Origin of the sequence: Natrinema sp. CBA1119 (assembly GCF_002572525.1) — an archaeon.
Lineage (GTDB): Archaea > Halobacteriota > Halobacteria > Halobacteriales > Natrialbaceae > Natrinema.
On the sequence record NZ_PDBS01000002.1, the window covers coordinates 57,672 to 115,103 of the forward strand.

A 57,432-nucleotide genomic window follows, 5' to 3' on the forward strand; every position below is an offset into this window, starting at 1 on the left:
TTAATTGTTGTCAGTAGCGGTATGCTGCATACAGAGGGTGGACTCACGAGGGCGTGTATTTGGTTCACAGAACCTCTATTGTTCTCACTGTCGGGAGTGGTGCTGGTTTGCTACGAAGGAGGTGCGACCCGTACGACCGTTCGGCCGGTACTTACCGTGATTCGTACACGAATATCCAGCCATCCGCTCGCAGGGCATCGGAGCTGGTGGACACAGTTTCCAAGCCCTGCGGCCTCCTTTGGGAGGCTTTCTATGACACGCTCTTATCAACTAAGAGCGGCAGTCATTTTTGGAAGCCCAGGTTTTTCAGGGAAGAGCAGGTTCTGGGTCTTCAGGAATCATTTCGTCCCATAAAACCGACGTCCCTGCGTCGAGATCAACCCCTATAGGTCCTCCACCGGTAATAGACTTTATCGCCCCGCCAATTGGGTCCCAGGACCATGTGTGTTTGTAAGACCCCCAGATAGTTCCCGCAGTCCCATTAGTAACGAGTTCGCACTGTAATGAAATGTAACTCGTTGGTGGGAGACCTCCTCCATTTGGTCCCCAATCAAGATGAACTTCTGCAGCAAGACCTCCACCATCAATGCTCCCTGGCCAGAATTCGGCATCGTGATAACCATCATCTGACATAGCCATGGCCTGCACATTGGGGGTTCCAACTGTTGTCCATACATTTTCATCAAAACCCACACCAATAACATCAGGTACAAAAGTTGGGCTTCTAACACTTGAATTAACCCCATCCAATTTCATATTCACTGTGCAAAGTATTCTATTATACTCAGAAAGCTCTGAGAATATCACATTCAGTTCAGAGTCACTTTCAGTATAATGGTTAGAAGCGGTTCCGATCTGAGAATCATTCTTATCAGAATCGAAAGACCCCACTTTTGTGGTTGTCTGGGTATGCGCTATTCCATCCTTATCTAATAATCTTCCAACTAGGTCTGGACCCCCTTTGACGTATGCATGGAATATCTTGGAGGCGAGATCTTCCTCTTCCGGATTTGAAGCGCTAACTATACCAGTTCCGCTAAGTGCTGCCGTTGCCGTTACACCTCGAATGAACTGCCGTCTATTTGGCATACTATTCGCTATTATACTTGGATATATATATATAGTTTTCTAACTGTTAGTCGTGCTATTAGATCCGAAATATGAGTATTTCCTAATTTTAGATGCGATATTTAAGGCGCAACTTAATTAGATTGATATGATAAAGGTTATAGTTCCCCATCTTTCTACTCTAAATATGAATCACATTGAGTGGTTTCTGGGATTGATTGTATACCTTTTAGCAGTAATTATCTATGAGTTTGGGAGCGGGAACGTCCCATCCGTAATTTCGATTCCTATATTATTAATTGTCTATATGATGCCCATTTACCTAATATTTAGACATATTTTTGACCATAAATAATATTTGTCGGATCTGTTGAAATCCTATGGTTTCGATACTTCCCCGATGAATCAGACGTTAGGTAGGACTGCGTACTCACCACCAAAAGGATGATGAGGAGATGCAACGGTATCCATCTTTATGAAGGCCTCACACGTCGCCCTCGTCGGTGTTATAGCGAGCCTCGCAATCAACGGAGCAATTAGCGCCACTACAAATACAGCAACATACTTGGCAGTAACACCGGTTGGAATCGCGGTTTACCTTATCGTGGGAATCGGTGGGCCGCAAACGTATATCGGTCAACAGAATGGTTCCAGTATGGAACTGGGAATGGGTGTTCTCGCAATTGTCGCTGGATTGGTTTCGCTGGGGGTAGGTGTCTTGGGAAGTGGGGTTCTCGCAGACTGGGGGACGGGATTCGTTAATCTTCTCCTCATTCTGGTCCTTGGAATTATCCTTTGGGCGGGAGTCAGACAGTTCGCAGAGGGATACTCCTCCACTGCGTAAACTATGGTTAACCATCAGTAGTTCATCTGGATCTAACGTTCAGAGTGTTTTGTCGATGTTATGGGTGAGACAGCCAACAGCGAGTTCACGGAACTGTTTCCACCAGTGGCGTGAGCGGACGAATGAGCCATATTTCCGTTTGAGCCGGGAGTTCACCGTCTCGTTCTGACTACGCTGACCGTAGAGGTCGGCGTCCAGCCGAGCGTTCCACGCCTTATGAAGCGACGAAAACTCACGGTGCTTGATGAGCGGGCGAACACCAGTCTCACGGGCTAAAGCACGGACCTTCTGGTCGTCGTACCCCTTGTCGCCGAGGAGAATCACTACTTCACCAGTATTCCGCTTGATGAGCGAGGGCGCGATCTGCGAGTCGTGTTTTCGTGTCGTCGTCATGTGTACGTCGATAATTGCGTTCGACCTCGTATCTACGAGGAGCGTGACTTTCAACTGCTGAATCGTTAATTTCGTTCGTTTCGTGTAGTGCTTCGAGGCGTGACTGCGGTCAAAGCCGGAAGCGTCGATCCCGACGACACCGTTGGTCGGGAGGAGTGTAATCGAGAGGTTGAGCAGGACGCGCCAAACTGCCATATCGAGTCGATTGAACGCCTTACACAACGTCGAAGGAGAGGGGAGTTCCTCCAGATCGATGGCTTCCCGAATCCGAGGCATCTCGATAAGTTCGTCAAGCAGGGTTCGGTACGTCGTATTCTTCCGTACCTTGAGACAGAGCAAGACGATATGCTGATGAAGCGTGTACCGCTGTTTCGAGAACTTCGAAGAGTAGCGGGTAGTAGCTCGCCGAGCCAAGTGATACGCCTGCTCAACGAACCGAAGCAACTGCGACTTTGGGAGGGCCTGCATTCGGTCACACTACCGCTTGAACCTGTAACTCTCTGAGGGTTTCAACAGAGCCAAAAACATGGAAATCGGAACGCTTCTGAACGTGTCTTCTGCGAGATAAATCGACGTACCTATTCATTCTCAAACTGTTTCAGTCACGCACAACCGTCAACAGCCAAATCGTGGCTCCAAGCCTTCGCCGTCTGGCATAATGCTATAAACTAAACATGACCGGATGTGATTAGCAATGTTCGATCACGTCCGCTCGGAGGTCTCAAAAATGGGAGAGAAGTGACTGTGCAAGATCAGTTTGTGAGTCGGTTCTACTAGCGACTTCCTTCTCGTAGGCGAGATAGCTTTAGTCATCTGCTGAGTGTCAACTGTCCTAATTATAAGTCAATAAGGATTAGCAGGCCAGAATTCAGGACCTATCGTAAGCCTATGGAATTCTTCTATTTCAATCCGTTGAAACGCTCGAGTTGGGAACCGTATGAGTGGGGAGCCGTGCTGATTCGACGGAATATACCAGAGTCCCGGTGAACAGGAGGATACTCGATATAACAAATATTGAAGTGAAAGGAGAAGCAGCATCAACGAACACCCAGTATACTGGTGCTGCAACCGTTGGCCCAGCAGCTAAAAGTACGATTTGAGACACAAGAGGACCACAACAACCACAAGTACACGTTCCGAGGATTGCAGCAGATTTAGTGGTGTTCTCCGCTATTCCGGCTTGTTCTTCAGCACGCCAGTAGCGAGCGATAAGTGCAGCATTCAAGCCGACCAGTACACTCAATAACCCTACGACAGTAATTACTCCGATCGAAATTGCAAAGAACAGCGGGACTTCTGGAAGCAATACTTCAAGCGTAGGCCACATAACGAGCTGGTATCGCACAGACATGACCGCAATCGTTACTTCTCCTGGGCCCCCGTCCTCTAATATAAATGATATATATCCTGTTGTTGACATAAAGAAAAGTGCCATGATGAATCCAACACCAATTCCAAATCTCCGAGCTACCTGATCCTGTAGAACTGCTTTAAATACAGGCCTTGCGTCTTTCCAGAGAATATACCCCACAAAGAGGGGGGTGCTCAAGACAATCGCATAGCCGAGCGGATGGGAATCACTATTATACCCTGGCAGCAGATTTGGATACATAATCCAGAGGCCCATCAACATTCCGAGAGACATATAGCGAGGACGTGTCGGCCATCGGAGCCATCCAATAATGAAGCTTGACAATATAATTAGCATGCCAACGGATAATGAAAGCGGTTGGTACCAAGATCGCGGAAACGGTATTGAGCTCGCTGTATACGTCGGCTCCGGTGCTAACCCTTCAAAGAGGACAGCTCCGACAGCAGTCACGACAATTCCGAAGAACACCGTATAAATTGCGACTGTCGGCGAGATATAGTTCGTACGCTTTAGAAGGAGAGTCCCGCCAAGGACTGCCATTCCGCTGAGAATAATGACGGCTCCATGCCATTGTGAGAGTCCCGAGGTTGCAGTCCCACCGTGTGCAGACACAGTTGGCAGTTGTGTGAGGATAATAAACGCACACACGAGAAGAGAGAGGTACCGTCTATATTCTTGGAACTCCAATCTCCCGATGATCCTCTCTCTTGTTAGCCATTGATTCGGTTCCATTAGCGAACCTTACCCAGTGAGCCACTTCTACCTGACGGATACGAACGATAGACTATAATGTTGGATGGCTTTTGTCCAGCACAAATCACAGCAGTCAGACTGATGTTACCTTCTTGAGGAGAAAATGCCTGTAACTTTCGATAGAAACCCGGAAGAAGACTGCCTTCTATAATCACTGTCATTTGAAGATGCTTCTATCTCTTCACTAGGGACGTCTTCTTCAGAATCACTTCCGCCTTCGGGATCTTGACAATAGATGCACATCCTTATGATTGGTCATACACTCTCACATGTATAGACCTACCGGGGATTGATTAATATTCTGCTATGAAATGGACAGATTCTACTATCACGTTCAAGTGAGGAACATGTTTGTAGTAGTGTCTAAATTGTCAGAGCAAGTAATGCCAAAGTTGTCACAGTGTATCTGTCACTCGAAGAGTTCCTCAACGGGAGTTTAGACGCGATTTAGAAGATTTTTGGGGGAACGAACGGACGATGACGCCCATCAGGGTGTTCGCCGTCTGTCTCCACGAAACTAGCTGTTCGCTTCGAGAGACATCAATAATCTTCGTTGAATTAGGCGTCGAACGCCCTCACGTGGTGGTCTATAATTGGATACCTCGGCTAGCTGACAGCGGACGTGACCCGTCGACGGCAACGCCGTCGCGGGTCGCTGTTGACGAAACCGCTGTTAAGATAAACGGCGGGTGGTCTTGGTTGTATGATGCAATAGACATCGAGTCAAAGTTAATTCTTGATGTCGCGTTGTTTGGTCAGTATGGCACTGATCTGGCAACTGCACTCCTCCAGAAACTCCGCAAGAACCCCGATCTCTCGGAGACGGAATTTCACGTCTGTCAATTCGGCTATCGGACTGCCCTCTCACGAATAGGACTGAGCGGTCGAGTTAACTATACTAACCGAAACACATCAGGGAGTGGTTTCACACTCAAAATGTGTATTGGCCGCTTCCATACCCTGTGGGTGGACAGCCGGGCGAGTGTCCGCGAGTAGCTTGAACAGTTCATGCATTACTACAACCATCAGAGACCATATTAGGATCTCGACGGAAACACATCAGCCGAGGTGGTTCAGAACTAGACAATGACCGACAACATATATCATGCAAACTGACGGAAGTCAATTATCTGTTCAGAACCGCGCTTAGTAAATCGAACTTTGTTTATAATGTCCTCCCCAAGATACACGCAACGGGATGAACGATTCACGTATCCAATCGACCTCTACAGCTATCGGTCTCACCTATGGATCGTATATTATTGGAAATATAGTCCTTATCATTGCGGCACTTATCTTGGGGGCCATCGGTCTAAACCTCACGGCACAACCATCACTCCACGTATTACTCAGTACAGTTCTGCTCCAGGGAGTGACCTATGGTGGTATTGCGATCATCTATCTCAAAGTTCGTAATCTCGATTTCGAATTTGTTCCGTTCTCTATACCGAGTAAACGGGACCTTGTTATTACCGTTATTGGAACGGTAGTCATTCTCGGACTTCTTTTTGTAATGTCATCGGCTATTTCGTATCTTGGGCTAGAGTCAGCCCAAAATAAGGTCGTCGAGATCGGCCAGCAGAGTCCGGCGACTTTTCTTCTCCTCATCCTCCTCTCGTTTCTATTGGTTGGGCCTGGTGAAGAGTTGCTGTTTAGAGGGCTTGTCCAAGGTGTACTCCGAGAATCATTTACACCAGCCCGAGCGATCGTTCTCGCCAGTGCCTTGTTCGCCTCACTCCATCTTTTCTCCCTCACGGGAAATGGGAAGTTCGTGTATATTGGTATTACTTTTGTACTCGCCCTCGTACTTGGGGCAACGTATGAATATACGGAGAATATTATCGTACCATCACTTATTCATGGCACATACAATGCCATTCAGTTCGCCATTGCGTATTTAGCTACAACTGGAAATGTATGAATAATTATAAATATGGTTGATACCTGTAAGTGAAAATAACTATATCATTATCTGGCACCGTCTAGTTAGCGCGGTTTGAGAAGTGAGCAGGTCGTAGAGTTGGTTTGGAATGACACTCGCAGACCTGCTCAGCGAGAGCTATGCGGCGGATTTAGAAGAATCTTGGGAGAATGAGCGGACGGCGACGCCCGTCAGGGCGTTCGCCGTCCGCCTCCATCAGACCGGTTGTTCTCTTCGGGAGACAACAATTCTCGCTGAATTAGGCATTGAACGCTCACATGGAGCGGTCTGGAATTGGGTACATCGGTTAGCTGACAGCGGTTGCGACCCGCCGACGGCGAAGCCGTCAAGGGTCGCGGTTGACGAGACCGCTGTCAAAATCAACGGCGAACGGTCTTGGTTATATGCTGCAATAGACATCGAAACAAAGTTGATTCTCGATGTCGCGCTGTTTGGTCGGCACGGCACTGATCCAGCGGCTGCGTTTCTGCATATCACCGAGAAACACGATCTCTCAGAGGCTGAGTTTCTCGTCGATCAGTTCGGCTACCGGACTGCCCTCTCCCGATTAGGACTGAGCAGTCAGATTGACTATACCGACCGAAACCTGATCGAAAACTGTGCCGTTTCGAGTACTTAAATTCGATCTTAGCCCGTTAGATTGAGAGAGACGATGACAGAAGCAGTTCATTCTCGGACACAGCGTTCTTCGCGTCAGACCCTATCCGAGGAGTACAGTCAGTCACCAACGACCGCGAGCGAATTTTACTCGCTGCTCGACGAAGTCGACAGCGAGTTCATCGCCGACCAATTCGAGATCGGCAGGTACACTGCCAAGCACGACTTTGAGAATCATCTCAAGATCGGTGTCTTCGAAGGGATTCACCCGTCTGATTCACTCGCTGAACTGGCCGAGAAGACGGCCACGCATAAGCAACTCGAAGAAATGGCTGCTTCGACGTTCTCCCGGCATACGAACGACCGCGACTATCGCGCGGTCGTTCGTGTCCTCTTTGGGCTACTCCATTCACCGCAGCTGTATCACCAGCGTAATGTCCAGCGCAAGCGGTTGGAATGGCTCGATCGAGCAGTCGTCGCTATCGATGGAACAAATCTAGCTCTCACTAGATCAGTTACTATTCCGAGTAAGCTTGATAATAACGAGGTCATTGACGAGATTAAACCAAGCAATTGGGGCCTCAAATTCAATCTCGCTGCACGTGTGGACGGACACGCCAAGAGGTTGCTTGGCGTGTCCGTCACAGCGGGTGAGACACGTGAACCAACCCAGTTCGATCATCTCCAAGACGACGTCGAGGTCTTCGCAGACCTCGACTCGCCAATTCACGTGTTCGATCGGGGCTATCTCGATTATAACCGCTTCTGTGCGTTGAAAGAGCGGGAAAAGGACTTCGTGTGTTTGTTGCAATCAGATTCTCGGGTCGATATCCTGGATTCGCTCCAGGACATCGACATCACTGACGAAGCAGGAACGCGCCACGTACGTGACGAGCTGATTGAACTCGCCGAGACCGGCGAAACGTTTCGACGGATCCTGTTTGAGGACGTGGACGGAGAGGAGATAGCGTATCTAACAACGCTATCTTCTGCAAATTACGATCCCATAGATGTGATGAATATCTACACGCTTCGGACATTGATCGAGATTCTGTTCCGGGAGTTGAAGCAGTATACGAACATCGAGAATTTCCATTCACAATCGGTGAACGGCGTGTTGTTCGAGTTGTTCTGTACATTGATTGGTTACATCCTGATCGAATGGTTCCGGCACTGCCACCCCCTTCGGGGTGGCGTGCCGGAAGCGATCCGTCTCATCCGTACACACTGGAATCAGTCGCTTCCCGTGTACGGGTGACTCACTCAAGACTCCATGAGAGCGCCGCCGCAGGAGCGGCGGCACTCTCCAGAGGGGGAGAGTCACGCATAATTGAAACTGAATCTAGAGAATTACGGCTGGTTGAGTACATCTGCAGCAGGTTCCTTCAGCATTGACCGCTTCGTGCTCTGATGAATCACAGCCTCTCGTGTCGTCGATAGCTCAGTAGTCTTATCAAGTCGAAACAGGACAGATCGAAAAGTGGTTTCGTACCCTCAAAATGCGGATCGACCGCTTCCATAACTCGTGGGTTGGCAGTCGGGCGAGCGTCCGCGAGTGGCTTGAACAGTTTATGCACTACTACAACTGTCAGGGACCGCACCAAGCTCTCGATGGAAAGACGCCGGTCGAGGAGGTGCAGAACTAGACAATGTCCATTATATTATTTTACTATATATTTTGACTTACGGGTGATGACCAATCAAAATATTGGTTAGTTGTATCTTAATTAGTTCTCTTATATAAATTATCTATTGAAATGACTATACGATACAGAGTTCTGATTGGTTATTATCTGACTTTCCGGAACATCACCGTCCGGCGGCATACTTCCTTCGGCTGGACCTCCAGGTTCTCCAACGACTATTCGACCAACCATACCCTGTGATTTGTGGGGGATGCAGAAGTAATCATACGTACCAGGTTCCTGAAAGGTATGTGTGTAGGTCGCCCCCTGCTTGGTTAGCGTTTTACTAGTGAATGCCTTGGCATCTTCAGGGAAACGCGTCTCTGAAACTAATTTATTCCCCCCCTTATATGCTGTCGCCGAGTGAGCTCCACTTTGAAGCTTGAAGGCGACAGTGTCTCCCGATCCCACGAATAAGCCAATGGGATCGAAGTAGTGGTTGTCACCTTCCGTAACCATTTGGACTGTATTTGAAGCTCTGTCAGACCCGCCAGAGTTACTGTTAGACTCTTGGATGTCCGTCGTAGAGCCAGTATCCCCATTCTTATTACTAGATCTACTGCATCCTGCAAGGATAGTTACACCGCCAGTAGCGGCAGTGCCCACTATCTGAAGAAGGGATCGCCGTTCCATAGCCCATCTCCACGCTCTGATCACATAAAGAATAAACCCGATTCCGGGGAAGGAGGAATTGTCGCTTTTTATAGAGTTATACCACTGCTGTCTATAGTATAATAGAATTGTACTCTGTGACATTCCTCGCCGTAGCCGAGATCGGCCTACTGTGTATCTAATGGCCACACTGTTACCTAATCTCGGCCTCTCTCATGAACATCATCAACAGAGGGAACCCTAACTCCAGCCTCTGTCGGAGTTTCTGAAAACCGTGGCTTCTCTACAGCGTCATGGTCAGCAGCGGCGCTGCATTAATAACCAGTCTAGCTGTGTCAGTTGTCCGTGAGCAGCTACAGGACGACTCCGACCCTGATCCCGTCGCCGACCTTCGCGAGTAGTACGCTGCCGGCGAGATCGACCATGTAGAGTTCGAACGCCAGCTCGCGTTCTACATTGACGACCACAACGAGCGAATCTAGACTATCGTCGAGGACATCAACGGCGTCAGGCCGGCGACAGGCAAGGCGATCACTCGCAAGTTCGATTCGCTTGATGAGCTGCGGGCGAGTGGTCGAGATCAGCTTGAGGGCGTGCATGGCGTTGGCGAACAGATGGCCGGTGCCATCCTCGAGCGGCGATCAGCTAGCGTTTGAGTGAGGCCGTCGTCAGTGGCCAAGATTTGACGAGTACGGTCGTCAACGTGTTTGAGGAGCTGCAGACGGCCCTCGAATAGGTAGTTCTCATCACAGAACTCAAGGAAGTTTCCCGAAAGGAAGTGAGCATCGAAGAGTGTGTCAAAACCCTGTGAGAACCCTCACATTCGAGCATTGCACAGGTCAGGCTCATTGCGGACGACAGTGGCCAGACGCGCGTGACAATCGTGGAAGTCATCAGACGCGCCGTGATCGAAGAAGGCGAGCAAGTGCGCATTTACAAGGCTACTCAGAACTGGCATGAATGACGTGTCTCACTGGCCGTGACCGGGTGGACGACGGTCCACTTCCCCGAGCGCGGCCGTTGGTAGGAATAGCCAGGGTGGAGCCCTTTTTTACTGGTGTGAACGCAGTCACCGCCACCTCCTATCTCCTCCACGGTCCGGGCTGTTCACGACCGATGGCCGTTTCGCTGCCGGACTTTCGCCATAGCATAAGTTCGTGCTGCCGCTAACTCAACGGCCTGCAGTAACGATTCATCAGTCTATATCCTGCAGTTGCACCGAAAATTACTGACAGGAGTTCATATGGAAGGGCTAGTGCGTCCGGGACGTTCAGGGAGGAATGATAGTATATCACAACAATAAATTATAGACAGAACGGAGTCAAGTCGACTACGGAACACTTATTCGCCTCACGACACCTATTTTTGATATGGGAGTTCTCGAGCAAATGCTGGGCAAGACTGAACCCGGCGAACAGGGTATCAAAGAGCAATCGTACACGCTCCCGAAAGAGACACATGGCTTCGTCTATCCCGTCGCAGTCCGGCGCGACGAAGTCGAGACGTTCGCCGAACTTGTCGAGGCCGAAGCGGACGCATCGCCGCTTGCGGACACCAGCGACGACCTCCAGTCGGTCTTCGATGGGATGGTCGGCGAGGGGGAGATTGACACCGAGGAGCTGGCCGAGCAACTATCCAGTCCCCGGCAGGCAGTCGAGCCCATAATCGATACCTGGCAGGACGCAGTCGACCAAGACATCGGCGTCGTCTACGCCCGCGTGGGTGCCTACGAGAACCTGCTGGCGTTCGTCAAGTTCTGCAAGCAACGTGACGAAGATGTCGACGACCCGTTCAAACTTCCAGAGACCTTCTCGAAGGCGGCGGCGCTGCTCAAACGTCTCGAGGAGGGAACCGATACCCGGTATCGCGCGCTGGTCCACACTGACCTCTTGCCTGATCAATAATGGGACCCCGCGAACAGCTTTCGCTACGAACTCGTAGGAGGCCTTGTCGGATTCAAGACCGTACCTGTATTCGATATCCCAGAAACTGACGGTGAGCCGCTTCCACAACTCGACACGGAAGCGACCGGTGATGCCGGCGATCTCGTAGCCTAGCTGACTGGCGCCGCAGACGACCCCGGGGTGACGGTTCGCACCGTCCCCGAAGCAGAGTGATCACACGGCGACGCGAAAAGTATCTGTAAGCAATCAGCCTCATCGACATCCAGCCCTCGTCGAGATTCGAGGACGAGTAAATGAAGCCGACTCTTGCGCGAACACTCATCCACGAGTACGCCCACGCCCTGCTCCACTTCGTCGACGACACAGAGCGGTCAAAGCGTGAGGTGGAGGCAGAAGCCGTCGCGTACATCGTCGGCCAGCACTTCGGGCTTGCTACGAGCGGCTTGGCGTTCTACCTCGCGGCGTGGGAGTCAAACGATCCTGAGGCCGTTCACAATCGGCTCGACAGGATCAGTCACACGGCAGAATAGATCATAGACGTGCTCGAAGAAGAGTCAGGTTCGCGCATATTAACTAACGGCCGGACCCAGGAGCGTCATTCGTTAGTTAAGTCTATCAGCGCCCGCCGAGGGGCGGAGGCGCATTTCGGTCTCCATCGAATTATGACTGACCGATATCTCACGGCGATTCTCGAGAAGGTACGACAGGTCGTGAGCACCACGACCAAGTCGCCCGGTTGCCGGACAAACAAGCCCACGAGTATCTTCGTATGCTGTCCTCCGGATACTCAAAGGAGAGACAGACGAACTACTTGCAGCTGCCTCACAAATCGACGGTGTGACCGTCGGATACGGTAGCGACGAGGCGATGTTCGACAGTTGGAGCCGTGACGCCGAGTGGGGGGACACTGTCCCGCTGCAAGACGAGTGTACCCGCTTCCGGATCTTCTACCCCGACGAGTACGAGGTCGCCCCGCAGATCATCGTCGACGTGATGACAGCCCTCGATGCATGGCGTGTCTAGTCGGGCAACGCTGCCGTCTGCGGCTCCTACGATCATCGTAACCGTCGCGAAGTCCACTACCTCTGGCCGGGGGGTCATTCTGTCGAGGACCTCCTGCTGGAACGGCTTCAGGATCGTGACAGCGTCGCACTCGATGGGGGACAGACGGGTGATGTCCGCGACCGCATGGTCGTCTCGGAGTACTCAACCCAGCGTGACGATCTCGAACCGCGAACGAAACGAGCCGTCACTGGGGAGATGTCGGTCTCCCTGCACGAGAAGGGCGGTCGATATGAGGTACAGTCGGAGTCTAGAGTAGCCACTGAAACGAATTACACACTGATCACAACGCCGTCGCGCGATCAGGTATATATTGACTTCAGTGACTACTATAGGAACCGACACGAAATCGACATGATCGATGAATTGTATAGCTGTCCGGACTGACAACAGCGAACGCCCGCCCTAAACAGTAGACGCCGAATCTAATTTGCGCCGTTGCTGGTAGGGTCGCTATGGTCGAGATTGATGAAGCAAAACAGGTCTGTCGCGCCGCCTCAACCGTCGTTTATCCGGCGCTCGACTTTGGCATCAAACCGTGTGGGAGCTACACAAGAGAGAGCTTCGAGAAGCTCCTCTCTTGTGTCGCCTTCGAACAAGAGTTCGCCAATACAGCTGGAAAAACGTGCCAACTCAGCAACGGCGAGCCCGTCGACGTCACGTCGACGGCGCAATGGACTCGCAAAATCACTTCTCTACCATCTCCGGAACTTGGAGGCGGACGCCATCGACGACCAGTTCGATGGCGTCCGCGCTGATTTCTTCGAGATTCTCAGGAAACAACGGCTATTGCCGGACTGTGTCGATGTTGCGATAGACCTCCATCAATGGCGGTTTTACGGTGATGCAGACACTGACCACGTTCTGATCACCTATCCCGATCAGGGAACAACTCGAACGTACTGTTTTGCGACAATCTGTATCGTTGTACCAGGAACGCGGTTTACACTTGATGTACTGGCATTGGAGGCGAACGGCTTTCGCGCCAAGCGCGAAGCCGTTCGCTTGCTGCTCGAAACGGCACGAAAGTACGTCTCGATCAGACACGTCTACCTCGATAGGGATTTCTATCAGGTTCACGTCGTTACGGAACTCGAACAGCTTGACGTCGACTACATCGTCCGTGCACGCCCGAGTAAAGGAATGAAAGACCGTCTCAGCGCCGGCGCTGAGACGGTCGTCGATGAGTATCTCATGCAACGAAAGCGTAAACCAACTGCTTCAGTTCCAGTAACTGTGTTTGCCGTTCCACATCGATCAACCGAAGACGAGCACGTCTGGATCGTGACGAATCTTGAGCTCAAGACAGAGTCGGCGAGAGCGTACGCGGCGGCGTTCCGTCGCCGCGGGAATTGAAACCTCCTATCGGCAGATCGGTGATTTTCTCCCGAGAACGTCGTCGCCGACGTTCTCGGTGCGGTTGTTCTACTTCTGTTCGCGGTTGCGATGTACAATCTGTGGGTGCTCGTCTCAGCTGGTGCTGTACCAGAGAAACCGCCGATCTCGACGCGTCTCTTCCAAGAATTCGTCGTTGTGACTGACTACGGATAGCGGTTGATTGACCCGACCGAGCTTATCGGTCAGCACGCCATAACTGAGTGGAAACGCTCAGAAACGCCGCCAGCAGCGGCGTTTCTTCGCTCCTTCCATCTCTGTATCGCCTAGAGCATCGCAGTTTCACAATCTAAATTGCTTCATCAACTACGACTTCGCTCGGCCGTCGCGTCGAATCGGTAACTACTGTAAATGACGGGATTCTCCTCTCGAAGAAAGATAGTAGGTGATGGTCAGTGACGCAGAGGATAATAGTGTGCTGGATACCTTATCTACCGACCGATTGACGGGGAATAGTAGCGATTTGGTCCAGAAATTAGACAAGTACTGGCTCTCAACGCCCGTGTTGATCTTACCGCCGTAGAATACAAACAGTCGATGAGAAGCGGTCAATAGAGACTCCTAACAATGGGCAAAAGTTCTACATTAGTTTACATGGCTGTAAGGATCGGGCTATGGGTTGTCAGGTTCTACTCGCTTCCGTCTGGGTTACAGACGGTCAGGACCAGTGGTTATAGCAGGGGAATTCGTAGATTTTTACTACTGGAGCACGGCCAACCGGTTATTCACTGGTCCCGTTACCGCCAGTTTCGTTGCCACCGCTGCCGCCACCTTGGATTTGCAAGTCGCCCTCCATATTCGGATGGGGCTCACAGCGGTATCTGGCCATCTCGCTACTGGCCGTAAAATCAAAAAACAGTCCGTCACCAGGGTCTGAGACCGGTTCGCCCGTCGTGAGGTCATCGATGACTTCGTCGTTACTGTTCCGAATCTGCATATTGTGGGCTGCACCATCGCCTTCCGACCAGCCGATCGTATAATCCTCACCCTCCTGAAGGATAAGCGTCGGGTTCTGCTCGCCCTCGATTGAGGATGGGGCAAGGCCTTCCCAGTGACCCGTTTGACCGCTGAAATCAAGTTGTGTTCCAGGTTCAATTTCGTAACCGTCGCTGCTACCACCGCCATTACCACCGCCATTACCGCCACCGTTACCACCACTGCAACCGGCGACAATCGCCGTCGATGTCGCAACACCAGCCAACTTGAGCATCCTCCGTCGGGATAGCCGCTCGTTTCGTGTCATCAAGTCACTCTTGTGCTCGTTCTCAAATGGGGGTTTTGGTTCGAGTGTCGAAACGCAGTATAAATTGGTATACATCCTTTTGGCTCTGTCAAATTCTGTTTCCCATATGAGCCTGTCCAAGAAACACTGACAGGGTAATTGGATTCTGCGAGTTCTGAGTTCACATGGCGTAGATTTTATCTAGCAGAAACTCCTGGATAGTGTGAGAATCCACCCGTGACGTCCAACATCATCCGATACGACCAAGATCAGCAACACCTCTTGCCGAAGAACGTCGCGGAGTGGGTTGAAGAAGATAGCCTCGAACGCTACGTTTCCGGCGTCATCAATTATCTCGACAACGAGGGCCGGCTCGACTCCTTCTATCCGGAAGATCGGGAGGACGGCTGTGGGCGACCGTCCTTTCATCCCGTGATGATGCTGAAGATCCACGTTTTTGGGTACTGTATCGGGATCCGCAGCTCCCGAAAATCGTCCGTCTCCTTGAACGTGACGTCGCTTTCCGTTACCTTGCCGCGAATCAACACCCTGACTTCCGTACAATCAGCCTCTTCCGCAAGAACCACCGCGAGGAGTTCGAGCACCTTTTCGTCGAAATCCTTCGTCTCTGTCGCTGGCATGGTCAAAATGGCCGAAGTCGCCCTGGATAGCCGTCGCGGCCAGGGCGACGCTGCCCTCGACCAAAACCGGACTCATGAGTAGATCACCGAGGAAATCCACGACATCCTTGAGGAGTCTGCTGAGGTCAACGAAGTCGAAGATGACGAATATGGTCCCGAACAGCGCGGGGACGAGCTCCCGGAGTTCCTCCGGGAGCGAGAGGCCGACTGAACCGATTGAGGGAAGCCAGGGACCGACTCAATGCGAAGGAACAGCAACTCAAGGAGGAGCAAGCCGAGAAAATCTGCCAAAGAAAACAGGAAAAGGAAGAAATGGGCCAGAAGAAGCGTGGCCGGAAGCCCACACCTCCGGAGGACACGAAGGCAAACACGACAGACCCAGCGAGTCAAATGCTCAAAACCAGAAACGGGAGGAAACAGGGGTATAACGGCCAAACAATGGTAAACTGCGACACGCAGGTCACGTCGCTCAGGAGATCACTACTGACGCAAACGACGTACAGCAACTCAAGCCGATGCTGGAGAACTGGGAAGAAGTGAACGGCAAGCGCCCGGAGAAGGCGCTTGCCGACGCTGGGTATTGGAGCAAAGAGAATGCGCAGTTAGCAATGGAACTGTTTATCGCCACGACCAAAGACTGGAAGCGACGGAAAGAACTTCGGGAGGCAGATCCGCCACGAGGACGGATCCCCAAGTAGTACGGGCTGAAAGAACGCATGGAGCGGAAACTCCGGACGAAACGAGGCAGAAGCATCTACCGCAAGCGTAGTCAAAGCGTAGAAGCAGTGTTCGATCAGCACGTTACCCGCGGCTGCGACCGATTCCTGTTACGCGGGGAGACGGGGGCACAAGCGGAGTGGTCGTTGTTTTCGGCGACGCACAACCTGCTGAAACTGTGGCGGACACGATCGCCGGATAACTGGGCCAGATTCTCATTTTGTCGACACTAACGGCCGGTCTGGCGAATCGTGTAGCGGTGTCTTCGATCGATATCGGATGACTGGTAGTGCGAATTCTTAGACAGGCACCTCAGGACGACCGATTCTCAAGCGTCATCCAGAAATCAAACAGCGGTACTTCTGGGGAAGCGGTTTGTGGAAGGATGGGTACTACGCGGGACAACGGGTGCAGTTTCCGAAGATGTAGTTTGGCGGTACATTGAGGAGATGAAACAGTAGGTGAGCGTACGCGATTCACCCACGGGTCAGGTGACCCGTGGACCTCTCGCTGTTCCCTTTAGAGACGGGCCTCGAGTCGGATCCCGGTCGGCGTTTCCATCTCTCCTCCTTTACGGTGCGCTGTCGATCGCGTACATCTGGAAGTCGTCGTTCGAGATGACCTTGTTCGCGCCCGGCTCGGTTTCGAGTCCCTCAAGCGCCCTCCTATCATAATTGAGTTCCCGGTAGACGTCGAGCTCCCTCGACTTGTCCCAGTCGGTGACGACGAAGTAGTACTCGTCGGTGGGGTAGGCCCCGCTGTAGTTCCCCTCCGAAAACACGGTGGCGTTGACGGAGCCGGTTGCGGCCGACGCACCACCGACCGTGTCGCCGCCGCCTGCAACCCCGTTGATGCCCTGCTCGTATCGATAGGGATCGTACCCCATCCCCGCGTAGGGGACGTCATCAGCCCCGTGATTGAAGCCATCTTCGTAGCCGCTCATCATTTCGGGGGTCACGTGCTGGCCCGGGTTGTAGATCAGCGGCGACGTGAACACCGTCATGAGTCCGAGAACGAGACACGCCCCAAGTACCAGCGCCGTGACCGCGTTCGCGCCCGGTCTCGTAATCACGCTCGAGAGGCCGCCGACGAGCCCTGCGAGGGCGATACCGGCTAGGATCGTCAGGAGAACGTAGATGAACCCCATCTGCCGGAACGCCATCGTCGGCGTCCCGAGGAAGTAGATGAGAAACATCGCGGAGAGCGGGAACAGCGCGAACGCGAAGTAGTTAACGAGGGACTTGGTCTCCCCGTCGAGGCTCGTCCGGCCGAGCCAGACGACCAGGATGAAACAGCCGACGATGAGGCCGATAATCGCCGCGTCGAGGAACATCTTCACGAACAACTCGGTGAGGCTGCCGCCGATCTCGGTCAGCGACGTCCCCCGTTGATCGACCTCGGTGCCGCCGCCGATATCTTGTGCGAGCAGACCGGTGACGAGGCCGCCGACGGCCTGCCTGAACCGCTCGTTGCCGAGCGCCCAGAGCCCGAAGAGGGCCCCGAGGGAGAGTGTGTGAACGTGGGTCGTCGGATGCTCGAGCATCGGGTGGTCGTCGTAGCGCCGGCGGGCGAGGTACTGGACGCCGCTGATCGCGCCGATGAGAACGACGACGTTGAACATCTGCTGGGGATGGACCAGCAAGAGCGCGAGGCCGGTGAGAAAGACGAGGACGCTGAACGGCGACACGCCGAGCGGGAGCCGCTCGAGCGTCGAGCGCCGGCGGAGATAGGCGACGATCGCGAAGAGCACGGGCGGAACGAGGAACAGCGCGTTCGAGTTGGTGTGGACGCCCATGTGCGTCGCGATGTTGTTGATCGGCAGCACCATCCAGGAGACGATCGCGGCGAGGCCGACCGCCAGCTCGTCGCCGGTCATATCGCGGACGACGAGCGGGACGAAGACGACGAAGGGGACGAAGAGGATGACCATCCCGATCAGGAGTCCGCGTTCGATCGAGACACCGCCCGCGAAGTGCAGGACCGTCGCGATAGAGTGGAGTCCCGGATAGAAGAGTTCGTGCGGCGCAGTTCCGCCGGTAACGATGTCGCGCGTCCACCCGAGGTGCGTGAGTGCGTCGCCCATTCCGGCGAACCGATAGTTCCTGAGTATCGGGAGGCTCACGATGGCCGTGACCGTCAGTCCCCCAAGACCGATTCCGAGTCCCTGTTGACGGCCGCGACAGGACAAGGTCGCTCCGACCGCGATCGCGAGCGCGAGTGCGAACCCGAACCAGGTGATCGTCGGCGCTCCTGCGTAGACCGACGGCTCGTAGGCGGTCGCGGGATTCGCCCTCGCCACGAGGATCCCCATCGCGACTGCGAGAAAGCCAATCGCGACCGTCACGTTGAGCGTTGATCGTCTCATGTCCACTCACCGAGTTCGGCCGGACCAGTCTCGATACGCATGTGTTGGGCCAGTGGTCGGCACTGCCGGGGTTTGTTATAGGCTTCCTACCCTCGAAAACAGCCGTTGTGAGGCCCACGTCCGAAGTATGCTATCCCTATCGAATCCGAACGGTCAGCTACGGATTGATCTCTCGAGACGCGATCGATCAACGATTACGCCGGTTTTTGTAGGCGGTCGTGATCGGTCGAGACGACACCCGAACTCGCCCTCACTATGTCATCCATCATCATCGACGAGATCTCGACTCACGAGGCGACCCTCGAGTGCTCGGTCCGGAGCTCGGCCGACCTCGAGCGGTTCTTCACCGACGAATCGTTTCGGACCAGCTACGACGTTCCGATCGGGGACGTTCCGGAGGGCGTGCTCGCGATCCCCGTCCTCGCGCAGGTCTGTCCGGTCGCGTGGGCCAACGGAGCCGACGTCTACGTCGACGAGGTCGACGCGACGTTCGCCCGCGCGCTCGAGGACGTGAAGGAATCGCTGTGTGACATGCACGACTTCCTCGAGGGCGGGACGCTCTACGCCCGTCGAACGATCGAACCGGAACCGGACGCGACCGGCGAGAGCGGCCTGCTGTTCACCGGCGGCGTCGACTCGACGTGCTCGTACGTCCGTCACCGCGAGGAGTCGCCGACGCTGATCAGCGTTCGCGGCTGGACGATCACCCCGGACGCCGCCGACGACGGGAAGTGGGACGCCCTCCGCGAGCGCGTCCGGTGGGCCGGGACGCGGTGCCACCACGACGCCTACGAACTCACCCGGCAGGAATGCCTCGACGTCATCGCCGACTACGTCCGCGACGAGGATCCCGAACTGCAGCTTCAGACCTGTAACGACTGCATGGACGGTAACTGCGGTGAATGTGAGAAGTGTTATCGGACGGCGGTCAGCCTTCGCCTGTCCGGCCTCGAGCCGTCGAACCACAGCTATCTGTTCTCGGACGCGGACTACCGCGACCTCTGTCGCTCTCTCGAGCGCGGCGACTGGGTACTCGGACAGGACGAGCGCCACATGTGGGCCGACATCCGCGAGCGCGCGAGCGAGACCGAACTCGCGACGCCGGCCGAGCGAACCTTCTTCGAGTGGCTCGAAACCGCGGATCTGGCCGATCTGATATCGTCGTCTGGCTCGCCGCTGGTCCACCGTCTCCTCTGGGCCGGCGCGCGAAACGCGCCGAACAGCGTCTACAACACCGTGTACCCGGCCTGGACGACGGCGAAAGCGGGCCTTCGACTCGTCCGGTCCGGTCGATAGAGCGAGGCGCCCGGTCGGCGTCCCGCCCACCACGCTTTTCATCATCCTACGTGAACGAATGGCACAATAGTGAGATGACCGTCAAAATCGGCGATCTAGCCTCGATCTTGCTCGAGTACGAGCCGGACCAGCTCGTCGGCGAGGGCTCCCAGGAGTACATCCATCCGGACAATCGGCAAACCGTCGCGGACCAGTTCCAGCAGATCAGTGCGACGGGGGAATTGTCCGCGTTGGTCCGATATCGTCACGCAACCCGAAGTTGCGAGTGGGTGTGGCTCGAGGGCCGCTTTACGAATCTACCCGACGACACGCTCGAGGGGTACGTCGTCAGCTCGCGGGATATCTCCCGACAGGTCGCTGCGGAACGCGATCGCCGGATAACTGAGCCCGATTCGCATTTTGTCGACACTGACGGCCGGTCTGGCGAATCGTGTAGCGGTGTCTTCGATCGATATCGGATGACTGATAGTGCGAATTCTTAGACAGGGTCATATATACCAGTATTAAAACGCAACCGCTTAAGACTGCGAACGAAACGATAGTGGTTATAGATTTAGTTAGTTATCAGAGTTCGGGGACTACTTTGAGGGGACGCATCATGTCGTGATCTTCGTGCTCGATCATGTGACAATGCCACATATATTTTCCCGTTTGATCATTAAATAGTCCTTCGTACTCCCCAAAGTGTGCGATCACGTGAACAACCTCACCGGGATCAACAGTGACTACATCGTTCCAACCCAGCTCATAGGTCTGGGGAGACTCGATCGTAGCCGGTTTAATGGTGTCCTTGTCCGGATCATAATCGTTGATCGACTCTCGTCCCAGCACCTGAAAGTGTACTAGATGGAGATGTATCGGATGGGACATTGCAGTATTGTTAACGAGACTCCAGATCTCGGTGTCGCCGAGCGTGGGATCCTCAGTAACGGGATCGTCCAGTCTGTACCCTACTTTTTGGTCTCCTGTCCCGAGGAGGTATAGCATCCGTCCGTAATCGTCGGTTTGCGTAGAGAGCCAGAGCTGTCTGGTACGATCTACCGCATTGGCAGAAATCTTCGGGATCTCCGTCAGTTTGTCCGGCACCTGACTGGTGCCTTGTATGCTCCCCGCGTCATCCACGTCGATAAGCATAATTTCCGGAAGTGGCTTTGTCTCCTCGCTTCTCTCCAGCGTGCCACGGAACAGTGACGGCGCATTATTGTGAAGGAGCAGCGTCTGGCCAGCGTAGTCGGAAAAGTTAACAATGACGTCGGCACGTTGGCTCGGTCCCAACTCGAGACGGTCGGCAATCTCGACCGGTTCCGAGAGGAGGCCGCCATCGTTCCCAATCTGGACGAACGGCGGGCCGTCGTCACCAGTTTCGCCGGAAGTCTCATCGTACTCGAGCAGTTTGAGATTGTAATATCGACTGTTGGCACCGTTGAGGAGCCGAAACCGATACTTTCTGGGTTTGACGGGCAGCCGAGGCCACGCTTTCCCGTTGACGACAGACGTATCTCCGTAGAACTGCGGAACAATGCTCGTATCTGGCTGTGACTGCTCTCCACTTTTTTGCTCGTCCGAGATGGCCGTCGGATAGAACAATGACCCGTCCTCATTGAAGCTTCGATCCTGAAGCACGAGTGGGATCTCGTACTCACCATCGGGTAGGCCGAGATCCTGCTCGTGTTTGTTCCGAAGTAGATAGAAGCCTGCGAGACCTGCATATACGTTTAACCGCGTGATGCCGAGCGAGTGGTCGTGGTACCACAGGGTCGTTGGGGGCTGGTCGTTCACGTAGTAGTAGTCCTTTTTCTCGAACTCAGGTCCCGTGTCTTGAAAATCACGGGTGAACCACGCTTGGGCGTGGCCATCGCTCTCGGCTTCGATGTTCCCTCCATGAAGGTGCGTCACGACTCGTACGCCTGTTGTATCGTACGGGACTAGATCGCTATGAACCGTCGTGTCCACGGGTAAGAGGTGGTCGTCCGGCAACCTGTTCTGCCACCGCACATAGATCGGTTCGCCTTGTTGGGCTTCGATGGTCGGACCAGGGTATTGACCATCGTACCCCCAGACGGTCGTCGGCGGAAGATCGTTGTGGAGATTCTGTTCGACTTCGCTCATTTCGATCTCGTAATAGGGTTGCCCGTCCTTCATCCCAGTTGACTCTATGACGCCTGGGCGAGGCACATCGTCAACCCATTTTTCGAGGTCTGGCGACGAATGGTCCGTTATGGTCGCCGGCGCCGTTGTTTCCGTTCCGTTCTCAGTGGATCTATTATCTGTTGAACAGCCCGCAAAGGCCGAGATACTCGTAGCACCAGTTGTCAGGAGAAGCTTGCGGCGCGAGACATCTGTCTCGGACGGCTCAATACGCTCTTTCATAGGCTATTTGAGTATATAAATTCCCGCTGAATAGCGGGTGAGGCTAGTTCCTATTAGGTGAGAAACGTGTGAATATGTTCGCCACCCATATATACGATCTTTCGAGCTTTCGTTGAGCAGTCGCTTTTCACCATTACAAGAACAGAGAGTCTGTCACTATCTCCGACTTTGTCATCGTGAGGTGGAAAGTATTCGATATTGGTTGATGATCAAGCTGCAGTCCTGCCGACGAAAACGGCTACGTTTGGGTCTCACGAGATAGACTCAGGATGAACTGGCCGCACAAGACGCAAAAGTACAAGATAAATAAAGTAGGTTGTGAATTCACAACGTCAAGTATAGCCCCTGAATCTGACGATTAAAGTATCTGGTCGAGATTGTAAGTGAGGTGAGTAAGCGCGAGTTCTCGAAATTGCTTCCACCAGTGCCGAAGTAGACAAACACACCACACTTCCGCTTGAGACGCGAATCTACTGTCTTGTTCTGGCTGCACTGTCCATAGAGCGCCGTTTCGAGAACTTTGAGGATATCGCGCGACAGCCCGCCGAGCGAAATTGAATGTTTGCTCAACAAACCAGAGTAACTGCGATTTGTGGAGGCTCCATCCGGTCACACTACTGGCTGAATTTGTACCTCTCCAAGCGTTTCAGCAGACCATCCCTTCCTATATGGTTGAGAATAGCAAGCCAATACTTCTAAAACCTGAGCTAAGATTGAGTATCATGACACTCTCTGACAGAACGCAATAGTTGACCGACTTCAGATGTAATCTTTGTCGTCACTCATCGTTACCTCCGGAACGTCCTCCGTCGGTGTGGGAGCCGGTTGGTCCGTCGTCGCCCCGTGTTTCCGTCAGTTCGCCGTCGCTGTAAGTCCGCATCGCGATGAGCGTCAGGATCGATATCGCGGCCAACGCGATTACGACGAGTTCACCCAGCGTGTCGAAGCCACGGAAGTCGACGAGGGCCACGTTGACCACGTTGTATCCGCCAGCTTCTGGAACCGCCTTCTTGGTGAAGTAGCGGGCGATGGCCGTACTGCCGTCGGGGCGCGCGCTGGTCGTGACGATGACGGTGACGAACGCGGTCACGCCGACCACCAATGAAAGGACGGCATCGCGAACGCCCCGGACAAGCCCGATCGCGTATGACTTGGGGATCTCCTCGATCACAAGCAGGAAGATTACCAGCACGAGCGTCTCGACGACCAGCTGGGTCAAGGCGAGATCGGGCGCGCTCGCGAGAATGTAGAAGATCGCGACCATGAACCCAAGAATTGAGAGCGTGAGCACGCCCGCGATGTGGGTCTCTGAGCGGACAACGGCGACTCCGCCGAGTACCGCAACGAGCAATACGAGCGCGATCGGAACTGTGACGTCGAGCCCGAACTCGGTCGGCGCGACGGCATCCGCCGCGACGAAGCCGACGAGCGCGAGTGTACAGGTCGCTGTCAGCGTCCACGTTGCGTACGTTCGTAGGAGGCCGTTGTGGACTGTCTCGGCGAACCACCGGCCTTCATCAGTGAGGCCGTCGACGACGACGTTGTACCACCAGTTGGCACGAACTGGCGGCGTCTGCTGCACGACCCCGCGAATGGCATCGTGAAGACGGCCGTAGAACGGAAACACGACGAGTCCACCGCCGATCGTGACCATGCTCATTCCCACCGCCGGCGAGTACGACGTCGGAATGCCGACGTACATCTCCTGAGGGTCGCTCGCCGTCGCCTCGAGGCCGGACTGGACGATGGTGTCGACAGCAAGCTGCGGATCAACGCTAACAACCACGGCGAGCAGCGCCAGCACGGCCGGTGGGACGAGCAGGGTGACGGGAGGGCTAGTGATGCGGCCGAGTCCGTCCGGCCGGTCACCGAAGAAAAGCGAGAGGAACCGAAGCGAGTACAGCACCGTGAAGATACTCGCAAAGATAGCAACGGCGGGATAGAGCCAGCCCAGCATCCCGACGTCGTGGCTCACCTCGACGGTGGCCTCGAAAAGCAGCTCCTTCGAGAAGAAGCCGTTGAACGGCGGGATGCCGGCCATGCTGAGCGCGGCGACCGTGGTGATCACCGCTGTGACCGGCAGATCACGTCCGAGACCGCCGAGCATGTCGATCTTACGAGTACCTGCCTCATGGGCGACGATACCGGCGACGAGGAATAGCGCGGCCTTGAACAGCGCGTGATTGAACAGGTGGAAGACGCCGGCCTCCGCGCCGTAGACGGAGGTGAAGCCGAAGGCAGCGACCATCAGGCCGAGGTGGCTCGCCGTCGAGTACGCGAGCAGTTCCTTGATGTCCGTCGCCGCGACCGCTAGCACCGCACAGACGGTCATTGTCGTCAGTCCGAGCGTCGTGAACAAAAAGAACCACTCAGGACCGATGAGCATAGGGCGGACACGCCCGACGAAGTAGACGCCGACCTTAACCATTGTCGCGGAGTGGAGGAAGGCCGAGACCGGGGTCGGTGCTGCCATCGCATTGGGCAACCAGAAGTGCAGCGGCACCTGCGCGGACTTGGTCGCTGCGCCGATGGCGAGCAGTCCGAGCACCGGCAGGAACAGGCCCTGCTCGCGCAGGGCGGTCTGCATCGCCTCGGGGTTCTCGAGCATCGCGGCGAGATTGAACGCGGACTCGGGACCAAGGAGATCGGCTGCGACGACCGAGAGAAGGAGGAGGCCGACGAGCAGGAAGAGACCGCCACCGACAGTGATGAGCATGGCCATCCGGGCGGCGTACTGCGAAGAGTCGTCGGCAGTGTAGTAGCCGATCAGGACGAACGAACAGAGACTGGTGAGCTCCCAGAACAGGAAGATCGCGATCAGGTCGGTGGCCAACGCGACGCCGACGATTGAGCCCATGAAGGCGAGCAGTGCTGCGTAGTATCTGCTGAGTCCGGCTTGACCGTGCATATACGCGGGCGAGTAGGTAAAGACAAGCGCGCCGATACCGCACGCAAGCAAGGCAAATAAGAGCGCCCAGCCGTCAACGTGAAAGCGGAGTGCGATATCGAGCGAGGGAACCCACTCAAGTGCGACGGTCCCCTCCTGTCCATACTGGGTCGCGAGCAGACCGAACGAGGCGAGCGCGACGAAGGTTCCCGCGAACCCGGTTCCTTCGCCGAGGACGCGAAAGAACAACGGCGTAATGGCTGCGGCGGCGAACGGCAACGCGACTGCGGCGATGACTATCGCCAGGTCAGGAGACATTCGGTACGCGGTGCATAGGGCGAGACTGCCCTTAAGCGACTACCTTTCAGAAAGGCCGATGTATCCAGAATCGATGACCCTGACGGGAGTCGCCCGCCGCCAGCGATTGCTCCGGCGGTGTCTTGATTCGAGAATCTAACACGCTTATTCGCAAACGGCGACGAATTACCACAGTCAGTACCGAGACGCCCGAACCGACCGAAACTGAGGCGTTCGAGCGGGTCTACGAGACGCTTGTCGACCGAATCCTCGCCGGCGAGATCGAGCACAACGAGGTCGAGAAAGCCAAGCTCAAAGCTTGGTTGGGATACTCCACGTCCAAAGTGCCGAAGAAATCCGAGCTGCTGGACTACACGCCCGAAGAGCACCGCGAGACCCTCGGGACGGCGCTTTGACGCAAATCGGCTTGGACAGTCTCTGGCGTCTCGCCGGTCACGATCATGACCTCGCCAGAGCGGTGTCCTCATAGGAGTGTCTCTACTGTCCCTCGGTCCCGACTCCGAGTTCTCGTCGTCCCAGAGCTACACGGGCAAGGAGCCTGCCGCCCCTGGCAGCCAGAACGATTACAATCCGTACGAGCAGGTCACGCTCCGGCTCGAGTAGCTGCGTCAGATCGGCCATCCCGTCGACAAGGTCATCCTGATGGGCGGGACGATATCGCCCACAACCATGACTACCAAGGGTAGTTTGTCAAGCATGCTCGAGGCGATGAATGATTTCGACATCGATAAGGAGCCCGAACCGGCCGAGGGTGTCAATTTCGCGCAGGACCCGAGGAGTACGAGTAGAAGTGTCTTGGGGACGTCATCTCAGAGAACGAGACCTCGGACGTCCACAACATCGGGACGACCTTCGAGACCAAACCCGACTGGTACGGCCCCAAGTAGCTCAACCGGATGCCTAAGGTCGGCGTCCAAACCGCCTACGAGCGTGTTAATCGGGAGGTACACCGCGCCCACGGCGTCCAGGAGTCGATTGACGCCAACCAGCGACTGCGTGACTCGGCGTTCAAGGTCAGATTCCACATGATACCGGGTCAGCCCGGGTTAAGCAAAGAGATGTGTCTCGAGGACTTCCAGCGGCTCTTCGAGACCGAGCAGTGGAGGCCAGACTACCTGAATGTCAACCCGACTCCCGTGGTGCAGGAGACGTGACCTACGGCTGGTTGCATAGAGACAGTACGATCCCTGTCGAACTACAAGGTCACCGAGCTAATCGCCGAGATCAGGTCGACGATCCCCCGGTACACACGACTCCAGCGCGTCCAGCGAGACATCCCGGCGGACCTCATCAACGCCGGCGTCGGAAGTCAAATTTCCACAAACTCGCCGATCAACGGTTGGATGAACACGGCTGGGCTGCAAGTATATCTGCTGTTGTGAGGCCGGAATAAACGATGAGGTGTCCGAGAACGTCGACCTCGACATACTGACCTACAAGACCTGAGGCGACACCGAACACTTCATCTTGTTCAAGGACTCCGAGAAGGACCTGCTCATCGGCTTCTGCCGATTCCGACTTCCGAACGGCCGGTTCAACTGGAACTCGAGGACACGGCGCTGGTCTGAGAACTTCACGTCTACGGCTCGGAAGTCGCCGTCGGCGGTAAAGGAGAGACCGACCAGCGCTGGAACTACGACTGCCGCCTGATCAGTAATTAACCAACACTATACCGGAGTCACTCCGAAACGTTGGTTAAGGCTATCCACTATGGTGTTTGGAGGTCTCGAACTGGCTTTACCGCGAACGTGTCTGTCTCTGTAGCTGGAGCCTCACGTGGGCGCTCCGCCAGCGGGGATGCCGACCAAGTGAGCTGGGTGATGAGCTCGTCTCGAACGGTTCGTCGAGGGATGGTGGTCTCGTGCCAGCCCAACTGGTCGTCGAAGTGCCGCTTCTGAATCTGCTCGCCGATGTCGTCGACGGTGATATACTGCGTCCGCTTCGTTCCTCCTACCTGCTGTGAGACGAACACTGCACTACGGCCTCGTGCGTCAGCTCGACGAGAGCACACTCCACGAGTGTGACGATCGACTCGTGACTCCGGTCGTTCGGAACTGTAGGTTCAAGATCCGCCTACGAGGCTCCTCTAATAGTCCAACGTGGACATCGGAACCACCATGTTCTACGGCATTCCGGACTACACTTCGTCGGCTAAGTAGTTGAATGCGCGAAGTGTATTCTGCCCTTCCTCAGTCAGGCTTACGTACTTCTGCCGACCGACCTCTTTGATTTCCACGTACTCCCGCTCTTGTAGTGCGTTCAGAATATGCGAATCAAGCAACCGGTATTTACCCTTGATGTTGTCGGACTCGTACGTCTGGATAAACGGTAGGTTCACGTCCTCACTGAATTCGATGATCTCTTTTTTCGAGGCACGCCCCTGTTCGTCGAGGTAGGCGAGAATTGCGATGTGCTCTGGCGCCGGCCCTTTGATGGGATACGCTGGCATTTCATCGATACCCGCCACGCCGTAACTAACCGGTTCTGCTGGCGGGTGCTCCGTCTCCGGACCGTACCGCTCCGCACGGACATAGTAGGGGGTCGCGCCGGTCGCCATGCAGGCAATCATACCTGCAATTGCGGTGACCTTACTCCCTGTTGCGAGGTTTACGTACACTTCATCACCACGGTAGTCGGTGATGGTTTCGGCTATCCCACCGAGACTGGCATATAGATCAAAGATATCGCAAGTATGGTTCACGACCTCGGGTGCAGCCCCCTCAAGTTTCTGTCGAACCTCTTGGTGGTACGCTGGCTTAGTGTCCGCTGCCCCATCGTGATTGAGGAGAACCACGACATCCGCGTTGAGTTGGAGTGGCGGTTCCACAACCCGGTCTCGTTCGTATCCAAGCGGAATAATATGAACGCGATTTGGAACAATCATCAGTTTGCCTCACCGTATCTATAGTTACGATAGCACGTAACTATTGTGACTAGCAGCAGAGTCACGAAAGTGCCGATTCTCTCTCGATCATACTTAACCCGATGGCGTTCTCACGTCCACGTGCATGCCCCCTGAACTGACGTTCACGGTCCAATCTCCGAAGGGAGACAGTGACGAATTCACCTTCGACCAGAACAAGAAGGTCGGCGCGGCGGCCAAAGAAGTGGCCGACGCGTTTGACTATCAGAACGCGAACAACCCGACGTTCTTCCGCACCGAGGACGGCGAGCGCGAAGAACTCCAGCGTAATCGAACACTCGTGAGCTACGACCTCGACAGCACGACCGTCATCCTCAGCGATAGTGGGAAAGGCGCGAATGAATGAAACGTCGGGTTAGTGAAGCGCTCCTCCGCGACGAGACGACAACCATCCAAAATCGGGCGGAGCAGTTCGGCTGGACGGTCTCTCCAGAGTTCGATCAGCTGCTGCTCACGGTAGAGTTGACCGCCCGTGACGACGAACCGTACGTCATCGAATTCGAGTGCACTGACTATGACCAAGCTCCGCCGCGGATCGAGATGCTTGATCCTAGGACGCGTGAACCCGGAACACCCCGAGCATTCTTCGATGACCGCGGAGGTAGCCATTCGCTCCTCTGGCAAAATGGGCCGGGAATCTGCCACGCATTCAACCGGAAGTTCTATCTCGAAATTGATCAGGTGCACAACGATTGGAACCCGCAAACAATCTCTCGGTGGAAGGACGAGGCGGGGTTCCACCGGACGATCAGTGGATTCCTTCTCCTCGTCGAGCGGCGACTCCATAACGACCACTACCAGGGGCGATTTTCAGAATGATCGAGTTCTTTGAACGACTTCGTCGACTCTTGGGCCGGGACCAATCGCCTCCAACCGGCGGTGAATCGGACCAGCAAGCAGACCGCCAGATGTATCCGACCGTTCTCGTTCCGAAAAGAGTCTGCGAAGCAACATGCGACGGACTACGGAGTCACTCACCCGCATATGAAGACCACGAGGGCGTCGTCTACTGGGCCGGGATGGAACTTGGCGAGCCCACTCCCGAGTGGTTGCTCGTAACGAGCTGTATCGTTCCTGAAGCTTCGACTAAACCAGGACATTTCGAAGTTTCTGGGCTCGCAAACATGCGAGTGACAGAGACCGTGCACGAGCACGATATTGGCGTTCTCGCGACCGTCCATAGTCATCCCGGGACTAGCACCATCCATTCCGGGACCGACGAGGACGAGGCCTTCTTCCCGTACAACGGTTCCTATTCCATCGTCGTCCCCGAGTACGCGGACGAGGGCATGCTACCGCTGGCGTCCTGTGGCATTTATCGCTACGAGATAGACCAATTCCGCCGTCTCAATACGTCCGAGATTGACGAGGACTTTACTGTGCTCTCGGCACCCACCCACATTGATACACGTCCATGACACCTAATATTTCATGCACTCGAGCGGAGTTTTATGCTCGCCGGGATGACCGGACCGAGCAACTTGTCGATACCGCGGATTATCAGACAGCGCCCATACTGATCACTGTCGCCGACGATGTCGCAGCGACACTCGCCGGACAGGTAATGACGCTCACTGCCTGCAACATCACGAGCCGGTTCAACCGCAACATCGACGTTATTGTTTCCGATGTTGCCCTCGAGACGGCAGTACAGCACGCTGACTATCCGACAACACTTGCAGCCAGGGCATGGGCCGAGATGGCTGCTGCAGATCCGTTCGGTACGGTTCGCGTTCGCGATGCACCGGCAGATGATGATGCGTACGAGGCTGTGCTGGCAATCGGGAACGCTCCAACACCGACCGAGCCGACGATTCGGATCGCGGCGTGTGGCTGGAGCGCGCGTATCCAGCGGAACGCGGCTATCGAGGAATTCACCGACTCTTCGTCGAACCCGATCGGTCCGGCGGCTGCTGCGTGTTTCGGCGTGGGCGAGTTGTTTAAAGCGCTCATCGGGCGGCCGGCACACCAACAGCCGGATGCCTTCTCGTTCGATGCGTTCAGCCTGACACCGAACCCGGACGGGTCACTTCATACGGTGGAGCCCCGGCTTCCATCAGCCGTGGACCTCGGGATGGTCGAACTGGCGGGCGTGGGATCCATCGGGTCGGCCCTGCTCTATGTACTCGCCATGCTTCCTGTGCAGGCGGAGCTTGCGCTCATCGATCACGACGTCGTCGAATTTGAGAACCTGAATCGGTCACCGATCTTTACTGCTGCAGACGCAGATGTAGGTGATCGGACGAAGGTTGCGGTTGGTGAACAGTACCTCGCGGCGCACGATGGGATCTCGGTGCAAACCTTCCCAGAACGATATGGGGCAACACAAGCGCAGGACAGTCCCTATCCCGATATCGTCCTTCCGGAGGTCGACGATGACCGTGCTCGTGAGGACATCCAGTACAGTCGTCCACCGTTGATGATTGAAACGACGACGAATGGGACGGCAGTAAACGTCCGGCGGCAGATTCCGATCCAGGAAGCGTGCTTGCTGTGTCACTTCCCGCCGGATGAAACATCGTATTCGCCGGCCTGTGCAATGGCTGATGTGGACGCTCCGGGAGTTACTGATGAAGATGAGAATGGAGCCGATAGTGGGGATGCAGCGTTACCGTTTGTATCCTGTCTTGCGGGGGTTCTACTCGCGGGTGAACTTGTGAAAACGCAGTACGATGACTATCCCTCTGTAGAGAGCTTTATAGAGGTGGAGATGTTCACGAACTTCGACGTACCGATGCCACGGTACGAGAAGGGACGCGAGGACAATTGCCCTTTCTGTTCGTATCGCGATGACGGGCGGTACAGAGACCTCATCAAGGGGACACGGTTTTTCTCCTTGACTCAATAACGGAGAACAGAATCTCGAAAAAGCAGTCGACGCAGATAGCCACATTCTTCTCGTAGCGGTCCTTCTCCGAGCGAATCCGGAACGAGTGATCGTTCGCTGTGTTGGCTGAGTCGTGGTAGAGAGATCTTAGCGGGTCTTCACCGTCGTTGACGGCTCCGGATTCGCTTCCGTCAGTGGTGGGTCAGCGGGATCGGGTCATTGTCGCTCGCTGTCGTAGCCGCCTTTTGTGTTGACGATTCAGGAGACTTGGTGGTCTGATTTGAACCGGCCGGCTGCGTCGATGTCGTGAAGTCGGGGGATGGACTTGGCGAAGAGGGTTCGGTAGTGGGCTGAGGACGCCGGGCAGACGGTGACGATACAGCTGCACATGCAACCATCACCGCGCCAACGGAGGCGATTACGACCCCGTACCAGATACCAGGTGGAGAACGCAGGCCGTCCACAAACAGAAGGGCTGCCCTGCCACCAATCACGAACAAGCCACCAAGACAGCCAACCACCGTTATTTCCTCACAATACGTCAAATATGCCTAAATGATTGCTCCCGGCACTTTTCATCTCATATATCCAGACTGAGAAATTTAAGCTGAAATAGAGCTATTATGCATTTTACCGTTCGTTTAACATATTATATCCACCAAAACTGTACAAAACCCTGTCGAAAACTGCGAATTGCTTCCGGAACTGGCGGAAGGGCGGCCCTGAGAGTCCCACCGAATGCGGCTGTAAATACCTGTTCTGGATTCCAGTCGGTGGTGAGACCGTCTCCCACTACTCAATATCAGGGTCTCAACTGCCGAACATCGGTTTGTCCTACTCATACCCGACGTTACTCTATCGAGTTCAATCGTCACTATCACCCTCTTGCTCACCGCCTCTGTCAAGCTACTGAGAACGCTGGATAGTCGCGCGTGATTCGCTACTTGTGCCAGTGCGAAGCCGTCACCGGTACAGTAGCTACTCGATATACTGTGATTCCCACGCTCGTCGGTCCTTGATAGCTTCTTCGCCGTCTTCCGTGATTGTGTAATAGTTTGTTCGCCTATCGAGCTGCCCTTTTTCGACGAGGTCCTTGTTGACGACGGTATCGAGATTCGGATACAGCCGGCCGTGATTGATCTCGTCACTGTAGTACTGCTCAATCTCTTCTTTCACGTCCTGACCAGACGGTTGGTTAGCACCAGCGATCACGTATAGCAGGTCTCGTTGGAACCCTGTGAGATCATCCATGTTGTGGCAATTCAATCGTTCTAATGTTTGTTATCAGATCCGTACATGGCTGTATGTCAACGCTAGAGACTCTCTTTATAAGTTGGCCGGAGAGGCTCACAGAGTGTTCAGCCTGTATGTTTACCTATATGCTATGGAAATCGGTCTCTCATGCGGACTCCTAACTTCCGAATGTATCTCCAAGAACTCATAGCATCTCCAACAGGGAATACAATTAAGCAGTATCGTATTGAGCATTATATATGCGGGTGAAGTGATACATGTATCTGGCCGATGACCCTCGTCCCCCGCTCCCCGAGTGGATCATTGAGGCGTACGCTGTCCTTTCTGCTGAGATATCGAACTCGAACACCGAAGACAGCAACCAGCAGGTCCCGTCAATCGATCGAGATCGGGCGATCGATATCCTTTGCACAACTGACCAACTGACACTCGAGTCAGCGGATGCAGAGCATGCAATCACACGGCTCCTCGAGCGCGGGTATTTTTACGAAGTCGGCGCTGAACTCCGCGTGACTCTCCCATCTGCGGAGTGAAGATGTTGCTCCGTCACTTGGATTCGGAGAGGAAGCCGCTCATGTACTGGTCTTCCCACTTGCGACGGGCTTCGAGTTCACGGTGGCCGCGAGCCGTGATCGTATAGTAGTTCGTTCGGCGGTCGAGTTCACCCTTCTCAACGAGGCCTTTGTCGACGATCTCGTCGAGGTTCGGATAGAGCCGCCCGTGGTGTATCTCCTTCTCGTAGTACTCCTCGAGTTCGTCTTTAATCGCGAGACCATGTGGCTCGTCCTGATCGGCGATCGCGTACAACAGGTCACGCTGAAACGCAGTGAGATCGTACATATCCGAATGTGTGTATATTGGCTGCTGAAGGTTCTGGGATCATCCTTCGGATCTGTTGCCCTTCTGTAGAACTGCAGAAGAGGACATAAACCGGGGAGAGACAGGGATCTACCACCGACGAGCGGCTACGCTACAGACGGTGACTTAAGCCCCACCATTGTGGTGCTCAGAATCGAGCCGAGCATACGCGTCTGCAGTGGCGCGTAGTTCGGTGAGTGACCTGTTGAGCGTCAGTAGCTCGGGAAGTTGTTCGTCGATCTTTCTTAGCGTCTGTTCAGCCTTAAGGAGTGCCTCATGCAGATCGTCGACGGGAATCTGACCGCCATCCACGGCGCCACGTTCTGGGTGATACCTCTGATCACCGTACGCCGAGTCAGGAACCGGATCGTCGACACCGAGAGCTCGGTCGAACTCAGGGACGTCCTGAGGATCGGGCTCATCTGGCGTCATCGGTCGAGCACCTCGACGTCAGGATTCGCACCGGCTGGACCAGCGACTGCTTTCGCACGCTCGCGTTCGCGGCGCTCTCGCTGGGCCTGCCGTTCGAGGGCGTCTGCCCGACGACAGCGGTCGATTCTCTCATCGTCGACGTCATCGATCGTAAAACGCTTACCACGGTGGTCGATCTGTTCGATCATCAGGCTGAAGCCTCCTGAGCCGCGTCTCGAGCGTCCGCCTGCAGGTGGCCGTATTGGACTGCACAGCTGTCCGAGCAGAACCGGCCAGCGTATCCTGCCTGACCGCGAGTGAGTGCTGACCAGTTCGGCATTCGGCATGCGTTGCGGTTGGTCATCTGGCGATACCTCGCTTCAGGAATTGAGTCGTCTCCGCGTCTGGCGACGCTGTTGCTACATCAGTTGTTCGCATGGATTGCTGCGGCGGACTTCAGTCGAGCCCCCGCACCCCTCTGGGGACGACAAACCATCTCGAGCGAACGACCAGTTCAACTCACAGTTCATCTGTAGATAGTCGCACGGTTTCTTTATTCAGAATAATTTCTGAAATCGAATCGGGGAGATTCAGTAACTATGCGTGCAAACTAAACGTCGATTTAAGACCGCTATCAGCTATTGTCTAGAGTTGGATCTCCGGTTAGGCTTGATCCCCATGCATTGACAGGTACTCTCCTATTTGTGTTGAGTCCCAAGCTAGCCTGATGACACAAGATAAGCATGTATCCCGACGGCAGATGCTCACGCTGACAGGTGTCGCAACATCAACGGCGTTCATCGCCGGATGCGGTGGCGGCGGTAACGGTGGTAACGGCGGCGAGGCAATCGAGCCTGGCATGCAGATTGAGTTCAACGGGCAGACATCCGGCTGGGTCGGCATCGCGCCCGACTCAATCGCAGACGAAGAAAACCCGACAATCACCCTCCAAGCGGGAGAAACCTACGAGATCGGCTGGACCGAAGGCGACGGTGCCAACCACAATATCGCGATTTACGACGACAGCGACGAGGTCATTAATGACCTTGCGACCGAGGAGACCTCCGATCCCGGCGACGACCAGTGGTTGGAATTCGAGGCCAGCAGCGAGATGGTCACGTACATCTGCGAGGTCCATCCGACTTCGATGGTCGGCGATATTCAGGTCGAAGGTGGCGGCGGTGGGAACCAGACCGAGAACCAAACTGGCGGGAATGAAACCGGAAACCAAACTGGGTAACAACTCTATTCGGGAAGATTTTAGCAGTCGTCACTGGGCTGAATATTTTCACTCTAGGCAGCAAGGTCTCGGCTACTGAGTCGCCGTTGAGTACTACTCTTCTGAGCGGCCCTGAATAGTAACAAGGCCGGGGTAGTGTGATGACACGAGACGATGGAGTATGATTTTCCACCGCACCCCGGCAGAGAACGCACATCTTCTCTTCAAATAGATCTAACACCTGCAAAGACAGGGCCTATTTCTACAATACAGCCTGAAATCTCTTCAGATGGAGAATATTCTGATGCAACTTAGAAAATAGCCACTCGTACTAAGCGGAATGTGTATTCCCTGTACTGACTGCACAGAGTGACAAACCCATCATGTTATGATAATTTCAACAGAGCCAAAAATCCAATATCGTACTCGTATAGCAGCCACCCCGTTTACGATCGTGGGTTAGTCAGCTCGAGATGTATGGTGGGTTCATCGTTCCTTGTGAAACGAGATAGAGGCTCACCATCGTGAGAAAGACCATCAAAACGATGAGCGGATACTGGCTCCTGATTGCTTGGAGCTTCCCAGGAAATAGTTCAAAGGAGATGGTGTGGGCGATCCAAACTGCGAGGACGTGGCCGAGCAGGATGCCAGCGATCTCAACATAGTTGAACCAACCTGGCAAAGCGTACCGGGTTGGGTTCGGCGGTGGATCCAGCGGCATCGCCAAGGCGTCAAGCAACGATGGCCACAGCGAAATTCCGAATCCGACGTAGTGCGCAAGGTGGTAGCCGGCCGCGATGGCCAGCAATGGCGTTGCGAACCGCAGCCCAAGGTATCGACGGGAGAGATAGGTCTCGGCCCGCTGGCGAGTCCGGTCAATCGCGATCCAATATACCTTCCAGAACAGGCCGAAGCCACCGACGAGAAGCGTCAAATAGACAAATAAGGGAGGTGCACCAAGTCCGACGAGGAATTCGATAGTCTGGACACCTAGTGGCGTGACAATGAATCCGCTGTAGGTTAGTTCCCAGACCAGCGCAAGTACAAATGCCACAAGCGAAGTGTCGGTGACGAGGTCAGCATCGCTCAGCCGTGATCCAGGGTACCGCAATTCGAACCCCTCATCAGTCAGTTGGATCGGCGCAACAGCCCCGTAGCACCGAAACCACATTGAGAGCGGATCACCACGTCGGAACCACGTTTCCGGCGAAAACACGACCGCACCTGAGAGTGTAAATAGCGAGTAGAAGCCAAGTACAAGCAACAATATAGTCGGTGACGAAGTCAGGGGAGCGATGACCTCGAGACCAACAAACGTCAATAGTGCCACTACGGCGGGCCAGGAGGCGAACGAGGGAGGATAGGATTTATAGCTGTTTGGGAGTGCTCTGGCAATCTGTTTCCAAGGGTTAAGTGCCGGCCATGGGTTTCCGATGGTATAGGCACCAATAGTTAACAGAGTACGCCCACCAACAAATGTCACTAAGACAGTCGCACTGACTAACCCAATGTTCGGCCCGGCAACACCGGCGACAAAAATTAGTACAAGGCCAAGGATACCGATCACTCCGAACAAAAGTGAGCCTGCAGTTAATAGTCGATCCATAGACGTTCTAATTGCACGATCATGATATGTGTCAATCACCTCACGGTCAGTGACGAGCATGGTCAATAGTGCCGAGGCACCAACGGTACCGCCGCCAGTCGCAAGGTATAACCATGTTGGGACGCTGACGTCAGCCTCACCCGCGGAGAGGCCTGAAGCAGTCATGCTCGCAGCGACGACACCGACACCAGTTGCGAGAACTGCAAGTGTAAGCAATAAGGCAATACTAGTCCGGCGAGCAAGAGCCGAACGGTCACTCATTGGTTAGTAGTTGATACTGGTGGTCCATTTATGTGTCGCTTCTATGCAAATCTGGATATCTTATTTCACACGTATATTTTACAGATATGGCGGAATTATGACGGCTTATATTCACAACTACTGTTATGGAGACCACGACTTAATTGGACTACGGTTGAAAAGGTAATATGACGATCGCATTGGCTCTATAACACTCTCCGTGATATCTCTATCCAAGGGCCTCATTCGTCTTTAGCTAAGACTCATACCTCGGTTTGTAGCGGTAGCAAGCGTCTCTTGCAGGATCGGTCGTTGCTGATGAATCTTCTGTGCGTCTTCGATTAGCCGCTCCAACAGCGGCGGTGGCGAGTAGCCGAGATACTCACCGAGTTCGTGGAGGATGAGCTGGGCGTGCGACCGGAAGGTCGCCGCCCAACGCTCTGGCGGGAACACGATCTCATCGGCAGCCTGCTCGGTGACCAGATCCAACAACTCACGGCTCACCAACAGTGACAGCAACGCCGCATACAGCAAGATCTCCACGACAACAGGGTTGTTCGTGTCGAACTCATCCAGTTCGTACTGCGTCTTCAGCTCACGGAACAACGTCTCTACCTCCCATCGACACCGATACAGCGTTGCTAGATCCTCCGGCAGGAACTCGTCTCTCGGCAGATTTGTAATATACAGATGGTAGTCGTCGGTGTCCTCGTCAAGACCGCGCTCGACGAGGTCGCGAAGGTACTCTGCGAGTGACGGCGTCAGCCGGTGGTAGAAACCACCGGGAGAGATCAGCTCGTCGGCTGTGGAGTTGTAGCTGCGTCTGAATCCAGCGAGTGTTCGGCTTCGCCGCAGGCGAGAGCCGAACACAAGCGCCCACACGAGGACTGGAATCTGAAGCTTGCCCTCTCGCTCGACCACGCCGAGTTCCTCGGCGTGCTCTTCGAGATACTCAGAGGGAAACAGTGTAGTGAGCCGACGCATAATTCGAGATGAGGAGGCTTCGTTGTGCACACTCGTCGCCTCCTCATTCACTCTCGAAAAGTAGCCACGATAGGCGACTGCTGTCACGCGGTTTCTAGCTTAGCTAAAGACGGATGCAAACCGTGCTTTTGCAGGTGTCTGAACTATTAACGGTGAACATGTGGGTTCACTGCCGGGGTACGATGGAAAGTCAGTACCGCCATCGTCTCGTGTCATCATAACTTGCCCCGGCCCTGCTCACATGAAAGGTAGTCCAATATACCGGTCTTCAACAGCGACTTCGTAGCCGAGGCCCTGCCCCCGATATTAGGAGTTTGATCTTGGCAGCAAATGATTGTAACACGGATGAGTAGTCCGCACCTTCACCACGGCACCTACCGAGAGCCGCCGGAAGTGTCGCTGTTAGCCGGACTGATTGCCGGTTTCGTTTCCGGTCGTGTTCCCGTCAGTGGTGTTGCCGCCACCGCCGCCACCTTCGACCTGAATATCGCCGACCATCGTTGTCGGGTGGACCTGGCAGATGTACGTGGTCATTACGTCGCTGGCCTGGAACTCGAGCCACTGATTTTCCGGTTCGGTGACGACCTCGGTCGTGAGATCATTGACAACCTCGTCGTTTTCGTTGCGGATTTCGATGTTGTGCCGGGCGCCGTCGCCCTGGGTCCAGCCGATCTCGTAGGTTTCTCCTGCTTGGAGGATGAGCGTCGGGTTCTCTTGGTCCGCGATCGAGTCAGGTGCGATACCGACCCAGCCAGACGTCTGCCCGTTGAACTCTATTTGCGTGCCCGGCTCGATTTCGATCCCACCGCCGTTGCCGCCGTTACCGTTGCCGTTACCACCGCCGCCACCACCGCAGCCGGCGACGAACGCCGTTGATGTTGCGACACCTGTCAATTTGAGCATCCGCCGTCGAGATGTTTGCTTACCATCGGTCATTGGGTTGATTTGGGGCTCAAGACGAATCATCAGACACCCATCTAATGCAGGCCCCAACCCTAGTTAAATAATTTATTTATGAAATATGGAGTATGTTGCGAGATTTATGTTCTATTCGTATCTTCGCTGAGCGATACGTGCACCGCCTCCGCTGATCGTTCCGACAGAAATAGTCAGGAGAATCTCCTAAAAGAAAAGGAAATGATGTTTCATCGGAACGGCATTCTAACCAGATTATTAAATTTTCGCTCTTGTGGCGTAGATTGTTGGTGAATTAGAGTGCTGTTTCGAGGATGGTTTTCAGTGCTTCTTTTCCTGGTTTTCGGAAGACTTCGCGGCGGAGCTGGAACGCTCTGAGATACGGCGTGAGTCTGTCTTTGGAGACGCCTCGATGCGGCGAGAGCCACCGTCGCGTCAGCGACGCGTGGCTCTCGCACGTATTCACGTGTACGTCTCTATCAACGTACCCACCGTCGCCGTGGACGACGTATTCGCGGTCGAATGCGTCGTCCTCGTCGAGTGGTTCGTACGCCCGAAAGCCGTCAGTATAGACGGTCAACAACTCCTGCTGGCGGTTAGCCAGGAGGAGTCGAGTCGTCGATTCATCGGCGGCTTTCGCTGGGATCACGTGCCGTGCACCACTCCCGCGATCTGCGAGAATGAACACGGGAAGCTTGTCCTGTTCGTACTGATCCTCTTCCGCGCGTGGACAGGCCACGCGAGCGCGACGGGCCGTCGCGCTCGCGGCCTTTGAGACCGGCTTTCACGTACAGTTCATCGATTTCGATCGGGCCTTCGAGCTGTGGCCGAGGCGCGTCCAGCGCTCGCAGGAAGCGCTGGACGCGCTGGACGCGCCGGTAGATCGTCTTGTAAGAAACGTCGATCTCTACGTCTAACTGTCTGAGACTGGTGTTGAACCGGATGTAAGTGTAGACGGCGAGAAACCATTTTCTGAGTGCAACCGCCGAGTGTTCGAAGAAGTACCGGTCTGATCATTGAACGTGCGGTCGCAATTCTTACAGAGATACCGCTGAAACACTCGATAGCTGCCGTACCGAATCACCGATTCGGCACGGTAGCGTGGGCAATAGACGCCGTTACGCCAGCGAACCTGTGACAGCAGGTTCGCGGCTCGACGCTCCGAGACGAACGTCTTGATTGGGAACATCGTTCGTCGGGTGACGCGGTCGCGTCACCCTTGCCCTCTGTGACTTCCAGCTACTGCTGAGAACTGACCAACAATCCTCTACCTAAGAGCGTAAATTTTAGAGTGTATCTTATTCTTGACACATGCCTGTTGAGCAGTTTTGTATATTGTAGCGAAAGAACACGTAATGACATCTCGGCTTCTTGTCCCGGTCAATCAGTCTGAGTAGACCGACGGTGCACATGAATTTGTGCTCTCGGAGTATCCAGATACACAGATCACAGCGTTACACATGATCGGTTCCACTGATATCCAAGGGGTGTTGCCCTCGAATCGGTCAGTCCGAGTTGTATGCCAACTTTCAGGCAGGGCAAGAGGATGCTGCTGAACAGATCCTGGAGATCGCGGCGGAATAAGCTGACCAACACGGACAGATGATCGATACGAAACAAATGACAGAGCTGTTGGACATTCAATCGTTGAGTTTGTAGACAGCCATGACATTTATTAGATCATAACTGGAAGCCATGATCGAACCAGAGCGAGTCGTGTCCTACTGGAGAGCGTTGCTGAGAAGATCACTCGCCGTTCACCGGTACCAGTGACGAGCGTTTTTTGAGTACGAATAGTTCGGGACAAAAAGTCACGGGAGGAAATTTTTCTTCTAAAGAGACTAGATTCACGCCCATCGTTCATTGCGACATCCGCTCGCTGTTTAAGCTGGCTTGATCGCTGCCCGGTCATGAGTCACCGGCAAGATCAGATTATTGCCCGCCCTGAGATACGGTTCTAAAGATGTGGGGACGGGGTTGCCGACCTGTACATGAAAGACCATTTACCGAAAAACAACGTTAGTATGTGGTAAAAATGTATTAGGAATATGGCATTCTGATAAGTCGATCTTGAGCAAGGAACAATCGAATCGGTTTATTGGTCGATATCGACACTATGCTATCCGGGTCACAGGGTACTCCGGACCGACATCCGGTGCGGCGTACTGAGACTATCATGTCACGAAACGATGACAACTCGACGATTTCGAGGCGAAACGTTCTCCGGTCATCCGCAGCGCTCTCCGTCGCTGGGCTCGCGCTTCCAGGGGCTGCTCAGGGGCAAGCCCTCCCCAGCGAGATCAGGTTCGGCGGTCGGATAAGCGGTTGGGTCGGGATCGCGCCCGACGCGATCGCCGACGAACGAAATCCAACCCTCACCCTCGTTCAGGGCGAAGAGTATACGGTAACATGGGAGAACCTCGACGGCGCACCGCACAACTTCAACATCGAAACCGAAGGTGGTGAGCAACTGTTCGGCCCGACCGAGATCGTCTCGGAGGTGGGCCAGACGCAGACGTTCGAGTTCACGGCCGAGGAGGGAATGGCCGAGTACTACTGCGGCCCGCACCCGGTTTCGATGCGGGGCGACATCACGTTCGCCGATGAGGCGCCTGCCGACGGTGCAGCGGAACAACCCGGACAGTACATCGGTGTAGGGCCGACCGTCGGCCTCGAGACGGTCGCCGAAGGCCCCCTGACAGCGCCGACGAGTCTGACGGTCCCCGACGACGACTCCGACCGACGGTTCATCACCGATCAGACGGGACAGATCTACGTCCACGGCCCCGACGGTCTGCAGGAAGAGCCGTTCCTCGACATCTCGGACCGGCTCGTCGAGTTCATGGAGTTCGACGAGCGCGGATTGCTCGGACTCGCGTTCCATCCGAACTTCGCCGAGAACGGCCGCTTCTACATCCGGTACAGCGCGCCGTTACAGGACGACATGCCCGACGATTACGACCACACGTTCGTCCTCGCGGAGTACCGGACCGCGAGCGATGCCAACGAGACGGCCGATCCCGAGTCGGAGCGCCGGCTCCTCGAGTTCGCGCAACCGCAGTTCAACCACAACTCCGGGTCGCTCGCGTTCGGTCCCGACGACTACCTCTACGTCGGCACCGGCGACGGCGGCGCGGCCAACGACGTCGGCCTCGGTCACGTCTCCGACTGGTACGAGGACAACGAAGGCGGCAACGGCCAGGACACCGAGGAGAACCTCCTCGGAAGCATCCTGCGGATCGATGTCGATGCACAGTCGGAGGACCAACCGTACGGCATCCCCGACGACAATCCGCTCGTCGACATGGAGGGCCACCTCGACGAACAATACGCCTGGGGCTTTCGCAACGTCTGGGGAATGTCGTTCACCCCGGACGGCGAACTGCTCGCTGCGGACGTCGGCCAGAATCTGATCGAGAGCGTCAACCACGTCCGGTCCGGCGGTAACTACAGCTGGAACGTCAAGGAGGGGACCTACTGCTTCAGCACGGAAACGCCGAGGACGCCGCCGGACGAATGCCCGGATACCACCCCCGACGACGTCCGGGGCGGCGAAGAACTGCTGGATCCGGTACTCGAGTATCCCCATCGACTCGGGATCATCCAGTCTCCGCCCGACGCTTCCGACGACGGTGGCAATATGACCGCCAATGCGACCGACGACGGCGGCAATACGACCGGGAACATGACCGATACCGGTGGTGTTCCCACCGGTAACGCGACCGAAAACGGCGACACCGCTGGCAAAACGGCGGCAAGCGGAACGCGCCAAAACGGCGGTGTCGTCAGCGACCAGATCGGCGTCTCCATCACCGGTGGCTACCTCTACGAGGGCGGCGCGATCAGCGAACTTGAGGGCGCGTACGTCTTCGGCGACTGGAGCCTCGACGGCGAGAACCCGGGCACCGTCTTCCTCTCCCGTCCGCCGGAGGGCTGGCAGGAAGCCGGCGGGGGGGACCTCGAGGATCTGTTCCTCGATCCGCCGACGGACGAAGGAGAAGGCGGTAACGAAACCGGAGGCAACGAGACCGAAGGAGACGGTGGCGCCGCGCAGGAACCCCAGACTGGCCTCTGGCCGATCCAACAGATCCAGCTCCGGGGCGAAGCCGCACAGGACGGGCGACCGAGCGGCTTCGTGTACGCCTTCGGCGAGGGTGCCGACGGCGAAATATACGTTCTCACGACGACCACCCGGACGGTCGAGGGAGACGGAGCGGTCCACCAACTCGTCCCTGCCGAGGGCGAGGAAGGCGGTGGCGCAGCCGGCGACACCGCTGGTGGCGGAAACGAAACGGAAACCGGTGGTAACGAGACGGACGGATAACTCGACCTTTTTCCTTCTTGAGTCGGCGCGTCGGAACGCGACGGCCGCTGCTCGCAGGTCCGACGCGAAAAATTCCGCCGACGGTTCGCGGTTTGGATGTGCTGCTCCTGCAGCGAGCAGACGGCGATCGTGTTGCCTTCTTCGTCGACCTGATTACCGCCGTCGGTGATAGCGACGTACTGTTCCCCTCGTTCGGATCGCACCAGCTCACGGGCGCGCCGGATAGATCGTTCGTCAGTGAATGGTTCAACGTGCATGGAGTTTCTAAAATAACACATAATAACCATGATCACGAAAATACTGCTTCTTCCACTACGCCACTCACCGTAGCGCTCTGATATAGGGCGATAAGCATTGCTATCGCCGGGGATCTTGCGGTATCCATTGAGTTAGTGCGTTTTAATCGCCGAGAAATACAGTGACAAAAGTCACACAGAATATTCCCCTTTGCGGTTGCCTCCTCACTCCTCTCGAAAAGTAGCCTCGATAAGCCGCCGCTGTCACGTGGTTCTTCTCTTAGTTAAAGACGGATGATCCAAGGGCCTTTACCCATAGCCCATGAATAGCCATTTATGTCATTAAATTATCTTACTAACAAAGTTTCGATTAAATGGGTAGCTGTCGCCGCCATTTTGTTTGTGAGCTTGGTATACGCATTATCTACGGGGAACGTCCTGGCTTGGACATTTGGTGTTGTAGAGGTAGTGGTTATATCAGGACTCGTTGTATTAATATATAAACTTCAAGAGAACGGGAATAATAATCATGATTGAGAAAAAGGTAGGTTAGCCCCTGGCAGCGAGTGGATCAACATTCTCAGATGTGCTTGTTTATGCCGTGCGGTGTTCGATGGGCGACTGTAATTTATGGGCAACCTCCGGCGGTACAACAATTCGACGTGGGCCTTGGATGTATTGATTATCTGGCTGGGCGTAGCTGAGTTTCACTACTACGACGTCCCCAAACTGCCGGGTCGAAACAGCTTCAATTACTGCGAGGTCGATTGTCTGTTCCGGCTCATAGAGGTATATTATCTGTTCTCCATAATCAAGTGCACCGACGGATTGGAGGAACGAAGCGAGGACGAGCGCGACGAGCGCAAGCGGAAGCAACAGCGCAGCCAGCCCAGTAAAGGGACCAGCACCGACGGCCAGCAGCTCATTTTGTGAAACATATCGACCGATACCCATCAGCATACCGATGATCACCCCCATTACGACTGTGCCGACGGCAGCGTCCATTGCCCTGTCTAGACTCGTTTCTGACGGTACATTGATGGGGAGCTGGCGTGTGATCCGCTTGAGGTGTCGTTCGGTATCGCTCGAGGCAGCTAGTGCGAGAACAGTCGCGGCAAGCGCGATGATGAGGGCGATAACGACGGCTCGACCAAATCCGCCAGCGACCTCACCGGCCATCCTATACAGTCGCCAGCAGATGACGGTAACGATCGCGGCGAAGAAGGTACCAACACCGAACGCCCATAGGAGTCGAACGGTACGTGAGGTGCTGGCATCCCACCGCCACTGGATCGTCGTCTCATCTGCAGTTCCGTCCCTAGTAATGTTGACTTCGTCATCGGCCATAGTCAAATTCGAAATCTCTCGTGTAAAGACCGTTCGATGTCTCCCTGATTGGCCCTGTTGAATCACCGTGAGGCAGTGGATTTCACTGTTTGATGGCACTTTTTGAGTTAGCAGCTAGACCTTCCATCACAACACCGCTGGTTGAGTACTTGTTGATACTGCTACCCGCTCAGTGTGCTGTTCATCGTTGTGAGTAGTGTCCTGTTTGTCAGAAATTCTATCTATTCGTCAAATCAGCGCGTCGTCCGATTATCTTGTTAGCAGAACAATTTAAATCGGTCAGTAAGAAGATGATTTGTGCATAATTGTAGGAATCTACAAACAAGAAGACGGATTTAACTATAGGTTCAATAAACATCAATTTGGGGCTCAGCTACCCGGAGTCGTCCTTCCAGGTAGCAGACTGCCTCAAATGGTCGCCTCACCCGAGAATTGTTCTGAAAGTTTTCACGCGTTTGTCGTATCTGTACGTGCAGTCTCGCTCGCACCGAATACAGTAATCGTCACAAACAGAAAACCAAGCAGTGACAGATTCGGAATCGATAGTCCAACGACCGGAGCCTGCCACTGCACTATTGCACAGGACCCACTGAACGAACACGAGTCGGTCGTTACCTGCAGAATAGAATGATACGCCGCAATGCCACCCCCGAGAACTGACAGTGGGAGAACAGTCCGCCAGATGTCTGGCCTTCGTTCAAGCGTCGCAACGCCGAGCACAACCACCAGAGGATACATTAAGATTCGCTGATACCAGCACAGCTCACAGGGGAGTAACTCGAGTTCAAGACTGAAATAGAGGCTTCCAGCAGTTGCAACAGTAGCGATGAGCGTTCCACTTGCAAGCCAGAGCTGTATATTGTCTACTCGGTCAGGGATTGGAGATTGCATTTTCAATAAGTTCTCGGACTGGATCTTGGCCCGGAGTAGCTATTTCTCCGTCGATGATGAGTGCTGGTGTTCCTCTAATACCTGCCTCCATAGCTGCGGATTCCGTTTCCCGGAGTGCACCCCTATATCGATTTTCTTGGACTGCTGTTTGCACAATACTTGAATCTGACATACCGGCTTCGCGGGCGAACTCTGTCAGTCGGTTTGCGGTTGCCCACTGCTGACTTTCTGGCGGTTGGTTTTCGAATACGTAATCGTGATAATCGAGGTACGATTCAGGCTCGTTGTTGTAGACTGCCAGTCCTGCGTGACCGGCATTCGGGGCATCTGCTCCTAAGAATGCTTGACCATTGAAATACGAAAGATTGCGGTAGACAATTGCAAGATCGCTTGGTTCAACGTAGTCTCGAATCAGCTCCTTGAGCATGCCAGTGCTAAACTGCGCGCAGAACGGGCATTTGTAACTGCCGTAGTAGGTGATAGTCGTCCCAGCATCCTCGGCCCCGATTGTCGCATACTTGTACTCGTCGACTGAATTCACCTTGTTGTCCACTTCGCCGTTGGACTGGGAGTTTAGGTATGCGCTAGCACTAGCAATTCCACCTGCTATCGAAGTAGCACCCGCGAGGAGAAAATATCGTCGAGGGAGGCCTGCCACGGCAGCTCCAACACCCTGGCTGGAGAGCCGGTCCGAGAACGTTATTGAGTCGACAGCTGAGTCTGCCTGCTTGCGATCCACTCGCCGCAGGTCGTCAGGGTGGGCTGTGAGCCAGTGTTTGAACAGCACATGTTTAGAGACATCGTCGTTTAACTGTTCGTTACAATAATGACATGCGTGATGTTGATCCCATGTGTGGTCTCGTACAGCACTGGCTGACGGAAATTGTTCCGCACAGAGGGGGCAGGTTTTTGATGGCATGAGATCTATATTAGCGATACTAGCTGATATCTCATCCAAATTTGTTTCGGTTTGAGTAACATCACTGAAGAATTCTCAAACCCAGCCACTCTCTAACGCTGGTTCGACTTCCTACTCACGAGTTATGGAAGTGGCCGACATGCATTTTGAGGGTGTAAAACCACTTTTCGATCTGTCCTGTTTCGAGTATTTAAATCTGATGTGAGTTCGTTAGCCCTGAGCAATGGGTACAGAGATCGACAGCGTTTCTCCATCAACTGTTGGAGCCGAGTTTTACTCGCTGCTCGACGCAGTCGACAGCGAGTTCATTGCCGACGACTTCGAAATCGGAACACACACTGCTAGACACGATTTTGACAACCACCTCAAAGTCGCCATTTTTGAGGGTGTTCACCCATCCGATTCACTTGCCGAACTCGCCGAGAAAACAGCTGTCTACGACGAATTGGCGTACATGGCTGGCTCGACATTTTCGAGGTTGACGAACGACCGCGACTATCGCGCGGTCGTTCGTCTGTTCCTAGAGTTGCTTCATTCACCACAGCTCTATCACCAACGCAGTGTTCAACGAAAACGACTTGACTGGCTTGATCGTGCCGTTGTAGCAACTGACGCAACTAATCTCCCCCTGACTAGGTCAGTTGCAGTTCCAAGCGAACGCCATGACACCGACATTCTGCATGAGATTGATCCCGATGAGAAAGGGCTCCATCTCAATCTTTCCGCGCGTGTCGATGGCGACGCCAAGCACCCGCTTGGCGTCACCATCACGCCAGGCGTAATGCGTGAACCAACCCAGTTCGACCATCTCCAAAGCGATGTCGAGGTCTTTGCAGACCTCGACTCGCCAATCCACGTTTTCGACCGCGGCTACCTTGATTATGACCGGTTCTGTGAACTCAAAGAGTATGAAACGGACTTCATCTGTCTCCTCCAAGCAGACGCTCGTGTCGACGTCCTGGAACACATCCAGGACGTCGAGATTACCGACGAGCAGGGGACACGAGTTCTCCGTGATGAACTGATTGAGCTTGCCGAGACTGGCGAACAATTCCGCCGCGTCGTCTTCGAAGATATTGATGGCGAGGAACTCGCGTACCTGACGACGTTGTCGTCAGCGTACGCGCCTGTTGAAGTGATGAGCATCTACACGCTTCGCACAATGATCGAGATCCTCTTCCGAGAACTCAAGCAGTACACAAATATCGGGAACTTCCACTCTCGGTCATTGAATGGCGTTCTCTTCGAGATTTTCTGTACATTGATCGGGTACGTGTTGATCGAATGGTTCCGGCAACGCCACCCACTGCGGGGTGGCGTGCCGGAAGCGATCCGCACGATCCGGACACGGTGGAACACAACGTTGCGAACCTATGGCTAAATCCGTCTCACGATGACTGGAGCGCCGCCGCTATGAGCGGCGGCACTCCTCAGTCCATATGTTTTACGTCTACATCTAGTGGATAGTTCAAGTTGAACGCTCTCTCTCGGCTATTCCCTTGAGAATAGTGTACTATTCAAGCATAGGTGCAGTCTTCCGACGAATTCTGTTGGTCGGTTGCTCGGTGACTTTATCAACTCGAAACGGGACAGATCGAAAAGTGGTTTCACACCCTCAAAATGCGTATCGGCCGCTTCCATAATTCATGGGTGGGCAGTCGGGCGAGCGTCCGAGAGTGGCTTGAACAGTTTGTGCATTACTACAGTCACCAGAGACCGCATCAGGCTCTCGATGGAAACGTACCAGTCGAGGAGGTGCAGAACTAGACAGTGCCCTTTAGTGGAATCCCGATAGCGGAAGGATATTCCTGTTAGGTGATGAGTACAGGCCCTTTTCTGACTCCACTTCTGGGGGCATTTCGGACGGTATGGATTAACTCAATTGTAAGTAAATGTCTTGGGTATCGGCGAGATAGCCTTTTAAGCTTTCAATGAATATAGATGACAATGGCTGCCGAAGACGAAAAGGGGAGAACGACGATAGAGATTCTGTTGATCGAACCTAATCCGGGAGATGAACGTCTTTTTGCGGAAACATTTGAAGATGCAGAAATTGCCAATATCGCGCACACTGTCTCTAACGGTGATGAAACGCTCAATTTCTTGCAGCAGCAAGATGGACATGCTAATAACTCCTCTCCCGATCTTATCCTCCTTGAACCTCGCTTACCGGGAAAGAGTGGTTTAGAAGTATTATCTGAGCTAAATGATGATCCGGTATTATGCGAGATACCCGTTGTGGTTCTCACTACTTCGGATTTCGGTGAAGATATCATCAAGGAAAACGATATTAATACTGACCATCATATTCGAAAACCCGATGAACCTGACGACTTTGCTCGATTTATTCAGGATATCGAGAAATTTTGGCTCTCTATTAACAAGCAGGAAGCGACCTGATCGTATTTATGTCTTAGCGGCAATCTCGGGATCACTGAAACTATGTGACGTTGCGCGACTCGTCTCTGAGAAAGCAACAGAGGTAACTAACCCATATTATCCAGCGCGTTTCGGCGATCCTCTATAGGTGCCTGATCGTACTTCATCGTTGTCTCTACTGATTTATGCCGCAGCTGTGACTTTGCTGCGGCCAAATCTTCCTCTCGAGCCATATATGTTCCAGTTGAGTGTCGAATAGCGTACCACGATAGGCTTCGATCAATCTCAGCGATCTCACAGAGACTGTCGATCAGGTAAGTGAGTGACGACGAACTGTATGGATTACTATGGCGAGTCAGCCAAAGTTGGTCCGTGTCGTTATACTTATCGTACATTTCGCGCTCTTCGAGCCACCGTGCCAGATATTCTGCTGTTTCGTGCCGGAGGATAACAGTCCAGTTATCCTCATTCTTTGATGATTCGTCTTCCGGAATCCGAAGTGCGGCGTTTTCCACGTCTACCCAGTAGGTTTTAGCTCGCCCAACTTCGATAGGTCGAAGTCCTGCGTCAAAAGACGTGTGGACAATACTGGAATATTTGAAACCGTTCGTACGGTCCCAATCGTCTTTCGATACTTCGTTCATCGGTTTACCGTATCGACGTGCAAGGAATCGTTTCCACTCGGACCGTTTTTCCGGTGAAAGTGCAGCGTAGGCGGGAACGGTTCCGAACTCGAGAACAGCTTCACGAAGGGCCTTTCGTTCATCCATTGTTACGTAGTCTTTCGGTTGAGTGGCACCTGATGGTGAACTGATAGAGATTTCAGACTCCCACTCATCTATGTCATTTCGGAATCGGAAGTACGCCTTGAGGGTGAACTTTACATTATGTAGATGGGATCCTGAGTATTCATCATCAGAGAATACCTGTTCCTGTAGGTATTCGTCGGCGTCATCATGCTCGAGATCGAGAGTGTAACCGCCTCGATGATCCCAAGCCCACCGATAGAACTTGTCGGTGATACTCGCGTAGTTTCGCGCGGTGTCATGAGCGTATCTCTCGAGCTTTTCGGGGTCTTTGCCCATGCGAGTGAGCCATTTAATGTATTTCTTCCGATGACCCTTGTAGGCAACTAATTGCCGTTCGTTGAGATATTTTCGCGAGGGACCGGGAATAAGAACGATACCTTCAACTTTCTCGGGCTCAGACATAGGTACACACCCCGATGACGGCGATTCCGGCGTTTGTGGGTCAGTTCAATCGAACTGCGATGGTCTGAGTGGTCGTCATGGTTTCGTCGGTCGAAGCCGGTGAAATCGCAGGACGCGACGGGGTTCGAAACATATCAACTCGGTGGGGTGGCAGAGAGTGCCACCACGTCCGTTTGTATCCTATCGCAGATCCACGGCCTCGGGTTTCCGATACTGGCCGAACAGATCGAACCCTACCGGTCCTACAGTGTCACCGAGTTAGCCCTGTCGCTGCTGGCCTTTCAGTACCGCTTTGGGAACGGCACCATGCTCTCGAGTGGCGAAGTCGGCACCTTCGGCGTTCCGATCATGCCCGCCGATGTCGGCGCGAACTACGTCTGTTCGAACTGCAACGAAGCCGTGCGCGGTGTCTCTCGTCCCGGCGAGAGAATCTGTTGCGTCATCCCCCCAGTATGCGACGTGCCCGCTGATCTCCAATCATCTAGGCGGGCGGTTTTCCAGACCATCAATCTACGAATAGCGACTACACGCGACCCCGGCAACTGCCAGCGTGCTACTGACAGCGCTCGCCCGACGAAGATCGTACTGTCGCGTGTTCCCGTACGTGACACAGTCCGAATCCCCATGTCCCGCGAGTGGGCGTTTCCTCTCCCCCGTGCCGCTCGCGGTCTTTTCACGCTCACCTCGTTGCGAGTAACTGTGGGCCATGAAGTACTTATCTGAGGTCGTGATAGCCCCAACGGTCGCGTCCGAGGTATGCGCGACGTTCATCATCCCGCTCGACGTCAGTCGTTGTCAGACGCTTTCGCTGGGCGCTGTTTCCTCGTGGTATCTGAATGGAGCGGATGGGGGAGCCGCCCCAGACTCATGAGCAGGATGTCTTGTATGCTGTTCTGCGGGGACCATGTGAGAAGTTCACAAGTGCCGCTATGAATCCAGCGACGACTCGCAGGTGGTGCGTATTCGAGACACCCCGCGTGCTGAATGAGAATTTGTCGGTTAGTCGTCGGTCTGAAACAGTCGGTCGTCGAACTCCCCGTTTGGTGGGTGGCGTGCTTGGACCGGCTGGTCGGCGTCGATCGACGCGTTGAACGAAACCAGACAGTAGGTGCATCGCAGCACCAACCAGCCCTTGCGGTCGAACACGATTTCGATATCACCCGGATGGGCTTGGCACTCAGGGCAGTTGAGATTGACGTAGCGGCCGTCGGGAATCTGGCTACTCATCGGTCTCCTCGAGCGTGTCCATCCGCGGGCGCTCACAGGCGACGTAGGCAGTTCATGTCGGGTAAGCTCGACTGCATGGCCCACTCCACAGACGGCGCACGACTCCGTCTTCTGACGAGAATGCCAGCGTCGATAGAAACCGGTGAGAGTACACGCTACGATCTCTTGTATACTGACGAGGATGAGGGTGTGAAGGTTATTGCTGAGTGCGGCACGGAGATCGGTGAGGCAATTGGTTTCTGGAAGATTGAGGAATTGACAAGAACAGAGGTAACCAGAATTTGTTCTGGATGAGAGAGTTTCAATGAATCAGGATTCTCATTTAGAGATCATATAGAGTTGCTGGCGTGCATCTTGGAAAGATACTTGTTTCTCAATTAACTCTTCCTCTTCAAGCCGATTAAGTGCATATCGAACGGTCCGTGCAACGAGTTTTGTCTTCTCAATGAGTTCCTTTTGGGTACATTTGCCCTCGTGTTCTAACGTCTTGTAGACAAGTTTCGAGCTTGGAGGTAGTTCTTCAAGCGACGCTTCTGTTGAAGAGTTCATGTTATATGTTATCAGTCGTTCATGGCTTGTATAGATAGTTTCGGTTTGACGCTTCTCTTGCGCCAATGGTGATGTTTATATGAGAATTATAGCGATCACCAGCGTTCCGGCATCTATTTATATCGTATCACGTCTGTGAACAGATATGGGTCTTACTATCAATGTGGAAGATGATGCAAATGTCGAACTTGATGATGTAGATATCAATATCTATGGAGATACAATAGAATTTTCTGTTGAAGGAGAGATCACAGATGTCCCTTCGGAACTACTGACTAAATTCATTGGAGAGAAGCTATCACCAGTGGAGATTACCTTCGAAAGAGATTAATAAATATAGCAACCATTATACACGCGGTACATGACTTGCTTCTATAGCAATGACTGAACACGATACAGGGCCTACGACTCCCTCTGCTCCAACTCCTGATAGTGTACAGGTGATTAAAACAATCGCAGATCATCTTGATCAGGATCCAACCGAGGTCGACTTCACATTTAGTGACTATCTTGATCCCGATGCGCTTGATTCACTTCTCGAGTCTTCTACTGAAGAGTTAGTTGTCGCATTTACGATTGAAGACCTGCTTGTTACCGTGGCAAACGATGGGACAATCGAGGTTAGAGATCATCAAAACTGATTATGGCTTATTCAGGAGTATTGACAGTAATATCATCAGATGAATATAGCCATTTGTATGACCGGTTCACTGGTGGCAGGTATCTGGGATGATCTCTTTGAACAAGTCGGAGACGATCTTCGAGTTGTAACACGGTACAAGCCGACAGAGTTTGACACGAAGATGCGGGACGATGTTCGTGCGAAGTATACTTGCGAAGAGGACCGGATTGTGGTGGATGATACAATCGTTAAGCAGCTTGGACTCGATGATACCGAGGAGGCGTTCAAGACAGGTGATCTCCATGCACTTGTGCGAGTCTTCGATGATGCTTGGATTCTATCGTGGACGGATGATCTCCCCAAGAAATCAGGTCTCATGATCTCTATCCAGCGAGATGGGGCGACAGCATCAATGGATGATCTCGAATGGTGTATTCAGTACCTCGATACTGAGATCGCTCTGTTGGTAGACTGACTACGTTTTGGAGAAATGGTATAGGCCGATATTTCTTGCTTTGCGTAGTGGTCGGTATACGATAAATAGGAAGAGCTATGGAACTTATTTCTCTTTGTCTGTGTGCTGGGCCTTTAGCTTAGTCTGGTGAGAGCCCTCGGCTCATAACACGATCTGGCACCGGGTGAGGACGTGTGAGATACCGAGTGGTCACTGGTTCAAATCCGGTAAGGCCCATAGACCGACAGTTCTTCGATAGAGTGGACAGTAGCCGAGCTTTATGAGTCCTCAATAGCGTCAGCAATACGCTTGAGAGCGCGGGTCTGATCACGCAGTTCATCGCGGAGTTGTCGAACCTCACTTACGAGTTCCTCATTGCTGGTTTCCTGACCTCCAGCACCGCTAGGAGGGCCACCAGGACCGCCGCCCATCATCCCACCCATCATCTGCGCCATTGGATTCCCGCCGCCCATACCACCGCCACCCATTCCGGGGCCGCCACCCATACCACCGCCGAACGGACTTTCAGGGGGTTCACCTTCACCGTCACCCTCTTCGGCTCGCTTTTCACGGATTTCCTCCACTCGCTCACGGAAAGATTGATCTTCAGATCCGTCTTGGTTCTCTGCGGTTTCTTGCGTCCGCTCGTTACTGTTACCGGTGTCTTCGTCAGCCATACATCCGATTCTCTCCTTTCACCGTAAAAGACTGGCGACTGATAACGGTCCCCACTCTACTGATCATCTATAGTAATTTCCAGAAGTGTCTACTCACACCTATCATTCGATCCTCGAGAGACAACGAGACACGCCGATCTTCGGCGGGTACCACTACAAAGACTTCCGGATTCTACTATAGTAAGCCGGTTGATGACGGAAAAGCCGGTTACAAGCCGGCTCACAGGTACGTCAGTGGGGAGGAGTACCTGTTTACCCTGGTGGTTCGGCAGAGATGTCCACGGATGTCTCGAGCGGATTCCCAGGGCAATTTCCCCTTCGTTGCAAAACGTGATAAACCACCGACAATGAGGCATGTGTTTCCGTATCATACATCCCCCTCTGAATGCTCAACGGTCACCTGCAGCTGTATATCGAGTGGATTTTTGTCTGATCCAGTCCCTCAATACGGCAGAGACAGTGCTTTAGGTTGGTTGCTTAGATCCTGTAGGTGAGTGACAACCCATCACTTACCTGTTTGGCGTCCTGTTAAATAGATAGATGCCATCACCAGATTTCCAGCATCCACAGTCGGCGATTCACTGCGATAAGTGCCGGTCTGCCGTCCAGTCTGGTAGTCAGCAGGCACTTTCCTTTCTACTGTTGGATCAGCTTACGATCCCTATTATCAGTTGCGACGACCACCTTAAGCGATTCACTTCGGTTTGTGGGTTAACCTCTGAAGATACTGCTGAGTTCCTTCATCATCGTCCAGCTGGCGGTATCTCTTGTCCTAGCTGCCGCCTTGCACCGTATAATTCCGCTCAGACAATGATACCGGTTCAAGAGGGAGCAATTGTACCTATGGCATGTTCGAAGCATCAGTCAGAGATTGTTCAGCGGTTCCACACTGGTCTTCAAACACAGCAACAGATAGACTCCAGTCTCAGTACTTACGCAAGTCCGTCACTATGAGCTCCGTCGTGGCCATATAGGTTCAGAACGCCGGTTGAGAGCTCTACAGTAGCTACCTGCTTACAAATGGTATATCCGTGTTTTTGGTCACCGTCGTTGTGATTTTGCTCCACGGACCTCTGCTCCGTCCCGGAGTTTATCGGGGCACTGTGGACAGGCGCGCGGTTCATCAACATCATCGGGTGTGAATACACGGGCATATCGTTCAGTGACGTGCGTCCCACAATTCTGGCATTCAGGCATCTTCTATCAACTCCCGATTTGGTTGCATGAGTCATATATTGATCAATAAAGCTGCAAGCTGGTTGGCTACACGCTGTGTTTCCTGACGGAACTTGTCGGCCAAGTCGGCCTCGCCTTCGTTCTCTAACTGGTGGGGATGATGTTCAGAATCTCGAATGCTTTGTCGTAGAGGCAGCCGGCGCCCAGCCATGTCGGCTCTGACGGTGTACTCATCAAGTAGTAACCGTTACGAACGTCGTCCTGGAGCTTGTTCGACTCTTTTAGGATGTCGTCGACACGGTCCTTCTTCGTATCCTGCTCGTCTTCACCGAAGTCTTGGCTTGAAAGCTGTAGGTTTTACCCGAGCTGCTTGATGTTCTGGTTTGGATCGTCGGTCATGAGAATGGATTCGTCTTCTCGAGGAGACCGGTCATTGTCCCAGCAGTGGTCGTCATTTGGTTGCCGGTGCTTCCCGGTGCTGTGGTATTTTGAAATGGGTCCGCGGATCCGATCTGGTTCAGGTTATGGATGACCTCTGTTTCGTTGAACGTGACCTCTGCACCGGTGACAGCTACGTACCCGTTCATCACGCCGAACACTATCAGAATCCAGATCGCGGTCGCGATAAAGACCATCCAGTAGCAAAAGACCTCACCTTCGCGGCCGTCCCAGATATCGAGGAGGAAAGAAACGAGATAGAACTGGGACATGAAGTAGACGAACAACGGGATTACTCCCTCAATTAACGCGGTGAACACACGGGCGTGCAGTAGCATTTCGACCGCGTGCATCGCTAGTTCAGGGGCTTTGAGTGTTCCGTACTGCATGGCTTGATCAATGATTGGGAGAACGCGGTTCCCCAGGAGATCTGGTCCCGCCATGCTAAGTCGAGGATAGTCTGTGTGTTTTGACTGTAGACGATTCTGAAGACTGTAGTCAGTATCGCGAAGGAGGTGAGCTTCTTGATATAGCGTTTAGCTGCCTTCCAGGATCTTCGTGATCCTGGCTTTGAGAAAGAAGTAGATTCGTAGTTTTTCCTTTCCGGAAGAAACCCATACACAACATGTCTCATTTTGCCTAAAAAAGAAGACGGCAGTATCCAAATAGGCAAACTCTCACACGATGGAGATGCAAGACGGAGGCTCTTCGCTACTCGTATTCTAATATTTCCGTTATTGTCAGCTCAATGTACTCCTCTAAGGATATCTCCCGTTGGCGTACTGCTGTGCCCAATCATGCATAATGAAAAAGTTACCAAGATCGTTCCCAGATCCGTCCATAAATATCGCTTGCATCAGCTCTGACCCATGTGGTGACCCTGAATTCACTAGTTCAGCATATGAAACTGCGACAGTTTCTACTTCTTGCCTCATCTCCTGATCCGAATTTGCAGCAGTTACGTAATCTAACCAGACATAATCACTACCGCCATCAAGGAACTCAACTTGGAGTCCGTCTCCCCGTAACTGACCATCCAGATCATCAAGCGACGTTACATCACTAACTAAATCGGCAGAACTACTCTCACCTGTGTCTGTTCTCTCGCTACTATCAGTTGCTTCGGCTGAGTTAGTATCACCCCCAGTAGCTTCCGCTGCCTCTGGATCACCATCTACTTCTGCCTCTCCAGGCCCGGCATTTTCCTCAGGGGCGTCAAATAGGAGCGGTAGAGAAACCATTAGAAGTGCTGAGAAAGCAAAGAAGGCGATAATAGTGTAGATAGAGGTGACATATAACGTCCGTTTTAGACTGGAGGATTTTGCTTTTGATACCTCATATGAGTCATAATTTTCCCAGGCTTTTCTCCAGTGAGGAGTAGTTTTATAGTGAAGAGAGGGTGTTTCAATCAATATATCGCTCAATTTGCGAACTTTTGAATGGAGATTTTTCACTAGACCAGAACGCTGATCCGCAAATGGCCGACCGCAAATCGGGCATTCCCGTTCTGTCTATTTTGCTTCTGTCTCACAGTCATCACATTTGATCCCCATAGCGATTCCATACCACCACTGGTTAATAATATAACATTACTACAGCCGATTGGAAAATCAGTTTATAGGTAGTTTCGTTCTGCTCCTGGATTGGCCGTAAAGTGCCAGTAATGTTTATCCGGAAGGTATCCCTCGGACGAGGTATGGACGATATCCAGGGCCAGATGATCCTGAACGTGGAAGACCTGGTTGGGGGGGCACAAAGCATTAGAGTGGGCAGTTGACGTATCCAGTGAATTGGTGGTTCTCGAGCTCGGTGATGGATCACTGCTGATCCCTGTCAACGATGTTGAGGGCAACAGGCCTGGAGTCTTCCAGACAAAAGGATTTGATGACTGGGACGATCTCACCGGCTCCATGATCACTAATCTAGCTCCAATGTCAGAGGAAGCGATGGAGTACCGGGACTGGGATCCGTCTGATTATCGACCGCCCGTCCTCACACTTGATACTGGAGGGCATCTGTACCTATAGTAGTCGTTGAAAGTCAGTGCACATCCCGTTCGCGAATTCGCGGCCAGCGAAGACTCGCTGGCCGCTTCACTGCGAGCGGTGAGTAAATCGTTTCAACGACTACTATAGTAGCTGATCCTGAAGGCAACCAGTTCGGTGTCTTGTTCCGGGTTCAGGACGACGAAACCTTTATCGTCGACTTCGAGCCAGCAACAGGGGAGTAATCCTTAGAAATCCACGTACTGTGATTCCCACTCTCGCCGCTCTTGCAGTTGTTCAAGACCAACATCCGTGAT

Annotated in this window: 50 protein-coding genes, 1 tRNA gene and 14 pseudogenes (1 of these 65 cut by a window edge); 35 read left to right on the plus strand and 30 right to left on the minus strand. The window is 53.9% G+C overall.

Translation table 11 applies throughout. The annotated features are described in order from the left end of the window. Positions 1-306: 306 nt before the first annotated feature. A complete protein-coding gene (locus CP556_RS25495; RefSeq protein ID WP_141551725.1) occupies positions 307-1,089 on the minus strand; it encodes a twin-arginine translocation signal domain-containing protein in 783 nt (260 codons plus the stop codon). 454 nt (positions 1,090-1,543) lie between these two features. Here CP556_RS25495 and CP556_RS20355 point away from each other — a divergent pair, with 454 nt between their 5' ends. Beyond that, complete coding sequence (locus tag CP556_RS20355; protein WP_098727534.1) at positions 1,544-1,912, plus strand: hypothetical protein; 369 nt, start codon at positions 1,544-1,546, stop codon at positions 1,910-1,912. A 39-nt stretch (positions 1,913-1,951) separates the two neighbouring features. On the opposite strand, the gene CP556_RS20360 is transcribed toward CP556_RS20355, so the two are convergent. Beyond that, on the minus strand, positions 1,952-2,773 hold the full coding sequence (locus tag CP556_RS20360; RefSeq protein ID WP_098727535.1) for an IS5 family transposase: 822 nt from the start codon (positions 2,771-2,773) through the stop codon (positions 1,952-1,954). A gap of 45 nt (positions 2,774-2,818) precedes the next feature. Between CP556_RS20360 and CP556_RS20365 the strand changes: the two are divergent. Beyond that, positions 2,819-2,977: pseudogene (locus CP556_RS20365) on the plus strand (IS6 family transposase); the annotation flags it as partial. Between the two features lie 232 nt (positions 2,978-3,209). On the opposite strand, the gene CP556_RS25500 reads toward CP556_RS20365, so the two are convergent. After that, the gene (locus CP556_RS25500; protein WP_141551726.1) at positions 3,210-4,409 is read right to left on the minus strand and encodes a hypothetical protein; all 1,200 of its coding nucleotides are present in this window, start codon (positions 4,407-4,409) and stop codon (positions 3,210-3,212) included. Between the two features lie 465 nt (positions 4,410-4,874). Between CP556_RS25500 and CP556_RS20370 the strand changes: the two are divergent. The 5 genes and pseudogenes from CP556_RS20370 to CP556_RS20390 form a co-directional block, all read left to right on the plus strand. Continuing rightward, positions 4,875-5,471 (plus strand): annotated as a pseudogene (locus tag CP556_RS20370) (DDE-type integrase/transposase/recombinase); the annotation flags it as partial. Positions 5,472-5,628: 157 nt separating this feature from the next. Beyond that, positions 5,629-6,351, plus strand: coding sequence for a CPBP family intramembrane glutamic endopeptidase (locus tag CP556_RS20375; protein ID WP_098727536.1), 723 nt, complete (start codon positions 5,629-5,631; stop codon positions 6,349-6,351). Between the two features lie 109 nt (positions 6,352-6,460). Then, positions 6,461-6,967, plus strand: a pseudogene (locus CP556_RS20380) (IS6 family transposase); the annotation flags it as partial. Positions 6,968-7,024: 57 nt separating this feature from the next. Continuing rightward, positions 7,025-8,227, plus strand: a complete 1,203-nt coding sequence (locus CP556_RS20385; protein WP_098727537.1) for an IS4 family transposase — start codon at positions 7,025-7,027, stop codon at positions 8,225-8,227. Positions 8,228-8,429: 202 nt separating this feature from the next. After that, positions 8,430-8,615: pseudogene (locus tag CP556_RS20390) on the plus strand (integrase core domain-containing protein); the annotation flags it as partial. A 99-nt stretch (positions 8,616-8,714) separates the two neighbouring features. Here the strand turns inward: CP556_RS20390 and CP556_RS27180 are convergent. Next, on the minus strand, positions 8,715-9,410 hold the full coding sequence (locus tag CP556_RS27180) for a plastocyanin/azurin family copper-binding protein (RefSeq protein ID WP_343124887.1): 696 nt from the start codon (positions 9,408-9,410) through the stop codon (positions 8,715-8,717). A 386-nt stretch (positions 9,411-9,796) separates the two neighbouring features. Between CP556_RS27180 and CP556_RS27330 the strand changes: the two genes are divergently transcribed. From CP556_RS27330 to CP556_RS20425, 6 genes and pseudogenes are all read left to right on the plus strand, one after another. After that, the gene (locus tag CP556_RS27330; protein WP_394340749.1) at positions 9,797-9,922 is read left to right on the plus strand and encodes a helix-hairpin-helix domain-containing protein; all 126 of its coding nucleotides are present in this window, start codon (positions 9,797-9,799) and stop codon (positions 9,920-9,922) included. After that, positions 9,916-10,293 (plus strand): annotated as a pseudogene (locus CP556_RS26910) (single stranded DNA-binding domain-containing protein); the annotation flags it as partial. The gene CP556_RS27330 and the pseudogene CP556_RS26910, both read left to right, overlap by 7 nt. A 343-nt stretch (positions 10,294-10,636) precedes the next feature. Then, positions 10,637-11,170, plus strand: coding sequence for a hypothetical protein (locus tag CP556_RS20405; RefSeq protein WP_098727538.1), 534 nt, complete (start codon positions 10,637-10,639; stop codon positions 11,168-11,170). Positions 11,171-11,209: 39 nt separating this feature from the next. Further along, positions 11,210-11,700, plus strand: a pseudogene (locus CP556_RS20410) (DUF955 domain-containing protein); the annotation flags it as partial. Between the two features lie 132 nt (positions 11,701-11,832). Then, a pseudogene (locus CP556_RS26915) lies at positions 11,833-12,619 on the plus strand (hypothetical protein). A 153-nt stretch (positions 12,620-12,772) separates the two neighbouring features. Continuing rightward, a complete protein-coding gene (locus CP556_RS20425; RefSeq protein ID WP_255291534.1) occupies positions 12,773-13,588 on the plus strand; it encodes a transposase in 816 nt (271 codons plus the stop codon). Between the two features lie 760 nt (positions 13,589-14,348). Here the strand turns inward: CP556_RS20425 and CP556_RS20430 are convergent. Beyond that, complete coding sequence (locus CP556_RS20430) at positions 14,349-14,837, minus strand: cupredoxin domain-containing protein (RefSeq protein WP_255291554.1); 489 nt, start codon at positions 14,835-14,837, stop codon at positions 14,349-14,351. Between the two features lie 249 nt (positions 14,838-15,086). Between CP556_RS20430 and CP556_RS27600 the strand changes: the two genes are divergently transcribed. The 3 genes and pseudogenes from CP556_RS27600 to CP556_RS20455 form a co-directional block, all read left to right on the plus strand. Beyond that, positions 15,087-15,572 carry a transposase gene (locus CP556_RS27600; protein WP_141551727.1) on the plus strand — a complete coding sequence of 162 codons (486 nt, stop codon included), beginning with the start codon at positions 15,087-15,089 and terminating at the stop codon, positions 15,570-15,572. Positions 15,573-16,206: 634 nt separating this feature from the next. Continuing rightward, complete coding sequence (locus CP556_RS27340) at positions 16,207-16,440, plus strand: transposase (protein WP_098727544.1); 234 nt, start codon at positions 16,207-16,209, stop codon at positions 16,438-16,440. 94 nt (positions 16,441-16,534) lie between these two features. After that, positions 16,535-16,668 (plus strand): annotated as a pseudogene (locus CP556_RS20455) (transposase); the annotation flags it as partial. A 110-nt stretch (positions 16,669-16,778) separates the two neighbouring features. On the opposite strand, the gene CP556_RS20460 reads toward CP556_RS20455, so the two are convergent. Further along, positions 16,779-18,572 carry a hypothetical protein gene (locus CP556_RS20460; protein ID WP_098727545.1) on the minus strand — a complete coding sequence of 598 codons (1,794 nt, stop codon included), beginning with the start codon at positions 18,570-18,572 and terminating at the stop codon, positions 16,779-16,781. Between the two features lie 255 nt (positions 18,573-18,827). On the opposite strand from CP556_RS20460, the gene CP556_RS20465 reads away from it, so the two are divergent. Both CP556_RS20465 and CP556_RS20470 read left to right on the plus strand, forming a co-directional pair. Then, a complete protein-coding gene (locus CP556_RS20465; protein WP_098727546.1) occupies positions 18,828-19,868 on the plus strand; it encodes a hypothetical protein in 1,041 nt (346 codons plus the stop codon). 74 nt (positions 19,869-19,942) lie between these two features. After that, complete coding sequence (locus tag CP556_RS20470) at positions 19,943-20,350, plus strand: PAS domain-containing protein (protein ID WP_098727547.1); 408 nt, start codon at positions 19,943-19,945, stop codon at positions 20,348-20,350. A gap of 82 nt (positions 20,351-20,432) precedes the next feature. Here the strand turns inward: CP556_RS20470 and CP556_RS20475 are convergent, their stop codons facing one another. Then, entirely contained in the window at positions 20,433-22,238 is a 1,806-nt protein-coding gene (locus CP556_RS20475; RefSeq protein WP_098727548.1) for a multicopper oxidase family protein, read from the minus strand. Positions 22,239-23,016: 778 nt separating this feature from the next. Next, positions 23,017-25,443 (minus strand): hydrogen gas-evolving membrane-bound hydrogenase subunit E, encoded by a 2,427-nt coding sequence (gene mbhE / locus CP556_RS20480; protein ID WP_098727549.1) that lies wholly within the window; start codon positions 25,441-25,443, stop codon positions 23,017-23,019. 164 nt (positions 25,444-25,607) lie between these two features. On the opposite strand from mbhE, the pseudogene CP556_RS25510 reads away from it, so the two are divergent. Beyond that, positions 25,608-27,008, plus strand: a pseudogene (locus CP556_RS25510) (tRNA uridine(34) 5-carboxymethylaminomethyl modification radical SAM/GNAT enzyme Elp3); the annotation flags it as partial. Between the two features lie 143 nt (positions 27,009-27,151). Here the strand turns inward: CP556_RS25510 and CP556_RS20495 are convergent. Together CP556_RS20495 and CP556_RS20500 are read right to left on the minus strand one after the other, a co-directional pair. After that, positions 27,152-27,516 (minus strand): annotated as a pseudogene (locus CP556_RS20495) (DUF8030 family protein); the annotation flags it as partial. Between the two features lie 64 nt (positions 27,517-27,580). Next, the gene (locus CP556_RS20500; RefSeq protein WP_098727553.1) at positions 27,581-28,327 is read right to left on the minus strand and encodes an HFX_2341 family transcriptional regulator domain-containing protein; all 747 of its coding nucleotides are present in this window, start codon (positions 28,325-28,327) and stop codon (positions 27,581-27,583) included. 124 nt (positions 28,328-28,451) lie between these two features. On the opposite strand from CP556_RS20500, the gene CP556_RS20505 reads away from it, so the two are divergent. The 4 genes from CP556_RS20505 to CP556_RS20520 all read left to right on the plus strand — a co-directional run bounded on the left by CP556_RS20505 (position 28,452) and on the right by CP556_RS20520 (position 31,214). Next, positions 28,452-28,712 carry a hypothetical protein gene (locus CP556_RS20505; RefSeq protein WP_098727554.1) on the plus strand — a complete coding sequence of 87 codons (261 nt, stop codon included), beginning with the start codon at positions 28,452-28,454 and terminating at the stop codon, positions 28,710-28,712. After that, on the plus strand, positions 28,709-29,185 hold the full coding sequence (locus tag CP556_RS20510; protein ID WP_098727555.1) for a hypothetical protein: 477 nt from the start codon (positions 28,709-28,711) through the stop codon (positions 29,183-29,185). Before CP556_RS20505 ends, CP556_RS20510 begins: the two co-directional genes overlap by 4 nt. 89 nt (positions 29,186-29,274) lie before the next feature. After that, positions 29,275-29,784: a Mov34/MPN/PAD-1 family protein gene (locus CP556_RS20515; RefSeq protein ID WP_176548270.1), complete on the plus strand. Its 510-nt coding sequence runs from the start codon at positions 29,275-29,277 to the stop codon at positions 29,782-29,784. A 146-nt stretch (positions 29,785-29,930) separates the two neighbouring features. Continuing rightward, positions 29,931-31,214: a ThiF family adenylyltransferase gene (locus tag CP556_RS20520; protein WP_176548271.1), complete on the plus strand. Its 1,284-nt coding sequence runs from the start codon at positions 29,931-29,933 to the stop codon at positions 31,212-31,214. A gap of 957 nt (positions 31,215-32,171) precedes the next feature. Here CP556_RS20520 and CP556_RS20525 read toward each other — a convergent pair. From CP556_RS20525 to CP556_RS20545, 4 genes are all read right to left on the minus strand, one after another. Next, positions 32,172-32,444: a PadR family transcriptional regulator gene (locus CP556_RS20525; protein WP_098727558.1), complete on the minus strand. Its 273-nt coding sequence runs from the start codon at positions 32,442-32,444 to the stop codon at positions 32,172-32,174. Positions 32,445-32,993: 549 nt separating this feature from the next. Next, entirely contained in the window at positions 32,994-33,287 is a 294-nt protein-coding gene (locus tag CP556_RS20535; RefSeq protein ID WP_098727560.1) for a PadR family transcriptional regulator, read from the minus strand. 144 nt (positions 33,288-33,431) lie between these two features. After that, entirely contained in the window at positions 33,432-33,737 is a 306-nt protein-coding gene (locus tag CP556_RS20540; RefSeq protein WP_098727561.1) for a hypothetical protein, read from the minus strand. Beyond that, a complete protein-coding gene (locus CP556_RS20545) occupies positions 33,734-33,925 on the minus strand; it encodes a hypothetical protein (protein ID WP_098727562.1) in 192 nt (63 codons plus the stop codon). The genes CP556_RS20540 and CP556_RS20545 overlap by 4 nt, the downstream gene beginning before the upstream one ends. Before the next feature lie 551 nt (positions 33,926-34,476). Between CP556_RS20545 and CP556_RS20550 the strand changes: the two genes are divergently transcribed. Next, the gene (locus tag CP556_RS20550) at positions 34,477-34,956 is read left to right on the plus strand and encodes a cupredoxin domain-containing protein (RefSeq protein WP_098727563.1); all 480 of its coding nucleotides are present in this window, start codon (positions 34,477-34,479) and stop codon (positions 34,954-34,956) included. 442 nt (positions 34,957-35,398) lie between these two features. Here the strand turns inward: CP556_RS20550 and CP556_RS20555 are convergent, their stop codons facing one another. The 4 genes and pseudogenes from CP556_RS20555 to CP556_RS20570 all read right to left on the minus strand — a co-directional run bounded on the left by CP556_RS20555 (position 35,399) and on the right by CP556_RS20570 (position 39,869). Continuing rightward, positions 35,399-36,802, minus strand: coding sequence for a hypothetical protein (locus CP556_RS20555; protein ID WP_098727564.1), 1,404 nt, complete (start codon positions 36,800-36,802; stop codon positions 35,399-35,401). 235 nt (positions 36,803-37,037) lie between these two features. After that, positions 37,038-37,765: pseudogene (locus tag CP556_RS20560) on the minus strand (transposase). A gap of 402 nt (positions 37,766-38,167) precedes the next feature. After that, a complete protein-coding gene (locus tag CP556_RS20565) occupies positions 38,168-38,668 on the minus strand; it encodes a hypothetical protein (RefSeq protein WP_098727566.1) in 501 nt (166 codons plus the stop codon). A gap of 307 nt (positions 38,669-38,975) precedes the next feature. Then, positions 38,976-39,869: pseudogene (locus CP556_RS20570) on the minus strand (IS1595 family transposase). A 493-nt stretch (positions 39,870-40,362) separates the two neighbouring features. Here CP556_RS20570 and CP556_RS27345 point away from each other — a divergent pair. Both CP556_RS27345 and CP556_RS20580 read left to right on the plus strand, forming a co-directional pair. After that, a complete protein-coding gene (locus CP556_RS27345) occupies positions 40,363-40,467 on the plus strand; it encodes a universal stress protein (protein WP_394340750.1) in 105 nt (34 codons plus the stop codon). 389 nt (positions 40,468-40,856) lie between these two features. After that, complete coding sequence (locus CP556_RS20580) at positions 40,857-43,004, plus strand: PQQ-dependent sugar dehydrogenase (protein WP_098727567.1); 2,148 nt, start codon at positions 40,857-40,859, stop codon at positions 43,002-43,004. A gap of 830 nt (positions 43,005-43,834) precedes the next feature. Here the strand turns inward: CP556_RS20580 and CP556_RS20585 are convergent. From CP556_RS20585 to CP556_RS27350, 4 genes and pseudogenes are all read right to left on the minus strand, one after another. Next, positions 43,835-44,587 carry a hypothetical protein gene (locus CP556_RS20585; RefSeq protein ID WP_098727568.1) on the minus strand — a complete coding sequence of 251 codons (753 nt, stop codon included), beginning with the start codon at positions 44,585-44,587 and terminating at the stop codon, positions 43,835-43,837. A 447-nt stretch (positions 44,588-45,034) separates the two neighbouring features. After that, positions 45,035-45,478 carry a disulfide bond formation protein B gene (locus CP556_RS20590; RefSeq protein ID WP_098727569.1) on the minus strand — a complete coding sequence of 148 codons (444 nt, stop codon included), beginning with the start codon at positions 45,476-45,478 and terminating at the stop codon, positions 45,035-45,037. Next, positions 45,459-46,265: a DsbA family protein gene (locus tag CP556_RS20595; RefSeq protein ID WP_218011990.1), complete on the minus strand. Its 807-nt coding sequence runs from the start codon at positions 46,263-46,265 to the stop codon at positions 45,459-45,461. Before CP556_RS20595 ends, CP556_RS20590 begins: the two co-directional genes overlap by 20 nt. Positions 46,266-46,515: 250 nt before the next feature. Beyond that, a pseudogene (locus CP556_RS27350) lies at positions 46,516-46,581 on the minus strand (IS6 family transposase); the annotation flags it as partial. Positions 46,582-46,620: 39 nt separating this feature from the next. Between CP556_RS27350 and CP556_RS20600 the strand changes: the two are divergent. The 3 genes and pseudogenes from CP556_RS20600 to CP556_RS20610 all read left to right on the plus strand — a co-directional run bounded on the left by CP556_RS20600 (position 46,621) and on the right by CP556_RS20610 (position 48,797). After that, entirely contained in the window at positions 46,621-47,778 is a 1,158-nt protein-coding gene (locus tag CP556_RS20600; RefSeq protein WP_098727571.1) for an IS4 family transposase, read from the plus strand. 212 nt (positions 47,779-47,990) lie between these two features. Next, a pseudogene (locus CP556_RS20605) lies at positions 47,991-48,164 on the plus strand (integrase core domain-containing protein); the annotation flags it as partial. 180 nt (positions 48,165-48,344) lie between these two features. Further along, positions 48,345-48,797: a response regulator gene (locus tag CP556_RS20610; protein ID WP_098727698.1), complete on the plus strand. Its 453-nt coding sequence runs from the start codon at positions 48,345-48,347 to the stop codon at positions 48,795-48,797. 86 nt (positions 48,798-48,883) lie between these two features. Here CP556_RS20610 and CP556_RS20615 read toward each other — a convergent pair whose 3' ends face one another. After that, positions 48,884-49,987, minus strand: a complete 1,104-nt coding sequence (locus tag CP556_RS20615) for a tyrosine-type recombinase/integrase (protein WP_098727572.1) — start codon at positions 49,985-49,987, stop codon at positions 48,884-48,886. A 999-nt stretch (positions 49,988-50,986) separates the two neighbouring features. Further along, on the minus strand, positions 50,987-51,214 hold the full coding sequence (locus CP556_RS20625) for a hypothetical protein (protein WP_098727574.1): 228 nt from the start codon (positions 51,212-51,214) through the stop codon (positions 50,987-50,989). A gap of 54 nt (positions 51,215-51,268) precedes the next feature. On the opposite strand from CP556_RS20625, the gene CP556_RS20630 reads away from it, so the two are divergent. Further along, positions 51,269-51,508, plus strand: a complete 240-nt coding sequence (locus CP556_RS20630) for a hypothetical protein (RefSeq protein WP_098727575.1) — start codon at positions 51,269-51,271, stop codon at positions 51,506-51,508. A 24-nt stretch (positions 51,509-51,532) separates the two neighbouring features. On the opposite strand, the gene CP556_RS20635 is transcribed toward CP556_RS20630, so the two are convergent. Beyond that, on the minus strand, positions 51,533-51,763 hold the full coding sequence (locus CP556_RS20635) for a MarR family transcriptional regulator (protein WP_098727576.1): 231 nt from the start codon (positions 51,761-51,763) through the stop codon (positions 51,533-51,535). Between the two features lie 163 nt (positions 51,764-51,926). Between CP556_RS20635 and CP556_RS20640 the strand changes: the two genes are divergently transcribed. From CP556_RS20640 to CP556_RS20655, 4 genes are all read left to right on the plus strand, one after another. Continuing rightward, the gene (locus CP556_RS20640; RefSeq protein WP_176548272.1) at positions 51,927-52,094 is read left to right on the plus strand and encodes a hypothetical protein; all 168 of its coding nucleotides are present in this window, start codon (positions 51,927-51,929) and stop codon (positions 52,092-52,094) included. A 49-nt stretch (positions 52,095-52,143) separates the two neighbouring features. After that, positions 52,144-52,404: a HalOD1 output domain-containing protein gene (locus CP556_RS20645; protein WP_141551729.1), complete on the plus strand. Its 261-nt coding sequence runs from the start codon at positions 52,144-52,146 to the stop codon at positions 52,402-52,404. 57 nt (positions 52,405-52,461) lie between these two features. Next, complete coding sequence (locus CP556_RS20650) at positions 52,462-52,860, plus strand: DUF7522 family protein (protein ID WP_098727699.1); 399 nt, start codon at positions 52,462-52,464, stop codon at positions 52,858-52,860. A 107-nt stretch (positions 52,861-52,967) separates the two neighbouring features. Next, positions 52,968-53,076 (plus strand) — tRNA-Ile (locus CP556_RS20655). Positions 53,077-53,117: 41 nt separating this feature from the next. Here CP556_RS20655 and CP556_RS20660 read toward each other — a convergent pair. From CP556_RS20660 to CP556_RS25520, 4 genes are all read right to left on the minus strand, one after another. Then, a complete protein-coding gene (locus CP556_RS20660; RefSeq protein WP_098727579.1) occupies positions 53,118-53,516 on the minus strand; it encodes a hypothetical protein in 399 nt (132 codons plus the stop codon). A gap of 1,041 nt (positions 53,517-54,557) precedes the next feature. Next, complete coding sequence (locus CP556_RS27605; RefSeq protein ID WP_486187783.1) at positions 54,558-54,713, minus strand: DUF7563 family protein; 156 nt, start codon at positions 54,711-54,713, stop codon at positions 54,558-54,560. Between the two features lie 374 nt (positions 54,714-55,087). After that, positions 55,088-55,573, minus strand: coding sequence for a hypothetical protein (locus CP556_RS20670; RefSeq protein ID WP_098727581.1), 486 nt, complete (start codon positions 55,571-55,573; stop codon positions 55,088-55,090). A 315-nt stretch (positions 55,574-55,888) separates the two neighbouring features. Further along, complete coding sequence (locus tag CP556_RS25520) at positions 55,889-56,554, minus strand: DUF8159 domain-containing protein (RefSeq protein ID WP_141551730.1); 666 nt, start codon at positions 56,552-56,554, stop codon at positions 55,889-55,891. Between the two features lie 369 nt (positions 56,555-56,923). Here CP556_RS25520 and CP556_RS20675 point away from each other — a divergent pair, with 369 nt between their 5' ends. After that, positions 56,924-57,157 (plus strand): hypothetical protein, encoded by a 234-nt coding sequence (locus CP556_RS20675; RefSeq protein WP_255291537.1) that lies wholly within the window; start codon positions 56,924-56,926, stop codon positions 57,155-57,157. A 206-nt stretch (positions 57,158-57,363) separates the two neighbouring features. Here CP556_RS20675 and CP556_RS20680 read toward each other — a convergent pair whose 3' ends face one another. Continuing rightward, positions 57,364-57,432 carry the 3' portion of a PadR family transcriptional regulator gene (locus CP556_RS20680; RefSeq protein ID WP_098727582.1) on the minus strand. The gene runs 207 nt beyond the window's last position, so the window shows 69 of its 276 coding nt (coding positions 208-276); its start codon lies off the right edge, out of view; it ends in the stop codon at positions 57,364-57,366.

Bases quoted from the DNA above. Each gene is read 5' to 3' on its own strand.
- CP556_RS20475 (WP_098727548.1), bottom strand. From the start codon at position 22,238: ATGAAAGAGCGTATTGAGCCGTCCGAGACAGATGTCTCGCGCCGCAAG.
- CP556_RS20510 (WP_098727555.1), top strand. From the start codon at position 28,709: ATGAAACGTCGGGTTAGTGAAGCGCTCCTCCGCGACGAGACGACAACC.
- CP556_RS20625 (WP_098727574.1), bottom strand. From the start codon at position 51,214: ATGAGTAGCCAGATTCCCGACGGCCGCTACGTCAATCTCAACTGCCCT.
- CP556_RS20505 (WP_098727554.1), top strand. From the start codon at position 28,452: ATGCCCCCTGAACTGACGTTCACGGTCCAATCTCCGAAGGGAGACAGT.
- CP556_RS20355 (WP_098727534.1), top strand. From the start codon at position 1,544: ATGAAGGCCTCACACGTCGCCCTCGTCGGTGTTATAGCGAGCCTCGCA.
- CP556_RS20585 (WP_098727568.1), bottom strand. From the start codon at position 44,587: ATGGCCGATGACGAAGTCAACATTACTAGGGACGGAACTGCAGATGAG.
- CP556_RS20615 (WP_098727572.1), bottom strand. From the start codon at position 49,987: ATGTCTGAGCCCGAGAAAGTTGAAGGTATCGTTCTTATTCCCGGTCCC.
- CP556_RS20565 (WP_098727566.1), bottom strand. From the start codon at position 38,668: ATGCTCAAATTGACAGGTGTCGCAACATCAACGGCGTTCGTCGCCGGC.
- CP556_RS25500 (WP_141551726.1), bottom strand. From the start codon at position 4,409: ATGGAACCGAATCAATGGCTAACAAGAGAGAGGATCATCGGGAGATTG.
- CP556_RS20520 (WP_176548271.1), top strand. From the start codon at position 29,931: ATGACGCTCACTGCCTGCAACATCACGAGCCGGTTCAACCGCAACATC.
- CP556_RS20515 (WP_176548270.1), top strand. From the start codon at position 29,275: ATGTATCCGACCGTTCTCGTTCCGAAAAGAGTCTGCGAAGCAACATGC.
- mbhE (WP_098727549.1), bottom strand. From the start codon at position 25,443: ATGTCTCCTGACCTGGCGATAGTCATCGCCGCAGTCGCGTTGCCGTTC.
- CP556_RS20460 (WP_098727545.1), bottom strand. From the start codon at position 18,572: ATGAGACGATCAACGCTCAACGTGACGGTCGCGATTGGCTTTCTCGCA.
- CP556_RS20610 (WP_098727698.1), top strand. From the start codon at position 48,345: ATGGCTGCCGAAGACGAAAAGGGGAGAACGACGATAGAGATTCTGTTG.
- CP556_RS20465 (WP_098727546.1), top strand. From the start codon at position 18,828: ATGTCATCCATCATCATCGACGAGATCTCGACTCACGAGGCGACCCTC.
- CP556_RS20500 (WP_098727553.1), bottom strand. From the start codon at position 28,327: ATGATTGTTCCAAATCGCGTTCATATTATTCCGCTTGGATACGAACGA.
- CP556_RS20375 (WP_098727536.1), top strand. From the start codon at position 5,629: ATGAACGATTCACGTATCCAATCGACCTCTACAGCTATCGGTCTCACC.
- CP556_RS20590 (WP_098727569.1), bottom strand. From the start codon at position 45,478: ATGCAATCTCCAATCCCTGACCGAGTAGACAATATACAGCTCTGGCTT.
- CP556_RS20630 (WP_098727575.1), top strand. From the start codon at position 51,269: ATGTCGGGTAAGCTCGACTGCATGGCCCACTCCACAGACGGCGCACGA.
- CP556_RS20385 (WP_098727537.1), top strand. From the start codon at position 7,025: ATGACAGAAGCAGTTCATTCTCGGACACAGCGTTCTTCGCGTCAGACC.
- CP556_RS27180 (WP_343124887.1), bottom strand. From the start codon at position 9,410: ATGTCACAGAGTACAATTCTATTATACTATAGACAGCAGTGGTATAAC.
- CP556_RS20555 (WP_098727564.1), bottom strand. From the start codon at position 36,802: ATGAGTGACCGTTCGGCTCTTGCTCGCCGGACTAGTATTGCCTTATTG.
- CP556_RS20545 (WP_098727562.1), bottom strand. From the start codon at position 33,925: ATGATCGAACAGATCGACCACCGTGGTAAGCGTTTTACGATCGATGAC.
- CP556_RS27340 (WP_098727544.1), top strand. From the start codon at position 16,207: ATGGAGCGGAAACTCCGGACGAAACGAGGCAGAAGCATCTACCGCAAG.
- CP556_RS20360 (WP_098727535.1), bottom strand. From the start codon at position 2,773: ATGCAGGCCCTCCCAAAGTCGCAGTTGCTTCGGTTCGTTGAGCAGGCG.
- CP556_RS25495 (WP_141551725.1), bottom strand. From the start codon at position 1,089: ATGCCAAATAGACGGCAGTTCATTCGAGGTGTAACGGCAACGGCAGCA.
- CP556_RS20470 (WP_098727547.1), top strand. From the start codon at position 19,943: ATGACCGTCAAAATCGGCGATCTAGCCTCGATCTTGCTCGAGTACGAG.
- CP556_RS20540 (WP_098727561.1), bottom strand. From the start codon at position 33,737: ATGACGCCAGATGAGCCCGATCCTCAGGACGTCCCTGAGTTCGACCGA.
- CP556_RS20635 (WP_098727576.1), bottom strand. From the start codon at position 51,763: ATGAACTCTTCAACAGAAGCGTCGCTTGAAGAACTACCTCCAAGCTCG.
- CP556_RS20405 (WP_098727538.1), top strand. From the start codon at position 10,637: ATGGGAGTTCTCGAGCAAATGCTGGGCAAGACTGAACCCGGCGAACAG.
- CP556_RS20550 (WP_098727563.1), top strand. From the start codon at position 34,477: ATGCTCACGCTGACAGGTGTCGCAACATCAACGGCGTTCATCGCCGGA.
- CP556_RS27605 (WP_486187783.1), bottom strand. From the start codon at position 54,713: ATGCCTGAATGCCAGAATTGTGGGACGCACGTCACTGAACGATATGCC.
- CP556_RS20430 (WP_255291554.1), bottom strand. From the start codon at position 14,837: ATGCTCAAGTTGGCTGGTGTTGCGACATCGACGGCGATTGTCGCCGGT.
- CP556_RS20645 (WP_141551729.1), top strand. From the start codon at position 52,144: ATGACTGAACACGATACAGGGCCTACGACTCCCTCTGCTCCAACTCCT.
- CP556_RS20670 (WP_098727581.1), bottom strand. From the start codon at position 55,573: ATGGCGGGACCAGATCTCCTGGGGAACCGCGTTCTCCCAATCATTGAT.
- CP556_RS20535 (WP_098727560.1), bottom strand. From the start codon at position 33,287: ATGTACGATCTCACTGCGTTTCAGCGTGACCTGTTGTACGCGATCGCC.
- CP556_RS20660 (WP_098727579.1), bottom strand. From the start codon at position 53,516: ATGGCTGACGAAGACACCGGTAACAGTAACGAGCGGACGCAAGAAACC.
- CP556_RS20580 (WP_098727567.1), top strand. From the start codon at position 40,857: ATGTCACGAAACGATGACAACTCGACGATTTCGAGGCGAAACGTTCTC.
- CP556_RS20650 (WP_098727699.1), top strand. From the start codon at position 52,462: ATGACCGGTTCACTGGTGGCAGGTATCTGGGATGATCTCTTTGAACAA.
- CP556_RS20525 (WP_098727558.1), bottom strand. From the start codon at position 32,444: ATGGATGATCTCACAGGGTTCCAACGAGACCTGCTATACGTGATCGCT.
- CP556_RS20600 (WP_098727571.1), top strand. From the start codon at position 46,621: ATGGGTACAGAGATCGACAGCGTTTCTCCATCAACTGTTGGAGCCGAG.